45 protein-coding genes and 1 pseudogene are annotated in these 48,632 nt (G+C 70.1%); 8 read left to right on the top strand and 38 right to left on the bottom strand.

Annotated elements, in window-relative coordinates:
- Positions 1 to 122: 122 nt before the first annotated feature.
- Positions 123 to 2,735 carry a DNA translocase FtsK 4TM domain-containing protein gene (locus tag WBA97_RS12030; RefSeq protein WP_424230841.1) on the bottom strand — a complete coding sequence of 871 codons (2,613 nt, stop codon included), beginning with the start codon at positions 2,733 to 2,735 and terminating at the stop codon, positions 123 to 125.
- Positions 2,736 to 2,952: 217 nt separating this feature from the next.
- Here WBA97_RS12030 and WBA97_RS12025 point away from each other — a divergent pair, with 217 nt between their 5' ends.
- Positions 2,953 to 3,702: a lysophospholipid acyltransferase family protein gene (locus WBA97_RS12025; protein ID WP_424230840.1), complete on the top strand. Its 750-nt coding sequence runs from the start codon at positions 2,953 to 2,955 to the stop codon at positions 3,700 to 3,702.
- A 3-nt stretch (positions 3,703 to 3,705) separates the two neighbouring features.
- On the opposite strand, the gene WBA97_RS12020 is transcribed toward WBA97_RS12025, so the two are convergent.
- Complete coding sequence (locus tag WBA97_RS12020; RefSeq protein WP_424230839.1) at positions 3,706 to 4,179, bottom strand: Lrp/AsnC family transcriptional regulator; 474 nt, start codon at positions 4,177 to 4,179, stop codon at positions 3,706 to 3,708.
- A gap of 95 nt (positions 4,180 to 4,274) precedes the next feature.
- Between WBA97_RS12020 and WBA97_RS12015 the strand changes: the two genes are divergently transcribed.
- On the top strand, positions 4,275 to 5,270 hold the full coding sequence (locus tag WBA97_RS12015; RefSeq protein WP_424230838.1) for an EamA family transporter: 996 nt from the start codon (positions 4,275 to 4,277) through the stop codon (positions 5,268 to 5,270).
- Between the two features lie 193 nt (positions 5,271 to 5,463).
- Here the strand turns inward: WBA97_RS12015 and WBA97_RS12010 are convergent, their stop codons facing one another.
- From WBA97_RS12010 to WBA97_RS11990, 5 genes are all read right to left on the bottom strand, one after another.
- On the bottom strand, positions 5,464 to 7,140 hold the full coding sequence (locus WBA97_RS12010) for a ribonuclease J (RefSeq protein ID WP_424230837.1): 1,677 nt from the start codon (positions 7,138 to 7,140) through the stop codon (positions 5,464 to 5,466).
- The gene (gene dapA / locus WBA97_RS12005) at positions 7,137 to 8,150 is read right to left on the bottom strand and encodes a 4-hydroxy-tetrahydrodipicolinate synthase (RefSeq protein WP_424230836.1); all 1,014 of its coding nucleotides are present in this window, start codon (positions 8,148 to 8,150) and stop codon (positions 7,137 to 7,139) included. The genes WBA97_RS12010 and dapA overlap by 4 nt, the downstream gene beginning before the upstream one ends.
- Before the next feature lie 10 nt (positions 8,151 to 8,160).
- Entirely contained in the window at positions 8,161 to 9,609 is a 1,449-nt protein-coding gene (locus WBA97_RS12000; RefSeq protein ID WP_424230835.1) for a protein kinase domain-containing protein, read from the bottom strand.
- Between the two features lie 75 nt (positions 9,610 to 9,684).
- Positions 9,685 to 10,353: a TIGR03085 family metal-binding protein gene (locus WBA97_RS11995; RefSeq protein ID WP_424230834.1), complete on the bottom strand. Its 669-nt coding sequence runs from the start codon at positions 10,351 to 10,353 to the stop codon at positions 9,685 to 9,687.
- Positions 10,354 to 10,377: 24 nt separating this feature from the next.
- A complete protein-coding gene (locus WBA97_RS11990; RefSeq protein WP_424230833.1) occupies positions 10,378 to 11,823 on the bottom strand; it encodes a serine/threonine-protein kinase in 1,446 nt (481 codons plus the stop codon).
- A gap of 22 nt (positions 11,824 to 11,845) precedes the next feature.
- Between WBA97_RS11990 and WBA97_RS11985 the strand changes: the two genes are divergently transcribed.
- Complete coding sequence (locus WBA97_RS11985) at positions 11,846 to 12,874, top strand: DNA polymerase IV (RefSeq protein WP_424230832.1); 1,029 nt, start codon at positions 11,846 to 11,848, stop codon at positions 12,872 to 12,874.
- 132 nt (positions 12,875 to 13,006) lie between these two features.
- Here WBA97_RS11985 and WBA97_RS11980 read toward each other — a convergent pair whose 3' ends face one another.
- Entirely contained in the window at positions 13,007 to 13,411 is a 405-nt protein-coding gene (locus WBA97_RS11980) for an ACT domain-containing protein (protein ID WP_424230831.1), read from the bottom strand.
- Positions 13,412 to 13,416: 5 nt separating this feature from the next.
- On the bottom strand, positions 13,417 to 14,169 hold the full coding sequence (gene thyX / locus WBA97_RS11975; protein ID WP_424230830.1) for an FAD-dependent thymidylate synthase: 753 nt from the start codon (positions 14,167 to 14,169) through the stop codon (positions 13,417 to 13,419).
- A 100-nt stretch (positions 14,170 to 14,269) separates the two neighbouring features.
- Between thyX and WBA97_RS11970 the strand changes: the two genes are divergently transcribed.
- A complete protein-coding gene (locus tag WBA97_RS11970; protein ID WP_424230829.1) occupies positions 14,270 to 14,806 on the top strand; it encodes a toxin-antitoxin system HicB family antitoxin in 537 nt (178 codons plus the stop codon).
- Between the two features lie 5 nt (positions 14,807 to 14,811).
- Positions 14,812 to 15,729, top strand: coding sequence for a DUF4097 family beta strand repeat-containing protein (locus WBA97_RS11965; protein WP_424230828.1), 918 nt, complete (start codon positions 14,812 to 14,814; stop codon positions 15,727 to 15,729).
- A gap of 115 nt (positions 15,730 to 15,844) precedes the next feature.
- Here the strand turns inward: WBA97_RS11965 and WBA97_RS11960 are convergent, their stop codons facing one another.
- Both WBA97_RS11960 and WBA97_RS11955 read right to left on the bottom strand, forming a co-directional pair.
- On the bottom strand, positions 15,845 to 17,080 hold the full coding sequence (locus WBA97_RS11960) for a winged helix-turn-helix domain-containing protein (RefSeq protein ID WP_424230827.1): 1,236 nt from the start codon (positions 17,078 to 17,080) through the stop codon (positions 15,845 to 15,847).
- A 90-nt stretch (positions 17,081 to 17,170) separates the two neighbouring features.
- Complete coding sequence (locus tag WBA97_RS11955) at positions 17,171 to 18,748, bottom strand: serine/threonine-protein kinase (RefSeq protein WP_424230826.1); 1,578 nt, start codon at positions 18,746 to 18,748, stop codon at positions 17,171 to 17,173.
- A gap of 81 nt (positions 18,749 to 18,829) precedes the next feature.
- Here WBA97_RS11955 and WBA97_RS11950 point away from each other — a divergent pair, with 81 nt between their 5' ends.
- Together WBA97_RS11950 and WBA97_RS11945 are read left to right on the top strand one after the other, a co-directional pair.
- Positions 18,830 to 19,402 (top strand): N-acetyltransferase family protein, encoded by a 573-nt coding sequence (locus WBA97_RS11950; RefSeq protein ID WP_424230825.1) that lies wholly within the window; start codon positions 18,830 to 18,832, stop codon positions 19,400 to 19,402.
- Between the two features lie 113 nt (positions 19,403 to 19,515).
- On the top strand, positions 19,516 to 20,058 hold the full coding sequence (locus WBA97_RS11945) for a hypothetical protein (RefSeq protein WP_424230824.1): 543 nt from the start codon (positions 19,516 to 19,518) through the stop codon (positions 20,056 to 20,058).
- Between the two features lie 39 nt (positions 20,059 to 20,097).
- Here WBA97_RS11945 and WBA97_RS11940 read toward each other — a convergent pair whose 3' ends face one another.
- The 14 genes and pseudogenes from WBA97_RS11940 to WBA97_RS11875 all read right to left on the bottom strand — a co-directional run bounded on the left by WBA97_RS11940 (position 20,098) and on the right by WBA97_RS11875 (position 34,943).
- On the bottom strand, positions 20,098 to 20,901 hold the full coding sequence (locus WBA97_RS11940) for a MauE/DoxX family redox-associated membrane protein (protein ID WP_424230823.1): 804 nt from the start codon (positions 20,899 to 20,901) through the stop codon (positions 20,098 to 20,100).
- A gap of 13 nt (positions 20,902 to 20,914) precedes the next feature.
- Positions 20,915 to 21,517, bottom strand: coding sequence for a cell wall protein (locus WBA97_RS11935; protein WP_424230822.1), 603 nt, complete (start codon positions 21,515 to 21,517; stop codon positions 20,915 to 20,917).
- A 3-nt stretch (positions 21,518 to 21,520) separates the two neighbouring features.
- Positions 21,521 to 21,748, bottom strand: coding sequence for a hypothetical protein (locus WBA97_RS11930; RefSeq protein ID WP_424230821.1), 228 nt, complete (start codon positions 21,746 to 21,748; stop codon positions 21,521 to 21,523).
- 558 nt (positions 21,749 to 22,306) lie between these two features.
- The gene (gene dapB / locus WBA97_RS11925; protein ID WP_424230820.1) at positions 22,307 to 23,053 is read right to left on the bottom strand and encodes a 4-hydroxy-tetrahydrodipicolinate reductase; all 747 of its coding nucleotides are present in this window, start codon (positions 23,051 to 23,053) and stop codon (positions 22,307 to 22,309) included.
- Positions 23,054 to 23,057: 4 nt separating this feature from the next.
- A complete protein-coding gene (locus WBA97_RS11920) occupies positions 23,058 to 24,377 on the bottom strand; it encodes a M16 family metallopeptidase (RefSeq protein ID WP_424230819.1) in 1,320 nt (439 codons plus the stop codon).
- Positions 24,378 to 24,382: 5 nt separating this feature from the next.
- On the bottom strand, positions 24,383 to 26,629 hold the full coding sequence (locus WBA97_RS11915) for a polyribonucleotide nucleotidyltransferase (protein ID WP_424230818.1): 2,247 nt from the start codon (positions 26,627 to 26,629) through the stop codon (positions 24,383 to 24,385).
- A gap of 273 nt (positions 26,630 to 26,902) precedes the next feature.
- Positions 26,903 to 27,172, bottom strand: coding sequence for a 30S ribosomal protein S15 (gene rpsO / locus WBA97_RS11910; protein WP_133906004.1), 270 nt, complete (start codon positions 27,170 to 27,172; stop codon positions 26,903 to 26,905).
- A gap of 120 nt (positions 27,173 to 27,292) precedes the next feature.
- Positions 27,293 to 27,850: an RNA 2',3'-cyclic phosphodiesterase gene (thpR, locus tag WBA97_RS11905; RefSeq protein WP_424230817.1), complete on the bottom strand. Its 558-nt coding sequence runs from the start codon at positions 27,848 to 27,850 to the stop codon at positions 27,293 to 27,295.
- A 2-nt stretch (positions 27,851 to 27,852) separates the two neighbouring features.
- The gene (locus WBA97_RS11900) at positions 27,853 to 28,332 is read right to left on the bottom strand and encodes an XRE family transcriptional regulator (RefSeq protein WP_424230816.1); all 480 of its coding nucleotides are present in this window, start codon (positions 28,330 to 28,332) and stop codon (positions 27,853 to 27,855) included.
- Positions 28,333 to 28,451: 119 nt separating this feature from the next.
- On the bottom strand, positions 28,452 to 29,405 hold the full coding sequence (locus tag WBA97_RS11895) for a bifunctional riboflavin kinase/FAD synthetase (RefSeq protein ID WP_424230815.1): 954 nt from the start codon (positions 29,403 to 29,405) through the stop codon (positions 28,452 to 28,454).
- Positions 29,406 to 29,603: 198 nt separating this feature from the next.
- Positions 29,604 to 31,106 carry an amidohydrolase family protein gene (locus WBA97_RS11890; RefSeq protein WP_424230814.1) on the bottom strand — a complete coding sequence of 501 codons (1,503 nt, stop codon included), beginning with the start codon at positions 31,104 to 31,106 and terminating at the stop codon, positions 29,604 to 29,606.
- An 85-nt stretch (positions 31,107 to 31,191) separates the two neighbouring features.
- Complete coding sequence (gene truB, locus WBA97_RS11885; RefSeq protein ID WP_424230813.1) at positions 31,192 to 32,097, bottom strand: tRNA pseudouridine(55) synthase TruB; 906 nt, start codon at positions 32,095 to 32,097, stop codon at positions 31,192 to 31,194.
- Between the two features lie 124 nt (positions 32,098 to 32,221).
- A pseudogene (locus tag WBA97_RS11880) lies at positions 32,222 to 33,512 on the bottom strand (MFS transporter).
- Positions 33,513 to 33,638: 126 nt separating this feature from the next.
- Entirely contained in the window at positions 33,639 to 34,943 is a 1,305-nt protein-coding gene (locus tag WBA97_RS11875) for an MATE family efflux transporter (protein WP_424230812.1), read from the bottom strand.
- Positions 34,944 to 35,004: 61 nt separating this feature from the next.
- Here WBA97_RS11875 and WBA97_RS11870 point away from each other — a divergent pair, with 61 nt between their 5' ends.
- Positions 35,005 to 35,544 carry a CGNR zinc finger domain-containing protein gene (locus tag WBA97_RS11870; protein ID WP_424230811.1) on the top strand — a complete coding sequence of 180 codons (540 nt, stop codon included), beginning with the start codon at positions 35,005 to 35,007 and terminating at the stop codon, positions 35,542 to 35,544.
- Between the two features lie 20 nt (positions 35,545 to 35,564).
- Here WBA97_RS11870 and WBA97_RS11865 read toward each other — a convergent pair whose 3' ends face one another.
- The 13 genes from WBA97_RS11865 to infB all read right to left on the bottom strand — a co-directional run.
- Complete coding sequence (locus tag WBA97_RS11865; RefSeq protein WP_424230810.1) at positions 35,565 to 36,941, bottom strand: Gfo/Idh/MocA family protein; 1,377 nt, start codon at positions 36,939 to 36,941, stop codon at positions 35,565 to 35,567.
- Positions 36,942 to 37,093: 152 nt separating this feature from the next.
- Positions 37,094 to 37,957 (bottom strand): SIS domain-containing protein, encoded by an 864-nt coding sequence (locus tag WBA97_RS11860; protein ID WP_424230809.1) that lies wholly within the window; start codon positions 37,955 to 37,957, stop codon positions 37,094 to 37,096.
- Between the two features lie 123 nt (positions 37,958 to 38,080).
- A complete protein-coding gene (locus tag WBA97_RS11855) occupies positions 38,081 to 39,199 on the bottom strand; it encodes an ABC transporter ATP-binding protein (protein WP_424230808.1) in 1,119 nt (372 codons plus the stop codon).
- Positions 39,200 to 39,352: 153 nt separating this feature from the next.
- Positions 39,353 to 40,276, bottom strand: a complete 924-nt coding sequence (locus WBA97_RS11850) for a carbohydrate ABC transporter permease (protein WP_424230807.1) — start codon at positions 40,274 to 40,276, stop codon at positions 39,353 to 39,355.
- The gene (locus tag WBA97_RS11845; RefSeq protein ID WP_424230806.1) at positions 40,273 to 41,190 is read right to left on the bottom strand and encodes a carbohydrate ABC transporter permease; all 918 of its coding nucleotides are present in this window, start codon (positions 41,188 to 41,190) and stop codon (positions 40,273 to 40,275) included. The genes WBA97_RS11850 and WBA97_RS11845 overlap by 4 nt, the downstream gene beginning before the upstream one ends.
- A 79-nt stretch (positions 41,191 to 41,269) precedes the next feature.
- Positions 41,270 to 42,493, bottom strand: a complete 1,224-nt coding sequence (locus WBA97_RS11840) for an extracellular solute-binding protein (RefSeq protein ID WP_424230805.1) — start codon at positions 42,491 to 42,493, stop codon at positions 41,270 to 41,272.
- Between the two features lie 192 nt (positions 42,494 to 42,685).
- Positions 42,686 to 43,657, bottom strand: a complete 972-nt coding sequence (locus WBA97_RS11835) for a DHH family phosphoesterase (RefSeq protein WP_424230804.1) — start codon at positions 43,655 to 43,657, stop codon at positions 42,686 to 42,688.
- A gap of 210 nt (positions 43,658 to 43,867) precedes the next feature.
- Positions 43,868 to 44,308 (bottom strand): hypothetical protein, encoded by a 441-nt coding sequence (locus WBA97_RS11830; RefSeq protein WP_424230803.1) that lies wholly within the window; start codon positions 44,306 to 44,308, stop codon positions 43,868 to 43,870.
- Between the two features lie 239 nt (positions 44,309 to 44,547).
- Positions 44,548 to 44,850, bottom strand: a complete 303-nt coding sequence (locus WBA97_RS11825; protein WP_424230802.1) for a hypothetical protein — start codon at positions 44,848 to 44,850, stop codon at positions 44,548 to 44,550.
- 37 nt (positions 44,851 to 44,887) lie between these two features.
- Positions 44,888 to 45,418, bottom strand: coding sequence for a TetR/AcrR family transcriptional regulator (locus tag WBA97_RS11820; RefSeq protein WP_424230801.1), 531 nt, complete (start codon positions 45,416 to 45,418; stop codon positions 44,888 to 44,890).
- Between the two features lie 178 nt (positions 45,419 to 45,596).
- Positions 45,597 to 46,052, bottom strand: coding sequence for a 30S ribosome-binding factor RbfA (gene rbfA / locus WBA97_RS11815; RefSeq protein ID WP_424230800.1), 456 nt, complete (start codon positions 46,050 to 46,052; stop codon positions 45,597 to 45,599).
- A gap of 183 nt (positions 46,053 to 46,235) precedes the next feature.
- The gene (locus WBA97_RS11810; RefSeq protein ID WP_424230799.1) at positions 46,236 to 46,529 is read right to left on the bottom strand and encodes a DUF503 domain-containing protein; all 294 of its coding nucleotides are present in this window, start codon (positions 46,527 to 46,529) and stop codon (positions 46,236 to 46,238) included.
- A 64-nt stretch (positions 46,530 to 46,593) separates the two neighbouring features.
- The coding region (infB, locus tag WBA97_RS11805) for a translation initiation factor IF-2 (RefSeq protein WP_424230798.1) at positions 46,594 to 48,632 on the bottom strand (2,039 nt) is incomplete at its 5' end.

The following is a 48,632-nucleotide window of genomic DNA, read 5'->3' as shown; positions in this document are numbered from 1 at the left end:
GGTCCCGAACCGAAGACTCGCAGGTCCCGAACCGAAGACTCGCGGGTCCCGAACCGTGGACTCGCGGGTCCCGAACCGAAGACTCGCGGGTCCCGAACCGTGGACTCGCGGGTTGTGCTGGGCTACTCGTCGTCGAAGTCCTCGTCGTCTGACGGGGTGGGGCCGCCGCCGCGGAGCGTGTACAGGACCGAGTCCAGCTCGTCCGGCTTCACCAGGACGTCGCGGGCCTTCGAGCCCTCCGACGGGCCGACCACGCCGCGGCTCTCCAGCAGGTCCATCAGCCGTCCCGCCTTCGCGAACCCGACCCGCAGCTTGCGCTGCAGCATCGACGTCGACCCGAACTGCGAGGTCACGATCAGCTCGGCCGCCTGGATCAGCACCTCGAGGTCGTCGCCGATCTCCTCGTCGACGTCCTTCTTCTCCGCCGCCTTCGCCGAGGTCACGCCGTCGGTGTACTCGGGCTGCGCCTGCTCCTTGACGAACGAGACCATCGCGTTGATCTCTTCGTCTGTGATGAACGCGCCCTGGACGCGGATCGGCTTCGACGCGCCCATCGGCAGGTAGAGCCCGTCGCCCATGCCGATCAGCTTCTCCGCGCCCGGCTGGTCGAGGATGACCCGCGAGTCGGTGAGCGACGACGTGGCGAACGCCAGCCGCGACGGCACGTTCGTCTTGATCAGGCCGGTGACCACGTCGACCGACGGGCGCTGGGTCGCGAGCACCAGGTGGATGCCGGCCGCACGTGCCTTCTGCGTGATCCGCACGATCGCGTCCTCGACGTCGCGCGGGGCGGTCATCATCAGGTCGGCCAGCTCGTCGACGATCGCGAGGATGTACGGGTAGGGCCGGTACTCGCGCTCCGAGCCAGGGGGCGCCGTGATCTCCCCGGACTTCACCTTCCTGTTGAAGTCGTCGACGTGCCGGACCCGGTTGGCCTGCATGTCCTGGTAGCGCTGCTCCATCTCCTCGACCAGCCACGTCAGCGCGGCCGCGGCCTTCTTCGGCTGCGTGATGATCGGGGTGATCAGGTGCGGGATGCCCTCGTACGGCGTCAGCTCCACCATCTTCGGGTCGATCAGGATCATCCTGACCTCGTCCGGGGTGGCCCGCGCGAGCAGCGACACCAGCATGGAGTTGACGAAGCTCGACTTGCCGGAGCCGGTGGAGCCCGCGCACAGCAGGTGCGGCATCTTCGCGAGGTTCGCGGTGACCATGTGGCCCTCGATGTCCTTGCCGAGGCCGATCACCATCGGGTGACCGTCCTTGACCGCGGTGTTCGACCGCAGGACGTCGCCGAGCCGCACCATCTCGCGGTCGGAGTTCGGCACCTCGATGCCGACCGCGGACTTGCCGGGGATCGGGGCGAGGAGCCGCACGTTGTCGGTGGCCACCGCGTACGCGATGTTCTTGGTCAGCGCGGTGATCTTCTCGACCTTCACGGCCGGGCCCAGCTCGATCTCGTACCGCGTGACGGTCGGGCCCCGGGTGAAGCCGGTGACCTGCGCGTCGATGGCGAACTGGTCCAGCACGCCGGTGATCGCCTCGATCATGGCGTCGTTGGCGCGGCTGCGGGTCTTTGGCGCGTCGCCCGCCTCGAGGAGGTTCGGGTCGGGCAGCGTGTAGTCGCCGTCGACGACCCTCGGGGTGAGCGCGAGCTGGCCCTGGCCGCCCTGGTCCTTGATCTGCGGGATCTCCGCGACCTCGACGGGCTTCTTGCGCTTGCGTGGCGGCGGAGCGGGCTCCGGCGGTGGCGGGATCTCCTCGCCGACGCCGGTCTCGGCCTGCGGGGGCTCGGCGTCACCGTCGGACATGGCGGCCTGGCGGCGGCGCGACGGGCGGCGCAGCCGGACCGGCTCCTGCTCGGCCTCCCCGGGATCCTCCTGGCCGGGCAGGTCGAGGCCATCGGCGTCGATGCCGTCGACGCCTTCGTAGCCTTCGCGGTCCTCCGGGTCCATGCCCAGCTCTCGCAGCCGGGTGGGGATGTCGCGGAACCGGGTGCCGGTGAACACCAGCACGCCGAAACCGAGCACGAGTGCCAGCAGCGGCAGCGCGACCCACGCGGTGACGCCCTTGGCGAGCAGCCCGCCGGACATGTACCCGAACGCGCCGCCCGCGTACATGCGACCGAGGTTGTCGGCGGGCTGGTCGGCGAAGATGTGCAGCACGCCGAGGATGGCGAGGACGAACAGCAGCGAGCCGATGACCAGGCGCGGCCGCTTCTCCGGCTGCGGATCCGACCGCATCAGCGTGATGCCGACGACGAGCGCCGTCAGCGGCAGCGCCATCGCGGCGGCGCCGACGACCGACCGCGCGCCGACCTCCAGGTAGGTGCCGATGGGTCCGCCGGCGTGCCACCAGATGCCGGCACCCGCGATGACGCCGACGGCGATCAGCCCGAACGCGAGGCCGTCGCGGCGGTGCGCCGAGTCGAGCTCCTTGGTGCGGCCGACGGTGCGGGCGATGCCGCCGACGCCCTTGGCCAGCAGGTTCCAGCCACCGCGCAGGCCGCGGCCGACCGAGCCCTTGCTCGCGGGCCTGCGTGCCGGTGGGCGGCGCGCGGCGGGCCTCGACGACCTCGCCGGAGACTTGGCCGTTGACCTGGCCGGAGTCTTGGCGGGGGTCTTGGCGGACCGGGTCGACCGGGTCGTCCCGGTCTTGGCGCGGGCACCGCTTCCGGAGCCGCCACCCGAGCCGCGGCCCTTGGAGCTTCTGGAAGCTGCTGTCCGGTTCGCCACAACCCCCCACGGTAGTCGCATCAGCCACAGGAGTCACTCTCGGCACAGAAGCACCGGGATTGACTGATCCGCTGGCGAACCCCCACAGGGGTCGTGCGATGCTCCGCTCATGGTCGCGCTGTCTCGCCGTACTTCCGAGCCGACACGCCGGTGGCCCCGCCGCGGAACGTTCGCGCGGCGGCCCAAGCCACAGAAGGTCTCCCCGCTCTGGCGGGCGATGACCCTGGTGGACGTGGGGGTCGTCCGGCTGGTCGGGAAGCTCGAGATCACCGGGTCCATCCCCCGCGAGCTGCGGCACCAGCCGATGCTGGTCGCCGCGAACCACATCGGCATGTTCGACCCGTTCGTGCTGACGGCGGCGCTGCGCAAGGCGGGTGTGAACCCGAGGTTCCTGCTGACGGGCGGCCTGCTGGACGCGCCGGTGGTCGGCTGGGGGCTGCGGCAGGGCGGCAGCCTGCGGGTGGACCGGGGCAAGGCGAACGTCATCGAGGCGTTCGACCGGGTCACGACCGCGCTGCGGGAGACGCCCGGCCCGGTGCTGGTCTACCCGGAGGGCCGGGTCAGCCGCGAACCCGGGTTGTGGCCGGAGCGCGGGAAGACCGGCGTCGCGCGGATGGCGCTGACCGGTGACGTGCCGGTGCTGACGATCAGCCAGTGGGGCGCGCACGAGGCCGTGTACTGGGGCACCGAGGTCGTGACCGGGTGGCGGGACCTCATGCCGGGCCTGACGTCGTTGCTGCGGGCGATCCGGCACCGGCCGACGTTCCAGGTCCACTTCGGCCCGGTCGTGGACCTGTCGGACCTGTCGGCCGCCAAGCCAGGCGACGCCGTCCGCGCCCACAAGCGGATCATGCTGGCGATCACCGACAACCTGGTGCCGCTGCGCGCCGACGAGCCGGACACACCGAAGTTCCACGACCCCACCCGGCCGACGGACAGCACGAGCCCATGGCGCCCGGCGCGGTAGGCGCTACAACCGCAGCGCGCGGGTCGGGATCGCCGAGCCGGTGCGGATGGGGTCGAGCACGAACAGCGTCGAGTACCTGCGGACGTTCGGCGCACCAGTGAGCAGCCGCGCGGCCACCTCGTTGTGGTGTGCCATGCCCGAGGTGGTCAGCACGACCACGTAGTCCCATTCGCCGTACACCGAGTAGACCTGCTGCACCTCCGGCGCGGCGAGGAGCCTGCGCTGGAACGCCTCGTGCAGGCGGACCGACTCGCGTTCGACGGAGACCAGGCACACGGCGACCACCAGGTCGTGGCTGACCTTCGGGTCGAGCACGGCCGCGGTGCGCGCCAGCAGGCCGCTCTGGCGGTAACGCTCCATCCGCCGCTGCACCGCGCTCGGTGACAGGCCGACGACCTCACCAAGCTCGCGGAGGGTGCGTCCGGCGTCGGTCTGCAGTTCGTCCAGCAGCAGGTGATCGATCTCGTCCAGCTTCACGCAAAAATATTGCGTCAGGCCGGGAAAAAATTCAATTGCGATCCGCGGTCCCTGACATACCGTGCAGGCAGTGCCAGGGAAAGGAAAGACGGGTCATGACGAGTAGCACCGCGACCAGATCGACCACCTCCGCGACCGGTGAACCCGGAACGATGGTTACTCGCGGCACGGTGCTCATCGTGCTGGCGTCGATCTGCTTCGGCACGTCCGGCCCGCTGGTGAAACCGACGATGGACGCCGGGCTGTCGCCGCAGCAGGTGGTGAGCTTCCGCATCGGACTCGCCGCGGCGATGCTGCTGGTGTGCGTGGCGGTGACCCGGCCGAAGCTGCTGGCTGTGCGCCGGTCCGACCTGCCGGTGCTCATCGGCTATGGACTGATCGGCGTGGCCAGCGTGCAGTTCCTCTACTTCGCGGCGGTGTCACGCATCCCGATCGGGGTGGCGATGCTGCTGGAGTTCACCTCACCGGTGCTGGTGGCGCTGTGGGTGCGCCTCGTCCGGCGGGTCGTCCTCCCCGCCAGCATGTGGGTGGGCACCGCGCTGGCGCTGCTCGGGCTCGCGATGGTCGCCGAGGTGTGGCAGGGTCTGCGGCTCGACGCGCTCGGCCTGCTGTTCGGCGTTGGCGCGGCACTGTGCGCGGCCGCGTACTTCCTCATCGGCGAACGCGGCGTCAGCACGATGCCCATGGTCGGTCTCGTCACGTGGGGCATGGTCATCGGCGCGGTGGCGGTCGCCGTGATGGCGCCACCGTGGTCGCTGCCCGGCGAGATCATGGCCGCCGACGCGGACTTCGGCGGCCTGGCCGTGCCCGTGTGGGTGCTGCTGGTCGCCTGTGCGGTGATCAGCACGGCGATGGCGTACCTGCTGTCGATCAGCGCCATGCGGTACCTGCCGCCGAACGTGGTCAGCGTGATCGCCGTGTGCGAGCCGATCGTGGCGACCACGCTCGCGTGGCTCGTGCTTGGCCAGGCGCTCACGGTCGTGCAGATTGCCGGCGCGCTGGTGCTGCTCGCCGGCGCGACCGTCGTGCAGCTCGCGGCCCGTCGACCAAACGTCGCACTACCGGCGGACCCCGTTCCACCGCAGGTCTGATGACGTGGCACCCGTCACAACGAGACGATTCTGGCGATACAACAACCAGGACGAGCGTCGAAGCGGGTGACAGCCATGAGGCCGACGAGGCGAGAACAGCGCAAGGCGCGGCGAGCACTGTTGCGGCAGGTCTTCACCGTGGGCTGCGCCGTGGTCGTCGCGCTCGCGAAGCGCTGACCGCGCCCCGAACGACTCAGACCGGGATCACCGTCGGGACGATCATCGGGCGGCGGCGGTAGGTGTCGGCGACCCAGCGGCCCACGACGCGGCGCACGGACTGTGCGATGCGGTGGGTGTCGGTGATGCCCTCCGACTCCGAGTGGGACAGCTCCATCTCCACCAGCGACACGACCTGGTCGAGCGCCTTCGGGTCGTCGGAGAAGCCTCGGCCGGAGACGGTCGGCGGCGCCACCGCGCGGCCCGTGGTCGAGTCGACGGCCACCGTGATCGCGATGAAACCGCCCTCGCCCAGGATCAGCCGGTCGGACAGGGTGGACTCGCCGACGTCGCCGACGGACAGGCCGTCCACGTACACGTGTCCCACCTCGACGCGACCGGTGATCGACGCGCGGCCGTCCACCAGGTCGACCACCACACCGTCCTCGGCGATCACCACGTGGTCGGCGGGCACCCCGGTCGCCACGGCCAGCGCGGCGTTGGCACGCAGGTGCCGCCACTCGCCGTGCACCGGCATGACGTTCGACGGCCGGACCGCGTTGTAGAGGAACAGCAGCTCCCCCGCCGACGCGTGACCGGACACGTGCACCCGCGCGTTCCCTTGGTGCACAACGGAAGCACCGAGCCGCGCGAGTCCGTTGACGACCCCGAACACCGCGGTCTCGTTGCCGGGGATCAGTGAGCTCGCCAGCACCACCGTGTCACCCGCGAGGATCCGGATCTGCCGGTGCTCGCCGCGGGCCATGCGGGACAGTGCCGACAGCGGCTCGCCCTGCGACCCGGTCGACACGAACAGCACCTGGTGTTCCGGCAGCTCCAACGCCTCGTTCAGGTCGACGAGCAGGCCCTCCGGCACGTGCAGCAGACCGAGGTCGACGGCGATGCCCATGTTGCGGACCATCGACCGGCCCACCAGCGCGACCCGCCGCCCGTTCTGCACGGCGACGTCGAACACCTGCTGCACGCGGTGCACGTGGCTCGCGAAGCACGCCACGATCACCCGCTGCTTCGCCCGCGAGACCACACCCTCGAGCACCGGGCCGATCTCGCGCTCGGCCATCACGAACCCGGGGACCTCGGCGTTCGTGGAGTCGACCAGGAACAGGTCGACACCCTCGTCACCGAGGCGGGAGAACCCGGCGATGTCGGTGAGCCGCCCGTCGAGCGGCAGCTGGTCCAGCTTGATGTCGCCGGTGTGCAGCACCAGCCCGGCCGGGGTGCGGATGGCGACCGCCAGCGCGTCCGGGATGGAGTGGTTGACGGCGAAGAACTCGCACTCGAACTCGCCGAACACGGCGCGGCCGCCCTCGGTGACCTCGACGAGGTTCGGGGTGAGCCGGTGCTCCTTGCACTTCGCGGCGACCAGCGCGAGCGTGAAGCGCGACCCGACCACCGGCAGGTTGGGCCGGAGGCGCAGCAGGAACGGCACGGCGCCGATGTGGTCCTCGTGGCCGTGCGTGAGCACGACCGCGTCGATCTCGTCCATCCGCGACTCGATCGCGCGGAAGTCCGGCAGGATCAGGTCCACACCGGGCTGCTGGTCCTCGGGGAACAGGACCCCACAGTCCACGATGAGCATGCGGCCGCCGTACTCGAAGACCGTCATGTTGCGGCCGATCTCGCCGATCCCGCCCAGCGCGACGATGCGCAGTCCCCCGTCGGCAAGCGGACCGGGTGCGACCAATGGCTTCACTGATGAACCTGCCCGGCGCTGGTGTGGGTGGTGGTGGCGACGTACGCGGCGGCCGCGTCGGCGTGCGCGACCCTGGCGGCGGCCACGTCGGATGGCGCGGCGTTGGTGAGCGGCACACCGGCGTCGCCGAGGTCGGACGCGATCAGCGCGATCTGCTCCCTCGTCGCGGGCGGCAGCGGCAGCCGGGGATCGCCCGCCTGGTGGCCGCGCAGCCGCAACGCGGCCTTCGAGAAGATCACGCCACCGACCCGGCCCATGGCCCGGCACACCGGCAGCAGTCCACGGTGGACGGTGCGCGCGGTGCTGACGTCACCGTTCTCGTACGTCTCGAGCATGCGGCGCAGCCTGCCCGCCACCACGTGCCCGATGACGGAGACGAACCCGACGCCGCCGACCGACAGCCACGGCAGGTTCAGCGCGTCGTCGCCCGAGTAGTAGGCGAGATCGGTGCTCGCGATGACCTCACTGCCCGCGAACAGGTCGCCCTTGGCGTCCTTCACGGCGATGATCCTGGGGTGCTCCGCGAGCCTGCGCAGCGTGTCGACCTCGATGGGCACGACCGAGCGCGGCGGGATGTCGTAGAGCATGTTCGGCAGGCCGGTCGCGTCGGCGACGGCCGTGAAGTGCGCGAACAGGCCGGCCTGCGGCGGCCGCGAGTAGTACGGGGTGACCACGAGCAGCCCGTGCGCGCCGGCCTGCTCCGCCTGCTGGGCCAGGTGCACGGAGTGCGCGGTGTCGTAGGTGCCCACCGACGCCACCACCGTGGCCCGCTCCCCCACCGCGTCCACGACGGCGCGCACCAGCTCGGCCTTCTCGTTGTCGGAGGTGGTCGGCGACTCGCCGGTGGTCCCGCTGATCACCAGACCGTCGTTGCCGAGGTCGACCAGGTGGTTCGCGAGGCTCTGCGCGGCACCGAGGTCGAGCTTGCCGCTCGCGTCGAAGGGGGTCACCATCGCGGTGAGCACCTGGCCGAACGGCCGCCCTGGCTTGGCGGTCGGGCACGTGTTCATGCGGAAGACGCTACTCCACGGCCAGGTAGGACTTGTCGAGCTGGTGGTTGTCCGCCGCGTAGAGCAGGCAGTGGGAGTCGCGGTGGGAGTCCCAGGCGTCCTTTGTGGGCACCAGCGCGCGGTAACGCAGTCCGGCCTCCCCGGTCCCGGGGATCATCGACTTCGAGTTGAAGATCATCCGGCAGACCGCCTCGGTGTACTCGACCAGCCCGGCACGGCCCGGGTAGGCGATGTCCGGCCACTTGTCGTACTCCTCCGGCGGACTGAAGAACGTCCGGGTCTGGAAGACCTCGAACACGTGCGGCTCGGTGCACTCGACGTGTGCGCTGTCCGTGATGTGCCTGCCCTCGGTCAGGTCGCTGCTCACGCAGCCACCCTCCGGATAGGAGTTGTACGACAGCTCGGGGAAGTAGCCGCCGTCGCCGTAGGTGAGGGCGGTGTCCATGTTCTCGGGCCGGTCGTCGCCCGGGTTCGGCTCGGTGGCGACGCGGGTACCGAACCCCGCCGCGAACAGGACCGCCGCGAGCACGGCCGCGACGGTCGCGACCACGCCCCACCGCCTGCGCGGCGCGGGCCGCGCGTAGTGGGCGGTCGCCTGCGGTGCCAGGTGCGCGGTCGGTGCCGCGAACCCGTCCGGCGGGGTCATCGTGACCTGCGAGAGCAGCCCGGCGACCTGCTCCGCCGACGGCCTGGCCTCGGGGTGCGCGTTGAGCAGCCCCATGATCACCGACGCGAGCGGGCCGTGACAGCGGGTGAGATACGGGACCTCGTTGAGGATGGCGTGCATGCTCGCGGCCGCGGACGCGCGCTCGAACGCCGCGTACCCCTCGACCGCGAAGAAGAGGACCCCGCCCAGTGCCCACAGGTCGGAGCTCGCGTCGGCGTCGTGGCCGCGCAGCCGCTCCGGTGCCATGTAGGTCGGTGAGCCGACGAGGATGCCGCTGGTGGTCAGGCGCGGGTCGTCGGTGGTCTGCGCGATGCCGAAGTCGGTCAGCTTCACCCGGCCGTTGCGCTGCACCATGATGTTCGACGGCTTCACGTCCCGGTGCACCACGCCCGCCGCGTGCGCGGTCCGCAGTGCCGACAGCAACTGCTCGGCCAGCCTGGCCACCTCGTCCTGCGGCAGCGGCCCCCGGTCCTGGACCAGCTCGGTCAGCGTGGTGGCCTCGATCAGCTCCATCACGATGAACGTGGTGCCCAGGTCGCGGACCACGTCGTAGACGGTGACGACGCCAGGGTCGTTCAGCCGTCCGGCCGCGCGGGCCTCGCGGAGCACCCGCTCCTCGAACACCTGGCGCTCGGCGGGCGCCACTCCGTCGGGCAGGTGCAGTTCCTTGATGGCGACCCGGCGCCCGATCGTGCGGTCCTCCGACATCCACACGACGCCCATGCCACCTCGGCCGATCTCGTGCAGCAGGGCGTACCGGCCGGCGACCACCCGTTCGAGTTGCTCCGTCACCTCACCACTCCTCCCGTGTCGGACACTCGGACCGGTGGGGAGGACCGCGGGTTCCGTCGAAGTGGAGACCGGGGGTCACATACCCCGGTCGAGGCCCCGCACGGCGGCGACCGCGGGCTGGTCACCGTCGAACTCGACCAGGGCCGCGTCCCGCCCGAACGCGAAGAGCAACAGCTCACCTGGCTCGCCGGTGACCGTCACGGTGTCCGGGCCACGCTTGATGACGACGGAGTCACCGGCCGAGTCACCGGCGGAGTCACCGAGCGGCGCGTGCGCCGACACGGGGCGTCGCAGGATCAGCCCCACCGGTGACCGGCGCAGCGTCATCTTCCCGACCCGCGTCAGCCCGGTCCACAGGGCGGCGTCGCGTTTCGCGTCGGGGTCGCGCGGCTGCCAGCCCTCCTGGCCACGGCGCGCGTCCTCGTGATGGACGAACAACTCGACGGTGTTCACGAGCCTGTCCACGGCAGGGATGCGGGTCGGCCACCACACGGGCGGGCCGCCACGGACCAGGTTCACCAGCTCGGCCCACGGCCTGCGCGCGTAGGAGTCCTGCACGCGCTTCGTGTGCCCGGCGAACGCGGACAACAGGATGCCCGGCGCCGCGTCCGGCCGGTGCTCACGCACCACGAGGTGCGCGGCGAGGTCCCGGGTCTGCCAGCCCCCGCAGAGCGTCGGCTGGTCAGGGCCCAGTTCGTCGAACAGGTCACACAGCGCGGCACGCTCGTCCTCGGCAACAGACATGCGCCAGAGCCTACCCGTGGGTAACTAGTCCTGCGGGATCACCGACTCCGACAGCTGTGCGCGGTCGGCGTCGCGGACCGCGCAGAACACGGACTGGTTGCCATCTTCCAGGTCGGTCCACGCCGCCTCCGTCGGCACCAGCGTCATGTAGACCAGATCGCGGCGCTGGTTCTCCAGCACATAGGCGTCGTCGTTGAACACGACCGCGCACACGCTCTCGCCGAACGCCTTGAGCCGGTCCACGCCCGGGTAACCCAGGTTCTCCGACTGGTACAGCTCGGTGCTGTAGACCATCTCGAAGTCGTGCGTCTCGTCGCAGGTGACGCTCGACGGGATGCCCCGCCCGCGCTGGAGCGGAGAGCTGCCGCAACTGCCGGTCGAGACCTGCAGCTCGGGGATGTCGCCGCCATCGCCGTAGGTGAACGTCTCGCCCCTCGCCGCGTCGACGACCGGCTCGACCAGCCCGGCGCGCCCGCTGAACCAGCCGCCCGCGAACGCGCCCGCGACCAGCAGCACGCCGACGGCGAGCAGCGGCCACAGCGGCTTGCGCTTGCGCCGCTGCGGGCCGGTCGCGAACCGGGTCGCGTGCGGGCTCGGGTACATGGCGGTCGCCATGTGCGCCACGGTCTGCTCGCCGGTCGGCGTGCCGACCTGCGCGAGGAGCCCGCGCACCTGCTGCCCGGACAGCCGCGCCTGCGGGGTCGCGTTGAGCAGGCCCATGATCACCGAGGCGAGCGGGCCGTGGCTCCTGGTCAGGTACGGCACCTCGCTGACGATCGCGTGCATGGTCGCGGCGGTGGTCGGCCGCTCGAACGCCGAGCTGCCCTCGACCGCGAAGTACAGCGACGCGCCGAGCGCCCACAGGTCGGAGCGCGCGTCGGCCTGCTGGCCGTGGATCACCTCGGGCGCGAGGTAGGTCGGCGAGCCGAGCAGGACGCCGCTGCTGGTCAGGCGCGGGTCGTCGGTGGTCTGCGCGATGCCGAAGTCGGTCAGCTTGACCCGGCCGTTCGCCTGGACCATCACGTTCGACGGCTTCACGTCGCGGTGCACGACACCGGCGGCGTGCGCGGCCTCCAGCGCGGAGAGCAGCTGCTCGGCGATCCGGGCGACGGCCTCCTGCGGCAGCGGCCCCTGGCGGGCGACGATGTCCGACAGCGTCGGCGCCTGGATCAGCTCCATCACGATGTAGGTCGCGCCCGACTCCTGGACCACGTCGAACACCGTGACCACGGCCGGGTCGTTGAGCCTGCCCGCGGCGCGGGCCTCGCGGAGCACCCGCTCCTCGAGCACCCGCCGCTCTTCGGCGGGCACACCCGAGGGCAGGTGCAGCTCCTTGATCGCGACGCGCCTGCCGATCGTGCGGTCCTCGGCGAGCCATACGACGCCCATGCCGCCTCGGCCGATCTCCTCGAGAATGGCGTATCGGCCGGCGATCACCCGTTGCCGGGTCGCTTCGGGCTGCTGTGTCACGCGCAGGATGTTAGATGGCGCTATGGCGGCATGGGTGCTCCACGTCGACCTCGACCAGTTCATCGCGGCGGTCGAGGTGTTGCGGGACCCGTCGCTGGCCGGAAAACCGGTGGTCGTTGGCGGTCGGGGCAACCCGGCCGAGCGCGGGGTCGTGGCCACCGCGTCGTACGAGGCGCGGGAGTTCGGCGTGCACTCGGGCATCCCGCTGCGGCTGGCGGCCAAACGCTGCCCGGACGCGATCTTCCTTCCGCACGACGCGCCCGCCTACGACGCGGCGTCCGCCGAGGTCTACGCGGTGCTGCGGTCCTTCGACGACATCGTGGTGGAGGCGCTCGGCTGGGACGAGGCGTTCCTCGGTGTCACCACCGACGACCCGGTCGCGCTCGCCCGCACCGTGGCCGACGCGGTCCGCGAGCACACCGGGTTGTCGTGCTCGGTCGGGATCGGCGACAACAAGCCGCGGGCCAAACTCGCGACCGGGTTCGGCAAGCCTGCAGGCGTGTACCAGCTGACCAGGGACAACTGGTTCGCCGTGATGGCGGACCGGCCCACCACCGCGTTGTGGGGCATCGGCACGAAGACCGGCCGCAAGCTCGCTGAGCTGGGGTTCACGACGGTGGCGGAGCTGGCACAGGCCGAGCCGGAGGCGCTGGCCGCGCGGCTCGGGCCGAGGATGGGCCCGTGGTACCGGGGGCTGGCACGGGGCGCGGGCAGCGCGGAGGTCACCGCCACACCGTGGGTGGCGAAGTCCCGCAGCCGCGAGACCACGTTCCAGGAGAACCTGACCGGCCGCGACGAGATCGCGGCCGAGGTGGTGGCGCTGGCGAAACGCGTCGCGGCGGACGTCGCCGACGAGGGCAGGCCCGCCGCACGGGTGGCGGTGAAGGTGCGGTTCGCGCCGTTCTTCACCCACACCCGCAGCATGACGCTGCCGTCGCCGACCGACGACGCCGGGCGGCTGACGGCGGCCGCGCTCGACGTACTGGCGAAGTTCGACCTGGACCGTCCCATCCGCCTGCTGGGCGTCCGGGCGGAGTTCGGGGACGTCTAGTGTCCCGCGCCGGAAATCTGGCACATGATTCGGCGGCCCAGCCTCCTTCTGGCGGCGTTGCCGATCCACCCAAGTACAACCCGGTACGAGAGAGGATCGGCGCCTTGCCGGCAGAAACCTGGATCCACCGACTCACGCACCCAATTTCCGGCGCGGGACACTGGAAATCTCGTGGCCCGCCTCGCTCAGTGCCTTCACCGCGCGGTCGAGGTCGGTGGCCTTCACCAGCACGTGGTCGGTGTCGTAGGTGGAGACGGCGAACAGGCTGACGCCCGCCGCGGCCAGCTCCCCAGCGAGCGCCGCCATGATGCCGGTCAGGTCGAACTCGAGCGGGCCGCGGACGGTGAGGAGCCGCCAGCCGGGATGCGCGTGCTCGGTCTCCGGCGCGTGCTCGCTCGGGCAGACGACCGACACCTCGGTCGGTGTGCTGGTGATCGACACCAGTCCGGCGGCCGCGATGCGGGGTGGCTCGGTGCCTGCCGGCAGGCGGCTGACGGTGTAGTCCCCCGGTGCGACGTCGACGGTGAGACGCTTCACCCGCGTCAGCCCTCCGTGACGAACGGGCTCGACGCGACCTCGGTGCCGTCCGGCAGCACGGAGATCACGAAGTCGTCGAACACGTTGGCGGCCGCCTTGTGCAGCTGGCGAAGGCACTCGACGGCGAGCTCGCGGATCTCGACGTCGGCGTGCTCGCTCGCGCGCATGGCGATGAAGTGCCGCCATGCGCGGTAGTTGCCGGTGACGACGATGCGGGTCTCGGTCGCGTTGGGCAGGACGGCGCGGGCGGCCTGGCGGGCCTGCTTGCGGCGCAGGGTCGCGTTCGGCACGTCGGCGAAGTGCTCCTCGAGGCCCTCGAGGAGGTCGGTGTAGGCGGCGACGCTCGCCTCCGCCGCCCTGAGGAACTTCTCGTGCAGCACCGGGTCCTCCGCGATGACGGCGGGCTCGACCATGGCGGCCTTGCGCTCCGGCACGTACCGCTGCGAGAGCTGCGAGTACGAGAAGTGGCGGTGCCGGATCAGCTCGTGGGTCAGCGAGCGGGAGATGCCGGAGATGTAGAAGCTGACGGTGCCGTGCTCCAGCACCGACAGGTGCCCAACCTCGAGGATGTGACGCAGGTAGCCGGCGTTGGTCGCGGTGGCCGGATTCGGCTTCTTCCACGACTGGTAGCAGGCGCGGCCGGCGAACTCGGCGAGCGCCTCACCGCCTTCGGCGTCGGTCGACCACGGGACGTCCTCGGGCGGGAAGAACTCCGTCTTCGCGATGAGCTGAACCTTTGGCGACACCGTCTCCGTCATGCCGGAAAGGGTAACCGGCGCAGGTTGCGGGGTTTCGGAACGACGCGTGCTGTCACCTGCGACAGTTGCATGACATCAATCATGGTGTCATAGTGACATCATGGATCTCACACCGTATATCGCCTCGCTCCGGGAGGATCTCGCCACGGCCGCGTCGGCCGGCGACGAGAACACCCGCCGCACGGCGGAGGTGCTTGCCGCGGCCCTGGAGCCTGCGGCACGCCTCGCGATCATGAACGCGCTGTCCGACCTCGCCGCCGAGGTGACCGCCGCGCAGGAGGACCACGTCGTCGACGTCCGTCTTTCCGGCCGCGACGTCCAGGTCGTGGTGACCGGCAGGGCCGCCCCGCACGACGACCCCCATGGGAGCGACCTCCCGCCGGTCGACGAGACCGCGGGCGGCGACATGAGCCGGATGACGCTGCGGCTGTTCGAACAGCTGAAGTCGAAGGCCGAGCAGGCGGCGGCGGCACAGGGGGTGTCGCTGAACACGTTCGTGCAGCAGGCGGTGCAGGGGGCACTGCATGGCAAGAGCCGCGCGTTCGGCGGCGGCAAGGACTGGGGCGGCCCGCGCGGCTGGGGCGGCTCCGAACGCGGGCAGAGTGGCTCCCGCGTACACGGCTGGTACGAGGGGTGACGCGGATGAGCGACGAGAACGTGGTGCGCAGACAGAGTTTCGACGCCGATGGCCCGGTCGAGCTGGACCTGGGCACCGGAGGCGGCGGGGTCACGGTGCGGCTGGCCGACGAGCCGGGGGTGCACGTCGAGATCCGCCACGACCCCAGTGCCGCGAGCCCGTGGTCACAAGGCGTCACCAACCTGATGAGCTGGGTCAGCACCCAGTTCGGCGGTCAGCTGGGCGGCCAGTTCGGCGAGACCGTCCCGCAGGGCTCGAGCGCGGAGGCCGAGGCGGTCCGCCAGACCCGCGTCGACTTCACCGCGGGCAGGCTCGTGGTGCGGACGCCGAAGGACCTCCAGCTGCGGAACGTGCCGATCCAGGTGTCGGTCCAGGCGCCGGTCGGCTCGCACGTCGAGGCCCGCACCGGCTCCGGCGACGTCATGGTCAACGGTGGCGCGGGCCGTCTGAACCTGCACACGGGTTCCGGCCGCATCAGCGCCGACCAGGCCGAGAGCACGGTCCATGTGGACACCGGCTCCGGCACCGTCCGGCTGGGCCCGATGGCCGCCGGCCTGCGCGCGAAGACCGGCAGCGGCGACGTGGAGATCACCGCGATCGGCGCCGCCAGCACCGTCGTGACGGGCAGCGGCGACGTCTGGCTCGGCGCGGTGACGGGCGACGTCCTGGCCCGCACCGGCAGCGGCCGCGTCACCATCGCCAACGCCGCGTCGGGCGAGCTGGAGCTCCACACGGGTTCCGGTGCGATCCAGGTCGGTGTCCGCGAGGGCAGCCCGGCCGAGGTCGACCTGTCGTCCGGGTCGGGTGAGGCCCGCAGCGACCTGGACCTGACGACCAGCCCGCCTTCGTCGAAGCCGCCGCTGCGCATCCGCGGCCGCACCGGCTCGGGCGCTGCCGTGGTCACGCCCGCCGCCGCGGAGTAGACCACTTCCACAGGGGGAAAGAACCTGAGCGGCGCCTCCGCTCCCAGCACTCGAGGCGCCGCTCAGGCCTGTGTCCGGGCCTGCCGAGCCCCCTCGCCCGGCACCCACGAGGCCGTCAGCGCCTTCGCAGCTCCTTCGCCAGTGGCTTGGCCAGGTTTCCCCTGTCGCCCACCGCGACCGTGTCCAGGCCCAGCCACTTGGCCATCGTGCGTAACTCGTCGGCCAGTTCGGCGGCCACCCGGCCGGGGTCGGTGCCCGGTTCGGCGAACACGCCACGCGCACGCAGCACGCCTTCCGCACGATCCGTCTTCAGGTCGACCCGGCCCACCAGCTCGCCGTCCAGCAGGAACGGGAAGACGTAGTAGCCGTAGATCCGCTTCGGTTCCGGGACGTAGATCTCGATGCGGTAGTGGAAGTCGAAGATCCGCTCGGTGCGTTCGCGCCGCCAGATCAGCGGATCGAACGGGCACAGCAGCGCACCGCCCGTCACCTTGCGCGGGGTCTTCGCCGCCATGTGCCGGTACGCGGGCTGCGGCCAGCCGCGTACCTCGACCCGTTCGACGAGCCCCTCGGCCACCAACTCCGCCAGCGCCACCTGGCTGCGGCCCGGCTTGAGGCGGTAGTAGTCCCGCAGGTCCGGCTCGGTGCCGACGCCGTGGGCCTCGGCCGCACGCAGCATCAGCGCGCGGGCCGCCTCCTCGTCGGAGACCGGGGACGCCGAGAGCACCTCCGGCGGCAGCACCCGTTCCGGCAGGTCGTACAGGCGCTGGAAGCCGCGGCGGGTTCCCGTGGTCAGCTCGCCGGTCGCGAACAGCCACTCGCACGCGTGCTTCACCGAGGAGCGGTTCCACCAGCCACCCGGCGCCTTCTTCGCGCGGCCCTCGGCCAGGCCCAGCGCGTCCTCCAGCGGACCGGCGCCGATCGGGCCCAGCTCCTTCACCGCCGCGAGCACGTCGTCGAACAGGCCGGGCGCGTCCTTCAACATCGAGGCGTACCGGTGCGCGTACCTCGCCTCGTTCTCACGCATGCGCCAGCGGAACAGCGGCCAGTCCGCGACCGGTAACAGGCTCGCCTCGTGTGCCCAGTACTCGACCAGCATGCGCGGTCTGCGGGCGCGGTGAGTCCACGCCGCGTCGTCGACCAGGTCCGTCGGGTACGGGCCCAGCCTGGAGAACAGCGGCATGTAGTGCGCGCGCACGGCCACGTTCACCGAGTCGAGCTGGATCAGCCGCACCCGGTCCAGCACCCGTTTCAGGTGCCGCCGCGACACGTCGCCACCCGCCCGGGGCTCGGTGAAACCCTGAGCCCCCAACGCGATCCGCCGCGCCGCGTCCGCACTGAGCACGGTCATCGTGGACTACCCTCCGTCACGCTCACCAACTCCATCGCCCGCTGCCACAGTCACGGCGACACCATGACACGGACCACCGACAAAACCCGGTCAGCGTGGGCGGAAGACCGAGCCGGTGACGCCCGTGACGTCGGTGATCTTGCCGACGCAGCGGTAGACGCCCAGGTCACGGGACACGTCGTCACTCGATGGGGGCATGATCTCGAACTCCCACCGCTCCGGCCCGTACCGCAGCGCGTCCCCGAACCGCGACGCCAGCAGGTTCTCCTCCGAACACACCTGCTTGACGACCGGGTGTTCGGCCAGCACGTCCTGGTACGGATCGGACACGTCTCCAGGCACCACCGCGATCGCGAAGACCTCCCAGATGTGCCCCTGGTCGCAGGGGATCCTCCTGATGCTGTTGATCTCCCCGTTGATCATGACCCAGCCGGACCAGCACTCGGCCTTCCGCACGCACTGCGCCTGCCCGTCGGGCACCGCGGCCGCCGGGCAGTCGTCCGTCACGGTCGCGACGCCGTAGACGTCGGTAGACGACTGCTCGGCCGTGGTCGTGCCGCCGCCACCCGGCGACGACCCGGCCTGCCGCTGCCCGTCGCCGGTGTTCCGCAGCGTGAGGTACCAGACCCCGGCCAGCACCAGGACCGCCGCGAGCGCCGCCCCCAGCCAGATCGCCGTCCGGTTCCGCTTCGGCGGCACGGTCTGCTGCTGGAACGGCGGCGGTCCCGACGGCGCCGGTCGTGACGGTGGCGGCCCTGACCGCGACGGCCCCATCGGCGGCGGAAAGCCGGGCGGCGGCGTGGACGGGCGGGCGTGCGCCACCGTCACGACCGGCGTGGTCACCACGTGCCGGGGCCCGCTGAAGCCGCCGACGGTCAGCTGCGACAGGTCCGCCCGCAGCGCCGCCGCCTCCGGGTAGCGGTGTGCGGGGTCCTTCGCGAGCCCGCGCCGCAGCACGGCCATGAACTCCGGCAGCAGGCCCGGGATGTCCTCGAGCGGCAGGTCGTGGCGGCGGACGATCTCCGGCACGCTCAGTTCCCCTTCGTGGGGATAGCGCGGCGGGCGGCCCGCGAGCAGCGTGTAGAGCGTTGCGCAGAGCGCGTACACGTCCGACTGCGGCGTCGGCGGCGCGAGGTGGAACTGCTCAGGCGCCGCGTAGGCGGGCGTCAGCGCGGCGAGCGTGACCGACGTGTCCCGGCCGGTGTCCATCAGCGCGGCGAGCCCGAAGTCGGCGAGCCCGACCGTCCCGTACCGCTTGACCAGGATGTTCGCCGGTTTGATGTCCCGGTGCAACACGCCGAGGTCGTGGGCGGCGGCGAGCGCGTCGGCGATCCTCTGGCCGATCTCGGCGACCTCGCGGGGCTGCCCCGGCGCGCGCCGGTCGGCGAGCGAGCCGCCGGGGCACAGCTCCATCACCAGGTAGGGCCGGTGGTCGGGCAGCACACCGGCGTCGTAGATCTCGACCACGTGCGGGTGCCCGGACAGCCGCCCTGCGGCCCGCACCTCACGCAGGAACCGGCGCTGGTCGCGGTCGTCGAGGATGATGCGGGAGTCGAGCTTGATCGCGACCTCGCGGTCGATCGTGAGCTGCCTGGCGCGGTAGACCACGCCGAAACCGCCGCGCCCCAGTGCGTCGACGATCTCGTAGCCGGGCACGGAGACGGTCACGGTCGGAGAGCGTAGCCGAGCGTTGTCCGCGAACAGTGCCTGCCGGGAGACCTGGTCACGGCACCGTCTAGTTTCCTGTGCATGGCCGAAGCCACCGTCCGCCCAGCCGAACCGTCCGACGCGGCGGAGATCGCCAGGATCCAGCTCACCACGTGGCGGTCCGCCTATGCCGACCTGCTGCCCGCCGAGGTACTCGACGCGCTCGGCGGGCAAGAAGCGGCCGCCGAGGCGGCCGGGACCTGGCTGCACACCATCGAACAGGGTCCGGCCAGGGTGTTCTTGGCGTTCGAAGGCCAGTGGTGCGTCGGTTTCTGCGCGGCCGGGCAGGCGCCGGAGGACGAGTCCGCCGACGCGACCGGCATCCCGGTGCCGGACGCGGAGCGGGTCGCGCTGGTCAGCACGCTGCTCGTGGAGCCACGCTGGGGCCGCCGCGGTCACGGTGGCCGGCTGGTCGCCGAGGCGGGCAAGGCCATGCTGGCCGCCGGGATGGCACGCGGGATCGCGTGGGTCGCCGAGGCGGACAAGGCCTCGCTGGGGTTCTGGGAGCGCGCCGGCTGGGTGGTCGACGGGACGGTGCGTACATTGGATGCCAGTGGCAAGCCGTTGCGTGAGGTGCGCCTGACGGGCACTCTCCGCTTCGAGCTGGAGGACTGAGCGTCACCACCGGAGGACCCGACACAACCGGCCGGGTCCGCGCGACGTCTCAGTAGAGGGCGACCATTCGCCCCGACTTTGCCCCGTGGCGGTCTGAGGCTCAGGTACGCTGCATGCCGTCCTCGACCACGGCTGGAGGTTCGCTGGTGATCGCGTGGCTCGGACTGACGCTTGGCGTCGCTTTCGGGTCCGCGCTTCTTCCGCTCATCAGCATCGAGATCTTCCTGGTGGGGCTGGCCATGCAGCAGCCGCACATCCCGTGGCTGTGCCTCGGCGCGACCGTGGCGGTCGGGCAGGTGGCGGGCAAACTGCTGTACTACTACGCGGCCAAGGGCACGCTGCGGCTGCCGTCGTTCATGCACCGCAAGACGAGGGTGGAGACCCCGCGCAGGGTCGCGTGGCGGCAGCGCACCAAACGGGTCCGCATGTGGGTCGAGTTCCTGCGGGAGAAGTGCCACCGCCATCCACATTGGATGGTCGGGACCTACGGTGTCAGCTCGGTGATCGGCCTGCCGCCGTTCATGGCGACCTCCGTGCTGGCCGGCATGGTGCGGATGAGCCTGTCCGCTTTCCTGAGCGCGGGCCTGATCGGCCGCTTCATCCGGTTCAGCCTCGTCGCCGCGTCCCCGGCCGTGTTCGCGAACTGGATCCTCTGACGAAAGTGGGGCGACGAGGAGTCCCCGCCGCCCCACCGGTCACACCAGTGCCTCCTGCTCCTCCCGCACCATCGCCATCCGCACGTCGTCAGGCCGGTAGGCGAGGCGCGGCACCGCGAACACCGCGGTCGCCGGGCCGTCCGGGGTGCGGGCCGCGTACGACAGGAGCCGCCACTCGCCCTCGTCCCAGTGGTCCAGCAGGTCCGAGCTGAGCTGTGTGACCACCGACTGGTAGACGGCGCTCTTCCACAGCTGCTGCACGGATGACTCCAGCGGTACCACGACCTCACGGCTCGCCAGCGGGTGACTCATCCGTACCCGCCAGCGCCGCAACGGGAACAGCCACCGGTGGTCCAGCTCCGGTGACAGCGCGGCGAAAACGGCCAGCTCGACGACGACCAACCCGATCGTCGCAAGTGGACGTTCCGTCGGCCACCATGCCGAACCCGCCACCGCGACGAGGGAAAGCGCGACCAGCAGCCCGGCGCGGACGAACCCGCGGGCCGTGATCGGTGCCTCCTTGTCGCCGAGGCAGCCGCATCCCGCGTCCGGCGCTTTTCGCTTCCCGTAGGCCAGATAACCAAGCATGCCAACGGAAAGCGCTGCCGCGGCGTAGGCCTCGACGACCAGCACGGGCGGCGCCAGCAGGAGCAGCCCGATGAGCGCCTCCACCACGCCGACCGCACGGTAGGCGCCGACGACCCGATCCTTGCCGGTGAGCCGCGCCAGCACCGACCGCCTGGCCGCGGCGGAAGCATTGCGGTGCACCAGTTTGAACGCACTGGCCCACAGCAGCACGCCGCCGACGACGGCCTGCTGTGTGCTCGCCAACCACTCGATCACGATGACGGTCCTTTCACGCGGCGGCGTACACCGTGGCCAGGTCGACCTCGTTCGTGTCGGGCCGCCAGGCGCCGATCACCTGCGCGTGCTTGCCCACCTGCAGCAGCGACAGGTCGCTGACCGCGGGTGTGCTGTTGTAGACCGCCGCGGTGGTACCGGACACGACGTGCCCGACGATCCGGTCGCCGCGGTGGTCCATGTGCATCACGCTCCGGCCGATGGAGGTGATGTGCACCTGCAGGTTCACGATGTTCAGCCAGATCGCGTCGGCCGCGAGGGTGCCGTCGGGCATCCGCACGCCGCGCGCGTAGAGGCCGTCGCCGACCTTCGCCGCGTCCGATGTGGTCGGTCGCAGCTTCCACACGCTCGTCGCCTTGGTCATGTGGATCTGGTTGATGGTGCGGTCGGTGCCGGTCACCATCAGCAGCCCACCCGCGATGCCGGTGATCCGGCCCTCGACGAAGTTCGGGTCGACCGCACCCGGCTCGACGTCGAGTTTCGGATCGGCCACGGCCTCGGGGGCGACCGAGCCGATCGTCGTCGCCGTGATCACCGTCGCGGTGGTACCGAGCACGGCGCCGGACAGGAAACGCCTGCGTCCCAGGATGTCTGACACTGCTCAGCTCCGAATCGTCACGGGCATGATGCCGGTGGACAGGTTGCCGATCGCGCTGTAGCCCGACGGCGTCAGGTCGATCAGGCGGTCGGTCGCGCAGTTGCCGTTGCAGCACGAGCGTTCGCCGCACCACAGGTCGGTCTGCGGCCCGCAGTCGGCGATCGACACACCGATCTCCGTGCTGCCACACAGGCCCTTGACGTAGAAGGTGTGCCCGCACGTTCTACGCACGAGCGTGTCACCACAGGTGTCGGGACGGGTGATCGCGAAGCAGTTGTCGGACGTGTTCGGCCATGCACAGTGACGACTGCCGGATTTGCAGTTGCCACACGCGCCGCCGCCTGCGGAGCCACAAGGACCCCAGGCTGCGCCGCAACAGAACCACGACGCCTCGGCGGTCGTGGGTGCCCTCGGATCTGGTTGTGCCATGGGACATTCCCTTCGGGGTTCCCTGGCCTCCCAACGATCCGCGCGCGATGTCGGACCCATTTTGAGCAGGGGTGAGCCCGCGCGGGGACGCGAGCTCACCCTCGTATCTCGTCTGGCCCTCATCGCACAACGGTCCCGGCAGGGAAGGCAGGGTGGGACTTTCGCACGAACAGACAAGAGTTGGTTAGCTACTGACGGTTCTCGACGCTACTGCGTGATTCCTTGATCACGCACCGGCCAACCGGAGTAGCCGAGGGGAGCAAGCGGACCATTTCCGTCACAGTTGAGGGATCCAACACTGTGATCAGTGCGAACACGCGGGACCGAGGAGAGCACCGACAGAAAACCGGCCCCGCGAACTCAGAGCGACAGCACGTTCTCCAGGCCCACCGTCAGCCCCGTCAGCCCGAGAACCTCACGCACTCCCAGCAACACCCCGGGCATGAACGACTTCCGGTCAAGCGAGTCATGGCGAATGGTCAACGTCTCGCCCTCGCCGCCGAACAGAATCTCCTGGTGCGCCACCAAACCGGCGAGCCGCACCGAGTGCACACGCACGTCGTCGACCAGCGCGCCGCGAGCACCCTCGATGGCCGAGGTGGTCGCGTCCGGTGCCTTGCCGACCCCGGCCGACGCACGCGCCTCGGCGATCAGCGACGCCGTGTGCGCGGCCGTGCCCGACGGGGCGTCCGCCTTACCGGGGTGGTGCAGCTCGATGATCTCCGCCGACGGGTAGTACCGGGCGGCGAGCTGCGCGAACTTCATCGACAGGACCGCGCCGAGCGCGAAGTTCGGTGCGATCAGCACGCCAAGCGACGGCTTCTCCGACAGCCAACCCCGGACCGTGTCCATGCGCTCCGGCGTGAAGCCCGACGTGCCGACCACGCTGGCGATGTCGTGCTCGACGCAGAACCGCAGGTTGTCCATCACGACGTCGGGGTGGGTGAAGTCCACGACCACCTCGGCGCCGACGTCCGCGAGGTCGAGCACCGAGTCGTCGGCGTCGATCATCGCGACGATCTCCATGTCGGGCGCGGCCTCGACGGCACGGCACGCCTCGGCGCCCATGCGCCCACGAGCACCCAGCACACCGACCCGGATCGTCACGAGATCACCCCAGCACTTCGGCCGGCACGTCGTCCGGGTGCGCGAATGGGCCCACCAGCGCGGTCGCGGAGGGCCGGTCCAATAACACGGCGGCGAGCGACGCCACCTCGTCGGCGGTGACCGTCTCGATCTTCTCGAGGGTCTGCTCGACGGTCAGGTACTCGCCGTAGCTCAGCTCGCCCTTGCCGATCCGCGACATGCGTGAGCTGGTGTCCTCCAGGCCCAGCACGAGGCTCCCGCGCAGCTGCCCCTTGGCGCGGGCCACCTCCGACTCCGCGAAACCGTCGCGGGCCACGTCCGCGAGCACCGTGTGCACGACGCCCGCGACCGAGCCAAGCCGGTCGGGCTGGCAACCCGCGTACACCGACAGATGCCCGGTGTCCGAATAGGACGCGACCGACGAGTACACCTGGTAGGCCAGGCCTCGCCGCTCACGCACCTCCTGGAACAGCCGCGAGCTCATTCCGCCACCGAGCGCGGTGTTCAGCACGGAGAGCGTCCACCGGCGCGGGTCGTGCCGGTCCAGCGCGCGGACGCCGAGCATCAGGTGTGCCTGCTCGGTGTCGTCGGTGTGCAACGCCAGCTTCCTCGGCGCGGCCACCCTTGCGCGGCCCGACCGCGGCCCGACCGGCGGGCTGTCACCGGTCAGCCGGTCACGCAGCAGCCTGCGCGCGTGCCGCACCACGGTCGCGTGGTCGATGTTGCCCGCCGCGGCCAGCACCATCTTCGGCATCACGTACCGGCGCTTGTAGAACCCGTTCAGCGCGGTACGGCTCATGCCGGTGATCGACTCCTCGGTGCCGAGCACCGGCCGCCCCAGCGGGTGGTCGTTCATCACCGCCGCGCAGAAGTTGTCGTGCAGCAGGTCCTCGGGGTCGTCGTCACGCATGGCGATCTCCTCGAGGACCACGCTGCGCTCGATCTCCATGTCACGCTCGGCGAGCAGGGCGTCGAACACCACGTCGCACACCAGGTCCATGGCCAGCGGCAGGTCGCTGTCCAGGACGTGCGCGTAGTAGCAGGTGTGCTCCTTGGCGGTGAACGCGTTCAGCTCACCGCCGACGGCGTCGATCTCCTCGGCGATCGCCACCGCGGAACGTTTCGCGGTGCCCTTGAACAGCAGGTGTTCGAGGTAGTGGGCGGCCCCCGCGACGGACTGCTGTTCGTCGCGGGAACCCACACCCACCCAGATGCCGACCGAGGCCGACCGCACACCCGGCACGTGCTCGGTGATCACCCGGAGGCCACCCGGCAATACCGTGCGCTTGACCTCGCACCCGTTGTCGGTCCGCTCGAGGACCCGGGTGCCACCGTTACGTGCCAACGTGCTTACGCCTCCGCGGGAGCGTCGGCCACGGGGGCGTCCGCCGGCTTCTCGGCGGCGTCCTCCTTGACCGGCACCAGGCTGATCTTGCCGCGCTGGTCGATGTCGGCGATCTCCACGCGGAGCTTGTCACCGACCTTGACGACGTCCTCGACCTTGCCGATGCGCTTGCCGTTGCCCAGCTTCGAGATGTGGACGAGGCCGTCCTTGCCCGGCAGCAGCGAGACGAACGCGCCGAACGCGGCCGTCTTCACCACGGTGCCGAGGAAGCGCTCGCCGATCTTCGGCAGCTGCGGGTTGGCGATCGCGTTGATCAGGCCGATCGCGGCCTCGGCGGACGGGCCGTCCGCGGCACCGACGTAGATCGTGCCGTCGTCCTCGATGGAGATGTCGGCGCCGGTCTGCTCGGTGATCGAGTTGATCATCTTGCCCTTGGGCCCGATGACCTCGCCGATCTTGTCGACCGGGATCTTCACCGACGTCACGCGCGGCGAGTACGGGCTCATGTCGTCCGGCGACGAGATGGCCTCGGCCATCACCTCGAGGATCGTGAAGCGCGCGTCCTTGGCCTGCTTCAGCGCACCGGCCAGCACGTCGGACGGGATGCCGTCGAGCTTCGTGTCCAGCTGCAGCGCGGTCACGAACTCCTTGGTGCCCGCGACCTTGAAGTCCATGTCGCCGAACGCGTCCTCGGCGCCGAGGATGTCGGTCAGCGCGACGTAACGGGTCTCGCCGTCGACCTCGTCGGACACCAGGCCCATGGCGATGCCGGACACCGGTGCCTTCAGCGGCACACCGGCGTTGAGCAGCGACATGGTGGCGGCGCACACCGAGCCCATGGACGTCGAGCCGTTGGAGCTCAGCGCCTCGGACACCTGGCGGATCGCGTACGGGAACTCGTCCCGCTTGGGCAGCACCGGCACCAGCGCCCGCTCGGCGAGCGCACCGTGGCCGATCTCACGCCGCTTCGGCGAGCCGACGCGGCCGGTCTCACCGGTGGAGAACGGCGGGAAGTTGTAGTGGTGCAGGTAGCGCTTGTGCGTCTCCGGGGACAGCGAGTCGATCTGCTGCTCCATGCGCAGCATGTTCAGCGTGGTGACACCCAGGATCTGGGTCTCGCCGCGCTCGAACAGCGCCGAACCGTGCGCCCTCGGGATCAGCGCGACCTCGGCGGACAGCTGCCGGATGTCGGTGAGACCGCGACCGTCGATGCGGACGTTGTCGCGCAGGATCCGCTGGCGGACCAGCTTCTTGTTCAGCGACCGGAACGCGGCGCCGATCTCCTTCTCGCGGCCATCGAAGGCACCGCCCTCGACCGCGCCGACCTTCTCCAGGGCGGCGGCCTTGATCTCGTCCAGCCTGGCCTCACGCTCGGCCTTGCCCGCGATGGTCAGCGCCTGCGCCAGCTCGTCGGACACGGCGGCGGTGACGGCCTCGAGCGCGTCCGGCTGGTAGGCCGGGTACGTCGGGTACTCGCGGGTCTCCTTGGCGGCGACCTCGGCCAGGCGCGACTGCGCCTCGCACAGCACCTTGATGAACGGCTTCGCGGCCTCGAGACCGGATGCGACGACCTCCTCGGTCGGCGCCTTCTGGCCCTCGGCGATCAGGTCGAGCACGTTGTCGGTGGCCTCGGCCTCGACCATCATGATCGCGACGTCGCCGGAGGCGACCACGCGGCCGGCGACGACCATGTCGAACGCGGCCTTCTCGAGCTGCTCGTAGGTCGGGAACGCGACCCACTGGTCACCGATCAGTGCCACGCGCACGGCACCGACCGGGCCGGAGAACGGCAGGCCGGAGAGCTGCGTGGACGCGGACGCGGCGTTGATCGCCACCACGTCGTACAGGTCCTGCGGGTTGAGGCTCTGGACGGTGATGACGACCTGGATCTCGTTGCGCAGGCCGTCGACGAACGACGGGCGCAGCGGCCGGTCGATCAGGCGGCAGGTGAGGACCGCGTCGGTCGACGGACGGCCCTCCCGGCGGAAGAACGAGCCGGGGATGCGGCCCGCCGCGTACATGCGCTCCTCGACGTCCACCGTCAGCGGGAAGAAGTCGAAGTGTTCCTTCGGGTGCTTCGACGCCGTGGTGGCGGACAGCAGCATGGTCTCCTCGTCGAGGTAGGCCACGACGCTGCCGGCGGCCTGCCGGGCGAGCCGGCCGGTCTCGAAGCGGATGCTCCGCTTGCCGAAGTTGCCGTTGTCGATCACGGCTGTCGTCTCGTGCACTCCAGCTTGGCTGAAGTCGGTCATGTAGTTGACTCCTCGTTAAATCACGGGCGCGTGCACACCCCACGTCTGGGGGCTACAGGGCACGGATTCGCGGTCTACGACAATGGCCGCTCCGCAAGCTCCGCTCATACGAGGCCGGTCTTCGATCGAAGCTCCCGGGGTTCATCACCCGGGAACCACTACCGAGGACCGGCGATCTGGTCCCCGCACGTGGCGAGCGTCCGCCCTCTTTGTTGTCTTCGTGTCCGAATAGACGCGGGGGGAGCGGTCAGGTGACCACTCCCCCTCTGGGTCCTATCGGCGCAGGCCGAGTCGCTGGATCAGCGACCGGTAGCGTTCGATGTCCACCTTCGTCAGGTAGTTGAGCAGTCGGCGGCGACGGCCGACCAGCAGCAACAGGCCACGACGAGAGTGGTGGTCGTGCTTGTGCACCTTCAGGTGCTCGGTCAGGTCGCTGATGCGCTTGGTCAGCATCGCGACCTGGGCCTCCGGCGAACCGGTGTCCTTCTCGTGGACCCCGTACTCGTCCAGGATGGTCTTCTTCTGGTCGGTGGACAGCGCCACGCGTCGTTCTCCTCGGGTTTGAGATGTGCCGTGTTCATGGGTGCCCCGGTGGACGGGACCTGGGTAACAGCCGCCACGGACCGCAGCCGGACCCAAAGAGCGAGGTTAGCAGGTGTGTCGTTAGCGCTGCTTACCGGGCGCGCCGGACAGTGCCACCCGGTCGAGGGCCGTGTACACCGGCCCGTCGGGGGTGAGGTCGCTCCGGAACAACACTACCTCGCTGGTCAGCCACCACTGGCCACGATACCCGCCCAGCGCGGCGGCGGCCCGGATCGCGACCGCGTTGGCGGCCGGCCCTCGTTTCCACCGCGCGACCGTGACGTGCGGGACGAACGCCAGCTGGTCGACCTGCTGGTCACCGAGGGTGGCCCCCAGTCTGCGCAGCGCGGCCGCGTTGTCGCCGTCGAGCGCGTTGACCCCGGCCCACAGGACGCCGGGAAAACGACCCGCCGACCGCAGCCGCACCCGCGACGGCCGCAGCGTTCGCGCGCGTTCGCGTAACCACGCGCCGCGGCGGTCCGCGTGCTCGCGGTCCCCGTAGAAGCCGAGCGTGATGTGCCACGCTTCCGGGGGGAGCCATCGCAGTTCGGGTGTGGCCGCGCGGACGGCCGCGAGCCGGTCCACCAGCTCGTCGCGGACCGGGTCCGGCAGCTCGATCGCAGAGAAGAGCCGCACCATGTCTACTGTGGCTGACCCGCCCTCCGCAGCAGGTCCGCGAGCTCGGGGAACCGTCCGTTCAACATGGACGCGGCCGCGTTCAGGTCGCCTGCCTCCGCCACCCGCCGCAGCGCCGCCACCGCCACCCGGTCGTTGCGCCCGATGTCGACGGGCAGGTTGTCCCTGGTCACCGACGGACGGGAGGCCCGGACCTCCTCGAGGGCGCGCATGAGGGCTTCCTTCTTGCCCGCCGCCACGTCCGGTACGAGGATCTTGCGCTCGAGCATGATCAGCCGCGCCAGCACCGCCGGGTTGCCGATCTTCGCGCGGCGACCGCTCATGACCTGGCTCAACATCGGCGCGCTGATGCCGAGCACGTCGGCGAGGAACGCCTGGGAGATGTCGAACGCCACCACCAGGCGGCGGACGCGGTCGCCCAACGGTTCGCCATACCACTCGCGCTGCAGCGCGAGGTTGCGCTGGACGATCTTGTGGTCCTCCACGTTGGCTCCCCTGGTCCCGCTCACCCTGACGCACTGTGTTCAATCCCGACCTCAGAGCATCTTGCCAGGCAAGTTCGCGAAGCGCGGTAAATCCGGACAGCTGTTCGCATCTGCACGGGTCACGAGAGCAGGTCGCGGGTCCTCGCCACGTCCCTGTGCATCTCCTCGACCAGAGCTTCGGTGGACTCGAACCGCTCCATGTCACGCAGCTTCGCCACGAAGTCGACCGCGACCCGCTGCCCGTAGAAGTCCTCGTCGACGTCCAGTACGAACGCCTCGACCCGCCGCTCCCGCCCGGAGAACGTCGGGTTGGTCCCCACACTGACGGCCGCGACGAGCGAGTCCCGGCCGGGTGAGTTCAACAAGGAGAAACGAGCCGCGTACACCCCGTCGGCCGGAATGGCCGCGTACCGGGGCGTCGACAGGTTGGCGGTGGGAAAGCCCAGTTCATGGCCCCGCCGGTCCCCCCGCACGACGATCCCCTCGAGCCGGTGGGGCCGACCAAGCGCGGCCTCGGCGGCGGCCACGTCCCCGGCGTTGATGCAGGCCCGGATGTAGGTCGAGGAGAAGGTGATCTCCTCGCCCGCCGCGTGGTTCGGCACCGTGACGAGCTTCGCGCCCTCGACGGAGAACCCGAACCGCTGCCCGAGGTGATGCAGGGTCTCCACCTTGCCCGCGGCCTTGTGCCCGAACCGGAAGTTCTCCCCCACGACCACCGCGGCGACGTGCAGCTTCTCGACCAGAGTCTCGTGCACGAACTCGTCGGCGGGCATCTTCGACAGCTCCGGTGTGAACGGCAGCACGCAGAACACGTCCACACCCAGCCCCTCGACAAGCTCCGCCTTACGCCGAAGCGTCGTCAACTGCGCCGGATGACTACCGGGCCGCACCACCTCGGACGGATGCGGGTCGAACGTGACGAGCACGCTCTTCACCCCACGCTCCTTGGCGAGCGTCACCGCCCGGTGGATCAGCTCCTGATGGCCGAGATGCACCCCGTCAAAGGTCCCGATGGTGACGACGCACCGTCCCCAACCACCCGGCAGGTCCTCCAGCCCACGCCAGCGTTGCACGTCCCCAGCCTACGAGAGCTGTCCACGCCGGCCCACGGCAACTCACCCCAGCCGTGGACGCAGCTCCAGCGAAAGGGCAGCACCTCCATAGAGGAGGGAGGCGCGCCGCACTCACACACCGTGGATAGCCTCGACGGGGCCGGAGCGAAACAGCGTGCGTCGCCAGGTGTGCGCAGCTCGGCGCGGTCCCAGCGCGGCTCAACCCGTGTGGCACGGGCAGCCGGTGGCCACCGTCTCCTCGGGCGTCGTCGCTGCCGTGTGTTCCACGTCGGCCAGGAGGCGGGTTCGTTCTTCCGCGTCGATGTGGCGGCCTCGGACCACGACGCCGGACAGCTTCTGCGTGTTGCGGATGTCGTGCAGGGGGTCGGCGTCGAGGATGACCAGGTCTGCCGCGTGGTTGGGGGCGATCCGGCCGGTCCGCGTGCCCAGGAACGCTGCCGGTTCGGCTGTGGCGGCGTGTAATGCCGCCATGGGCGGGATGCCCGCCGCTACGAACAGTTCCAGTTCGTCGTGGACGGAGAAGCCTGGCCACACCGCCAGCGTGCCGGTGTCCGTGCCCGTCATCAGTGGAACGCCCGCCTCGTGCAACCGGTGCACCGTGCGCAGGCGGTGATCGAACATCGCTGCCCATCGCGCGTCGTCGGACGGTTTGCGGTTCTTCAGGTAGAACTCCTGCTTCGCCAGCTCCTGGCTCGCCAGCGCGGACGCGGGCAGGTACTTGTCGCGCGGGTGGTTCGTGTCGACCGTGCGGGCGAAGTCGAGGCCCCGGTGCATCGCCAGTGTCGGGACCTGGCGGACGCGGCGACGGGCTAATTTGCTGTGGAGGTGGCGGGCCTTCACCGGGCTGTACGTGTGCGCCGCGGTCCACTCCAGTGGGTGCAGTGCCGCGAACCAGCCCGCGTAGTCACCCAGGCCCAGGCGGATCCGCTGGATCTCCGCCCGAATCCACGCCTCCTTCGTCGACGTCTCGAACGGGGTCCAGAACAGGTGCTCGACGCTCGCCTGCCCGAGATCCGCGACCTCCTCGAGGGAGACCACGTCCGGGCAGTGGCCCACGAACGGCACGTCGTGGCGGTGCGCCTCCGCTGCCAGTGCCCGGTAGGCGTCCTTGGGCACCCTCGAGTACACCTTGATGAAGTCGGCACCCCTCGCGATCTCCTCGCGCACCGCCGCGCGGGCCGACGCCGGGTCGTCCACCTGCACGACGTCGAGCCACTTGGGGTCCCAGATGCTCGGTGCGCCGTCGATCATCCTGCTGCCGACCGTGTACCGAGGGCCCAGCAGCGTGCCGGCCTCGATGCGGGTCCGCCAGTCGCGGGCCAGCGGTGATCCCGCCATCTCGCGGACGGTCGTCACGCCGTTCGCGATGTACAGACCGGTGTCGATGCCCTCTGCCAGCGCATGCGTGTGCATGTCGGCCAGACCGGGGATGACGAAGCGGCCACGCAGGTCCACCTCGGTGGCACCGTCCAGCCGGACGTGCCTGCCGACGTCGGCGATCGTGTCGCCGAGGACCAGCACCGTCACGTCCGGGAGTACCCGGCCCGAGGCCGGGTCGATCACGGTCACGTGCGTGAAGGCGGTGCCGCCGCCACGCTGCGCCACCGCCACCACGGGCCGGGTCAGTGCGGCGGCGGCGCCCGCGAGTCCGGTGGCCGCGCCGGCGACCATCATGCTGCGCCGGGAGAAGTTCCTTGTCATGACGGAGATGCTGCCGAAATCCGGCGGCACGCACACTGCGGAATACCACCCGGTTCAGGTGGGGTTTACCCCACCCTCGAACGAGTCACGTGGTGATCAGGACGACTACCGAGCGTGCCGCCGCGCCTTCGTCCACGGCGAGTGCGATCGCGCGGCCGTCCGGGTCGAAGACGCCGTAGGTGCCCTCGATGCCCGCCGAGGGCAGGCGCTGGCCCATCAGCAGTGACTTGGCCTGCCGGACTGGCACGTCGTGGCGCGGGAAGGCGGCGGCCACCGCATCGTCGAGCGGCAGCGACAGCACCGGGTTCTCGGCGAGCTTCTCCAGCGTCGTCACCGTCCGCAGGTCGAACGGGCCCACGCGGGTGCGGCGCAGCGCGGCCAGGTGGCCGCCGACGCCGAGATCGGCGCCAAGGTCCCTGGCCAGCGCACGCACGTAGGTGCCGGAACTGCACTCCACCATCACGTCCAGCTCAAGGCCGCCGTCGTCGCGGCGGGCCGAGAGCAGGTCGAACCGGGACACCTCAACCGGACGGGCGGCAAGCTCCACCTGTTCACCGGCACGGACGCGCGCGTAGGCGCGCTTGCCGTCCACCTTCACCGCGCTGACCGCGCTCGGCACCTGCTGGATGTGCCCGGTCAGCTTCGCGATGCCCTCGGCCACCGCCTCGTCCGCCACCGCCGAAACGTCCGAAGTGGACAGTGTCTCGCCCTGCGCGTCGTCGGTGGTGGTCGACGAGCCGAGCCGGATGGTCGCGAGGTAGGCCTTGGTGTCCAGCGCAAGGTGTCCCAGCAGCTTCGTGGCACGCTCGATGCCGAGCACCAGCACGCCCGTCGCCATCGGGTCGAGGGTGCCCGCGTGACCGACCTTCCTCGTGCCCATGATCCGCCGCACCTTCGCGACGACGTCATGGGAGGTCATCCCGTCCGGCTTGTCGACGACGACGAGCCCAGGCGGGACGATGACACGTTGTTTGGCGGCTGCGGGAGACACGGTCGAATATCCTGGCACGCCCGCGACGGCAGGCAGCCGCCCACCCGTTAATGGTTCGGGTCACCGGTGCCACGCCGCCTACTGTCGACGGATGGCTGAACTGGCCTACCCGGCCGACCTCACCCTAGGCAGGGGCGAGGTCCCAGGAGCGGCGGCGGATCTGTACGGGGACCTCCTCGCCTCGGGACTCCGCGTCGAAGACCGCCGCGCGGGCGCGGCGCCACCAGATCGACGTCCGCCACAGGCCGAGTACGAGGACCGCCAGCACCGACAGGAACGCGATGCGGAACGCCGTGGCCGGAGCCAGCGACCCGGCCATGTCCAGCAGCAGGCCGACCGCCAGTGCCGACACGGTGATCGCCACGAAACCACCCACGTTCACCACACCCGTCGCCGTGCTGACGCGGCGCATGGGGTTGTAGTCACGGGCCAGCGCGAAGGCGATGGTCGACGCCGGGCCACCCAGCGACAGGAAACCGAAGCCGGACACCAGCACCCACAGCGGCACGTGCCCGCCTGGCCAGCCCAGCAGGACCACCCACACACCGAGTGCGGCGACCAGATAGCCGACGACCATCGGGATCCGCCACTCCGGGTGCCTGCCGATCACCGTGCCCACCGCTGGGCCGCCCACGATCGCGCCCACCACCAGCAGTGACAGGAGCACGCCCGCCGTCGCCGCACGCAGGCCCTGCGCCTGCACCAGGTACGGGAAACCCCAGAGGAGGCCGAGCATCGCCGGCGCGAACATCGTCGAGAAGTGCACCCAGAAACCGAGCCGGGTGCCCGGGGTCCGCCACGCGTGACCCACCTGCGTGAGCACGGTGCGAAGCGACTCGCTGCGATCGACCGGCTCCGGGACGACACCGATCGGGTTGTCACGCACCCGCAGCACCAGCACGACCGAGTACAGGGCGGTCACCGCGCCCGCGACGGCGAACGTGATCGGTCCAGCCCACGCCGTCGAGCAGCATCGACAGCGGCACGGTCGAGACCAGGTTGCCCAGCGCGCCGAAGGCGGCGGTGAACGACGCGACCGCGGCGTAGCGCCGTGCCGGGAAGTGCGCGGCGACCAGGCGTAACACGCTGACGAAGGTCATCGCGTCGCCGACGCCGAGCACGGCACGGGCGAGCAGGCCGAGCGGATAGGAGGTGGCGAACGCGAACAGCAGCTGGCCGAGGCCCATCAGCACCGCGGCCACGGTCAGCACGCGACGTGCACCGTAGCGGTCGACCAGCATGCCGGTCGGCACCTGCATCAGCGCGTACACCCCGATCTGCAGCACCGTGAACGTGCCAAGCGCGGCCGGCCCGAGGCCGAACCGCTGACTCGCCTCCAGGCTCGCGACCCCGAGCGAAGTGCGGTGGAACACAGCGGCCAGATAGACCAGGACCGCGGTCACCCAGATCAACATTGCCCGTCGGTAGCGCTGCGGGGCCAAAACTCTCCGTTCGCGGGTCGAAGGCAGAAATGTCCACTCGCTACAGCGCAGTCGATCATCAAATCATTAGCGAAGCTAACCGTGCGCTTCGCCACACCGTCACACGCGGACGGCGCCCGGCACGGCCCAGCGGCCGGACCTGGTCCGGCCGACGACGGTGCCCAGCCGCACCAGCATGAACACCGACAGGCCCGTCCAGATCCCGGCGAGTCCCCAGTCGAACGTGAACGACAGCCACACGAACGGCAGGAACGCGGTGACGGCGGCGAAAATCGTCGCCGTGCGCAGGAACGCGGCGTCGCCCGCACCGAGCAGCACACCGTCCAACGCGAACACGACACCCGCGATCGGCTGCAGTGCGACGAAGAACCACCACGCGTGCGGGATCTCGCCGAGCACCGCCGCGTCGGCGGTGAACACGTTCGGCAGCACCCCCGCGAGCGCGGCGAACACCACGCCGAGCACACACCCGAACACGAGCCCGTACCCGGTGACCTGCCAGGCGAGCCGCCGGGCCCGCCGGTCGTCTGCCGCGCCGAGCGCCGCGCCGACGAGCGACTGCGCCGCGATCGCGAGCGAGTCGAGCACCAGCGCGAGGAACGTCCACAGCTGCAGCACGATCTGGTGCGCGCCGACCGCGGCCGTCGAGTGGTGGGCCGCGACGGTGGTCGCGGAGACGAAGCACGCCTGGAACGCGAGGCCACGCAGCACGAGGTCGCGCCCGAGCACGAGCTGCGCGCGCATCTTCGCCGGCGCGGGCGACAGCGGCACCCGTTCGGCCCGCAGCGCGCCGAGGAACAGCGACGCGCTGATCACCTGCGCCGTGACGTTGGCGATCGCGGAACCTTCGAGGCCCCAGTCGAGCCTGTAGACGAAGAGCGGGCACAGCAGCGCGGAGATCCCGTTGCCCACCAGCACATAGCGCAGCGGACGGCGGGCGTCCTGCACGCCACGCATCCACCCGTTGCCCGCCATCGTGACGAGGATGAACGGCGTGCCGAACAAGGCGATGCGCAGCCAGCTCACCGCCGCGTCGGCCACTTCTCCTTGTCCGGCAAGGAGTTGCGCGATCGGCGCGGCGAGCACCTGGCCGACGCCGACGAGCAGGAGCCCGACCGCGATGGCGAGCCAGGTCGCCTGCACGCCCTCTGCCACGGCGTCGGCCCTGCGGCCCGCGCCGTGCAGGCGGGCGGTGCGGGCCGTGGTGCCATAGGACAGGAACGTCAGCTGAGTGGAGACCTGTGCGAGCACGATCGCGCCGACGGAGAGCGCGCCGAGCGGCACGGCACCGAGGTGCCCGACCACGGCCGTGTCGACCAGCAGGTACAGCGGCTCGGCCGCGAGCACCCCGAGCGCGGGTACGGCGAGACCGAGCACCTGGCGCAGGCTCACCCGATCGTCCACCACAACTCCAGTAAGGTGTGTTATACGTTTTCACCCCTGACGATAGCCGTAAGGACCGTGGATGGACAACGCCGATTACCTGGATGTGGCACTGAGGTTGACGAACGCCACACTCGACGACGTGGCGGACCTGCGTGCGGCCCTGCACGAGGAGCCGTGGTGGTCCGCCCGCGCGGACGAGGACGACCTCGTCGCGCTGCGCCCGGTCGCGGAAGGACTACGCAGAACGCTGGCGTGTGCCGTGGCGGGCGACAACGACGGCGTGCTGGCCGAGATCAACGCACTGCTGGCCACGTTCCCGCCGGGGCCTCGGCTGTCGGCGGGACACTCGGCCGAGCCGAACTGGCACATCCACATGGCCGACCCGGACGCGTCCCCGGCAACGGAGGTGGCGGCAGCGGCGGCATGGGGCATCGCACACGGCGTCGTCCACCACGGGCTGAACCGGTGGGGCCACTGCGGCGCCGAGGACTGCGACAACTACTTCCTGGACACGTCGACCAACCGCGCCAAGCGGTTCTGCTCACCACGCTGCGCGAACCGCGTGCACGTGGCCGCCTTCCGCTCCAGGAAGCGCCCTGGCCCGACTCCCCGGAACTGAACGTCCTGGCGCGTCGAGCGTCAGACCGGCTTCTCCGAGTCCGTGCCGGGGTGCGGGGTCTTCCAGTGGCCACGGGTGAAGTCCGGGAACTCGACCGACTTGCTCTTTCCCTTGACCGACAGCACGGACAGTGGGTACGGCGCGTTCCACGCCGCCGAGTCGTACACGTCGATGTCCGGCGGCAGGCCCAGTTGGAGCGTCTGCACGAGGCGCCACAGCATGATGTAGTCCATGCCACCGTGCCCGCCGGGGCCGGGGCCGACGTCGGTCCACAGCCAGTGGTCGTGCTCGGCGTAGTCGTCGAAGGAACCCCACTCGTCGTTCGACTGCGCCGGCTCCAGGTAGATCCGCGGCGGGTAGTCCTCGAACACGCCCTTGGTGCCCGCCAGGTGGTTGAGCCGCGAGTACGGGTGCGGGTTCGACACCCCGTGCACGATGTGGATCACGCGGCCGCGCGCGGTCTGGATCAGGCTCATGGTGACGTCGCCGTTGACGTACTCCTCCTGCCACGTCGGATCGTCCGGCGGCATGGTCGCCGCGCGGTACTCGGCGAGGCCCAGCGCGGGTGTGCTCATGGACGTCATGCGGACGAAGCGGTCACCGCGGTGCAGGTCCATGTACGCGGCGACCGGACCGAGGCCGTGCGTCGGGTACAGGTCGCCGTTCGTCGTGGTGTGGAACTTCCGCCGCCACTGGTCCTCGTAGTACGTCTTCGAGAACAGCAGCTCACGCAGGTCGTGCAGGTACGCACCGGCTCCGTGCAGCAGCTCGCCGAACAGACCATCGTGCGCCATCCGCAGCGCACGCAGCTCGTTCTGCCCGTAACAGCAGTTCTCCAGCTGGATGCAGTGCCGCCGCGTCCGCTCGGAGGTGTCGACCAGGTCCCACAGGTCCTTGAGCGTCAACCCGATCGGGCACTCGACACCCACGTGCTTGCCCGCACGCATCGCGGCGAGCGCCATCGGCGTGTGCCACTCCCACGGCGTCGCGACGTACACGAAGTCCACGTCGTCGCGCTGGACCAGGTTGCGGAAGTCCTCGTCACCGCCGGTGTAGACGGCGGGTGCGGGCTGGCCCGCGTCGGTGACCGCCTTCGCGGCGGCCTGTGCGAACCCGGGCCGGATGTCGCACAGCGCGGTCACCTTCGCGCCCGGGATCGCCAGGAGCAGCGGCAGCATCCCGCCGCCGCGGTTGCCGAGGCCGATGATGCCGAACCTCGGGTTGGCGACACCCTCGAACGGCACGCCGATCATCGACCTGCCACGGGCCGAGGGCGCCACCGCGGTGTCTGTCCCGGTGTCCGCCTCGGCCGTACCCGCGGTGGCGGCGAGCCCGACCCCCGCGATCGCCGCACCACGCAACATCGACCTGCGCGAGACACCCGACTGATCACCCATTGCAAGATCCCCGCTCTCTAGTGCGTGAAATTGCTCGCTTGCAAGCACTATCACACAGAGCACTCGCGGACGCTACGGCCAATCGGCCTAGCCAGTCCCGCCTCAGACCTTCGCGCAATCAGTGGGACGGGCCTGTCCGGGGAGTCTTCTCACTACTTCAGGATCACCGAGCGGTCCAGGTTGCGGGGGCGGTCCGGGTCGAGGCCACGCGCTTCCGCGACCGCCTCGGCCACGCGGTGCGCGCGGACCAGCGACACCAGCGGGTCCCCGTCCGACAGCTCGACGTGCGCGCCGGTGCGCCGCACCTCGTCGACCAGTCCCGCGGGGGCGGCGCCGAACACCCACACCACCCGGCCGGGCGCGGCGATCGAGATCGGTCCGTGGCGGTACTCCATCGCGTAGTACGACTCGGTCCACGACTGCGTGGCCTCACGCAGTTTCAGTGCGGCCTCGTTGGCGAGCCCGATCGTCCAGCCAGTGCCGAGGAACGTCCACTGTGCCGCGTCGAGCAGTTCCCTCGGCAGCGGCGTCGCCAGCTCGGCGGTCGCGGCCGCGGCAAGCCCGTCGAGCCGCTCCCCCAGTGACGCACGCAAGGCCACCAGCGCCGCCGTCGCAAACCGGGTCTGCACCACGGACTTCTCGTCGGCGAACTCGAGCGCCACCACGGCGTCGGCCGCGCCGGCGACCGGCGTCGCCGGGTCGGCGGTCACCGCCACGGTCGGCGCCGACGTCCGCTCGAGCGCGGCCAGCACCTCGGTCGTCGTGCCGGACCTGGTCAGCGCGACCACCCGGTCGTAGCTCCGCGCGACGGGGAACTCGGAGGCCGCGAACGCGTCGGTCTCGCCGTGGCCCGCCGACTCGCGCAGCGCCGCGTACGCCTGCGCCATGTAGAACGACGTCCCGCAGCCGATGACCGCCACCCGCTCGCCCGCCGGCGGCAGGGCCCCGGTGGACACGCCCAATGTGCGCTCCCACACGGACGGCTGGCTGGCGATCTCGTCCCGCAGGTACGTCATGTGCCACTCCCCTGTTGCGTGAACTTGCTCGTTTCATCATAGCTTCAAGCACGTTCGAGCAGGTTGGGTCGGCAGCAAAAAGCCCGGGACCAGCAGGCCCCGGGCTCGATGCTCAGAACAGGATCAGTCGGGCAGGCGCAGGCCGGTGTCGGCGTCGAACAGGTGCACCGCACCCGTCTGCGGCACCAGGCCGACCTTCTCGCCACGCTGGAACGCCGACATGCCCGGCGCGCGGACGGTGATCGGCGGCGGCGCGGTGGCGTCGTCACCGGCGTCGTCGTCGGTGGCGAGCTGCGGCGCGGTGGTCGAGCAGTACAGGAACTGGTCCGAGCCCAGCTCCTCGACGACCTCGACGGTCGCGGCGATGCCCTCGCCCGCCGGCTTGAGGATCCAGCCCTCCGGCCGGATGCCGACGACCACGTTCGAGCCGGTCAGCGCCGAGCGCTGGGCCGGGGTCAGCTCGATGGACTGGCCACCGATGACCGCGCCCTCACCGTTGACGTCGGCGGGGATCAGGTTCATGGCGGGCGAGCCGATGAAGCCGGCGACGAACAGGTTCTTCGGCTTGCCGAACAGACCGATCGGGGTGTCGCACTGCTGCAGGAGACCGTCCTTGAGCACCGCGACCCGGTCGCCCATGGTCATGGCCTCGGTCTGGTCGTGCGTCACGTAGATCGTGGTGACGCCGAGCCTGCGCTGCAGCGAGGCGATCTGCGTACGGGTCTGCACACGCAGCTTCGCGTCCAGGTTGGAGAGCGGCTCGTCCATGCAGAACACCTGCGGGCTGCGGACGATCGCGCGGCCCATGGCGACGCGCTGGCGCTGACCACCGGACAGCTTGGCCGGCTTGCGGTCAAGGTACTGCTCGAGGTCCAGCAGCTTCGCGGCCTCGAGCACTCGCTCGGCGCGCTCCGCCTTCGGCACCTTCTTGATCTTGAGGTGGAAGCCGATGTTGTCGGCCACCGTCATGTGCGGGTACAGCGCGTAGTTCTGGAACACCATCGCGATGTCCCGGTCCTTCGGGGGCAGGTCGGTGACCTCACGCTCGCCGATGCGGATGGCACCCTCGTCCACGCCTTCCAGCCCCGCGAGCATGCGCAGGGTGGTGGACTTGCCGCAGCCGGACGGCCCGACCAGTACGAGGAACTCGCCGTCCTCCACCTCGAGGTTGAGCTGGTCGACCGCGGGACGCTCCGTGCCCGCGTAGTAACGGCTCGCGCCGTCGAAGGTCACTGTCGCCATGGTGATCCTTTCCATCCGCCGGTCAAAGACCGCACCTCGTTGTCGGCCCGGTCGACTGTGTCCGATGCTCGCTCCGCGAGCTCCGCGAAACCGGCGCGCGAAGCACAATCTAGAGCAACAAACAACTGATTACCACGATTCAGAATCACGACTTCACTTCACTCCGCCCGCCGTGAGCCCCGAGACGAGATGCTTCTCGATCATCGCGAACAGCGCGACGACCGGGAGGATCCCGATGATCGAGATGGCGAACACGTACTGCCACGCCGACTCGTACTGACCGATGAACCTGGTCAGCGCCACGGTGAGTGGCTGGTTGGTGTCCGTGGGCAACAGGATCAGGCTCGCCGCGAACTCGTTCCAGCACGCGATGAAGGTGAAGATGATCGCGGTGACGATACCCGGCCACACCAGCGGCAGCATGATCCGCCGCATGGACTGACCGCGGGAGCAGCCGTCGAGCCAGGCCGCCTCCTCGATCTCCTTCGGCACCGTGGCGAAGAAGCTGTGCATGATCCACACCGCGAACGACAGGTTGAACGCCGCGTTCACGAGGATCATCGCGAGCCACGTGTCGTTGATCTCCAGCGTGACGAACTCGCGGAACAGGCCGGACGCCAGCACGGTCGGCTGCAGCATCTGCGTGACCAGCACGAGCAGCATGAACGGCAGCTTGAGCCGGAAGTTGTGCCGCGCGGTGTAGTACGCGGCGGGCAGCGCGGCCAGCAGCGCCAGTGCGGTGCCGCAGAGCGAGATCACGACCGTGGACAACATGTTGTCCGGCAGCGGCGTCTCCGGCGTGCCCCACATGGTGACGAAGTTGTCGAACTTCCAGTCCGTCGGCAGGTACTCCGGCGGCACCTTCAGAATCTCCTGGCGCGACTTGAACGCGCCGGAGAGCATGATCAGATACGGGGCGAGGAACACGAGCGCGACGATCCCGCCGACGATCGTGAGGCCCCAGCGCTTGCGGTCCTTCCTGCGCGGCGCGGTCGCACGACCCGAGCCCGCGACCGTCTTCGGCGGATCGAGCACTCCGCTGGTCGGCGTTGATGGTTCGGTCGCAAGCTCCCTCACGAATGCACCTCCCGCATCGGCTTGACAACCTTCAGATACACACCGATCACCACGATGATCACCAGGAAGTTGACCACCGACAGGGCGCTGGCCGTGTCGATCTGGCGGTCGTTCTGGATGAGCTTGAACATGAACGTGGTGGTGGTGTCCGCGTCGTTGCCAGGTATCGCGCCGGTCATCGTCTTGAGGATCGGCAGCGAGTTGAACACGTTGATGATGTTGATGATCGCGGCCACCGCGAGCGCCGGCCGCAGCATCGGGAGCACCACCTGCCAGTACGTCGCCACCTTGCCCGCGCCGTCGATGGACGCGGCCTCCAGCACGTCGTGCGGGATGGTCTGCAGGCCCGAGAGCACCACGAACGTCGTGAACGGCACCGACACGAACACCGCGACCGCCATGGCGGACAGGAACCCGGACGTCGCGTTCTTGAGGAACCCGTACGGCTCGTCGATGAACCCGACGTCCACCAGGAACTTGTTGATGATCCCGTAGAACGGGTCGAGGCCGTAGACGAACACCGTCGAGGTCATCACGACCGACGCGGCCCACGGCACGATGATGACCATCCGCAGGACCTTGCGGCCCGGGAACCGCTTGTTCAGGAACTGGGCGAGCACCAGCGAGACCACCACGGTCACCACCACCGTGCCGATCGTCCACACCACGGTGTTCGTGAGCACCGTCGGCAGCGGGTCGAGCCCGAACACGCGGACGTAGTTCTCGAACCCGGCCCAGCCGCGGTCCTTGCCGAACCGGGACAGATCGCGGAACGACGTGTAGACCATATAGCCGGCGGGGAAGATCACCACCCCGACGATCAGGACCAGCGCGGGCGCCAGCCAGGGAAGTGCCTGCAGCGTCGACTGCCTGCGAGCCTGCCGCCGCAGTGCCTTGTTACGTGCTGTTGCCACCCGAGCGCCCTTCTGGGTACCGGCGCGGGGGCCTGCCTGAGGCAGGTCCCCGCGCCGGCCGTCTTGCTGTTCGTACGCCTCAGCCTTCGACGTCAGCCTTGGCCTGGATCGACTTGAGCACCTCGTCGACCGGCTTGGTCTCGATCTGGCCGACGTCGGACTTGAACGCGCCCGAGGTCTGGCCCCACGCCGGGTTGGTGGCGGGGTAGAACTGCGCGTCCGGCAGCGACTCGAGGAACGTCTTCAGCTCCGGCTTGCTGGCGGCCGCCTCGGCGCCCGACTTCGTGGCCGGGATGAAGCCCTCGTTGTCGTTGAACTTGACGTAGTTGTCCTGCTGGTAGAAGAAGTCGAGGAACTTGGCGATCGACTCCTGCTTGTCCTCGTCCTTGTTGAAGCCGACGAAGTAGTCGGCGACACCCAGCGTGACCGGCTTGCCGTCCTTGGTCGGGCTCGGCGCGATGGCCCAGTCGAGGTCAGGGGCCTTCTCGTTGATCTGGCCGACGATCGGCGGCAGACCCTCGATCATGCCGATCTTGCCCTGGATGAACACGTCCAGCAGCGGGGTGCGGTCGGTCGCGCCCGGGTTCGGCTGGGTGGCACCCTCGTCGATCATCTTCTTCATGTAGGTGAGGGCTTCCGCGGCCTCCGGCGTGTCGATCGTCATCTTGCCGTCCTTCTCCCAGGACGCGCCGTTGCCGTACGCCCAGATGGACGTCTCGGCCTGCGCCTCCTCGGAACCGAGCGGCATGCCGTAGCCGTAGACGCCGCCACCGAGGGCGGAGATCTTCTTCGCGGCCGCGAGCAATTCGTCCCACGTCTTCGGCGGCGCGGCGATGCCTGCCTGCGTGAAGAGCGCCTTGTTGTAGAACAGCGCGCGGGTCGAGGCGACCGTCGGCACGCCGTAGGCCTGACCGTCGATCTTGGCGCTGTCGATGAACGCCGGCTCGATGTCCTCGTACGTCTCCGGGGAGACGATCTCCTCGGCCTTGTACAGCGCGTCGTCGGTGGCGTAGGCCGGGCCGGCGGCGTCCAGTTCGAGGATGTCCGGCGGCTTGTTGTTCTGCATCTTCGTCGTCATGACGTTGTAGATGTCGTCCCAGCTCTGGGTCTCGAGCTTGACGTCGATGTTCGAGTTCTCCGCCTCGAAGTCGGAGACCAACTGCTCCCAGTACGGCTTGGTCTTGTCGCCGTAGATGGGCACGAGCAGCTCCAGGCTGACGTTCTCGCCGTCGCCGCCGCTGTCGGAGTCGCTGCCGCAGCCGGCGAGTCCGAGCGCTGCCGCGGTCACCACCGCGACTGCCATTGTGACGCGCCTCAAGATGTCCTCCGTTTCCGCCTGGCCGGTCCGGTCCGCCTGGCTGGGTCGCTGTCCCGGCCCGTCTGAAACCAGGCGGTCCGGTACGGCGATTGGTTTATACCACTTGTTCACCCGAACGCCGCTCATCGTCCTCAAGTGGTTACGAGCGGCACCGGTTTCACCGGGCTCGCGGAGCGATCATCGAACACTCTGCAACATCTCCCGCACCCGGGCCACGACGTCGGCCGCCGTCCCGGTCGTGGTGAACCCGGCCGCGAGCCGGTGCCCGCCGCCGCCGAGGCCTGCGGCCGTGGCCCGCACGTCCACGGCACTCTTCGCACGCAGTGACCCCGACCACTCGCCGGGCGCCATCTCCTTGATGACGAGCGCGACCTCCGCCTCGCCCGTCGCCTGCAGAAGGCCGACGACGGACTCGACCTCCTCGGGCCGCACGCCGGTCATGTCGGCCAGCGTCACGGCGGTGTGCACGAGACCGTGCCCGCCCGCCGCCTCCGGCTCCAGCACGGCCCGGCCGAGCACCCGTGCGAGCATCGGCAGCCACGCGAACGGGTGCGCGTCCATCAGCTCCCGCGCGAGGACCGTCGGCTCGGCACCCGCCTCGACCAGGCGGGCCGCGGTCCGGTGGGTGGCCGCCGTGGCGCGGCGGAACGAGCTGGTGTCGGTGACCAGCCCGGCGTACAGGCAGCGGGCGATGTCGGCGTCGAGCGGGATGTCCAGCTCGTCGATCAGCGCGAGCACCAGCACGACGGTCGCCTCTGCGGTGTCGTCGACGACGTGGTGCGTGCCGAACCGGGTGTTGGACGCGTGGTGGTCGACGACCAGCACGTGCCCGCTCGTGGCGATCCGGTCCTCGAGCCAGCCGAGGCGGGCCGCGCTGGCGGTGTCGAGGGCGACGAGCAGCTCCGGGGCGGCGGGCACCTCGGCCGCGGGGACGACCAGCCCGGCAGGGTCGAGACCACGCAGCGACTCGGGCACCCCGGCCGGCGGCCCGAACGACACGCGCACGTCCGCGCCGCGCCTGCGCAGCGCCAGACCGAGCGCGAGCGCGCTGCCCAGGGCGTCCGCGTCCGGGTGGACATGCCCGAGCAGGGTCACGTCGGTCGCGGTCCGGAGCAGGTCCGCGGCCGCACGAAGATCGGCGGTGAGCACCCGCACAGCCTCACGCAACCGGGCGGTGGCGTCCAGAGGGAAGTCGGCGCACCCGCGATGTTGACAGGGGCCCGGCGTGGTCGACCACGCCATGGTGACCGCCGCACGTGGCCCGCACGATGGGCCTGACCAGGCAGGCCGTTGCCGGTGGGGTGACCGTCCCGCTGTTGCCGTGCGCGGCCGTGGACGACGTGGCGGCTCACCGGCCTGCTACCCGGAGGCGATACACGGGGACTGGGCACTGAGCAGCAGCTCGCCCTTGTCGTTGTTCCGCAAGGACATCCGGAACCCGTCCTCGGTGTTCTCGACCCACACGTAGTGCCGCTCGGGCCGCAGGTCGTCCAGCACCTCGAAGTCGTGCTTCTCCCACCAGCGCACCATCGTGTCGAAGTGGCGGTCCTCGTCGACGAGTTCACGCACCCAGTACGAGTTGCGGACGACCACGCGGTCGGGCGGGTTTCCCCGGCACGGGCCGGAGACCGGCGCCGCCGCGGGCTCGATCCTGCCGTCCGGCAGCGCGGTGGCGGCGCGACGGACATAGCTCTCGACCCGTTCGTAGGCCTCGGACTCGGTCACCGTCTCGACGTCAGCGCTCGCACTGCACCCCGCGAGCACGAGCGCCACGGCCAGCGCCGGGATCGACCACCTCATGGCTCGCCGTTCGAGCCGGAGCTCAGCGAACCGGCGCCGGGCTCGCACCACGTCGTGACGACTTCCGCCAACGCCGAGACCACCGCAGCCACAGGCACAACCACCTTCGTCGAGATGCGTCGGATCCATAGTGGACATCCAGTTGCCCACCGCGGTGTCACGAGGATAGCGGCGACGCGGTGCCTTGCTCCGACGAATCCGGGTAGTTCTATCCAGCCATCACCGGCGGCGCGACCCGTTCACGCCCGGGCCGCGAGCGCGTCGAGCACCTCGACGTGCCGCTCGTCCACCGACACCGCGAGCGTCAGCTCCCCCGCCGCGACGGTCAGGGTGAACGTGAAGAACGAACAGCATTCGGTCTCCCGAGCGGCCAGCGTCGCCGCGATTCCCGCCGTCTCGGGCGATGCCGGGAACGCGAACCGCAACTCCCCCGGCGCGGGCCGGTCCATCCGCACCGCGGTCGCGAAGAGACCGTCGAACTCGGCCACCCGCAGTGGCCGGTCCGCCGTCGGCAGCGTGCAGGACGGTGGCACCCACTCCATGCATCCACAGTAGGCCCGTACCCGGGTACCGGGAACGTCAGTTCCGGAAGAGGGTCCGTGCCACGCCGCGGGCCGCGGCGGTCAGGTCGTCGCCGAGGCTCGTCGGCAGCGCACCGGTCAGCCACAGCGTCGCGAAGCCGTGCATCAGCGACCACGCCGCCACTTCCGTGTAGTCGCCCGGCCTCGGACCGGCGCCGCGCGCGAGGACCGCCCCCGCCCGCGACCGGGCCGCCGACAGTGCCGGGTCGTCGCGGTGGTGGGTGTCGGGGCGGAACATCACCTCGAAGTGCGCAGGGTGCGTGACCGCGAACCGGACGTACGCGACGCCCACCTCGGCGAAGTCGTCACCGGCCGAGGACAGTGCCTCGGCCAGGAGGTCGAAGCCCTCCTCCGCGAGCGCGGTCAGCACCCCCGCCTTGTCACCGAAGTGGTGGACCGGCGCCGCGTGCGAGACCCCTGCCCGGCGGGCGACGTCACGCAGGCTCAGGTTCGCCGACCCGACGGCCGTGATCGCCTCGATCGCGGCGGCCAGGATCGCACGCCGCAGATCCCCGTGGTGGTACGGCATGCCAGGATCTTAACGTCGATAAGATTCGGCGCTTCGCGGCTCTTTGTGCGAAGTCTGGGCCCGACCAACAGTGACCTCATGGGAACGTGACGGCACCCAGCCACCAACCACCTGCGATCGAAAGGGCTGCCTCCCCGGGACCAGCAATTTTGATCCCGGGGAGGCGAACTAGCAGTCCCTAGTCCTCATCGTCCTCGTCGTCCTCGCGTGGTGCCCGGTACGGGTCCGGGTCGCCGGCCGGCTTCGCGCCGTTGGCGAGCCGTGCCACCTCCGCATCCGCGGCGGCCGCGCGGGCCAGCAGGTCCTCGATGTTCTTCGAGTCCTCCGGGATGGGGTCGGCGACGAACGTGAGCGTCGGGGTGAACCGGACGCCGGTACCCGCGCCGACCATCGACCGCAGCACACCCTTCGCGGACTCCAGCGCGGCGGCCGCACCCTGCATGTCCGGCGGCACGTCCAGCCGGTCGCCGAGCACGGTGTAGTACACCGTCGCGTCGTGCAGGTCCGCGGTCACCTTGGTGTCCGTGATCGTCACGCGGGCGAGCCGAGGGTCCTTCACCTCGTGCTCCAGCGCGGACGCGACGATCTGCGCGATCCGCTTGGCGAGCTTGCGGGCGCGTGGTGCGTCAGCCACGACGGTCTCCTTCTGCTGTGCTCCGTCAAGGATGGTTGGTGCGTTTTTCGGTGGTCCAGACGTTCGCTGGCAAGGCCGCCGGAAGCCGCTCGTACCGGGTTGTACTTGGGCTTTCGGCCAACGCCGCCAGCGGGCGTCTGGGCCGCCGAGAAACGTGCCGAACCGTCCTTGGCGGAGCACGGGTCAGTCCTCGGGACCCAGCCACCGGCGGCGCGCCGACAACAGATCCAGCTCCGGCCGTCCCGCGACCAGCCGCTCACACGCGTCCAGCACGTCGTCCACATGGGACGCCTCCGCGGCGACCACGGCGACGCCGATCAGCGATCGCCGGTGCTTGTCCAGGTGCCCGGCCTCGGCGACGGTCACCTCGAACCGCTTGCGCAGTTCGGCGATGATCGGTCGCACGGCCGAGCGCTTCTCCTTCAACGAGTGGATGTCACCTAGCAGCACATCCAGCTCGAGAGCCCCCACGTACAACGGAATCCTCGAAAGCGAGTAGGTCCCGGCGCCGCCACCACGGGCGGCGCCGGGATACGTCGACTCAGTCGCGCGGCTTCTCGCGCAGCTCGTAGGTCTCGATGATGTCCTCGACCTTGAGATCGCCGTACGAACCGAGCGTCAGACCACACTCGAAGCCCTCGCGGACCTCGACGGCGTCGTCCTTGAACCGCCGCAGCGAGCTGATCGGCAGACCCTCGTGGATCACCACGCCATCGCGAATGAGCCGTGCCTTGGCGTTACGACGGATCTCACCGGAGAGCACCATGCAACCCGCGATCGTGCCGACCTTCGAGGACTTGAACACGTCGCGCACCTCGGCGCGGCCGAGCTCGACCTCTTCGTAGACCGGCTTGAGCATGCCCTTCAGTGCCTGCTCGATCTCGTCGATCGCCTGGTAGATGACCGAGTAGTACCGGACGTCGATGCCCTCGCGGTTGGCCTGCTCGGTGACCTTGCCCTCGGCGCGGACGTTGAAGCCCAGGATGATCGCGTCGGACGCGATCGCCAGGTCCACATTGGCCTTGGTGATGCCACCGACACCGCGGTCGATGACCCGCAGCTCGACCTCTTCACCGACATCCAGCTGCGTGAGCGCGTCCTCGAGTGCCTCGACGGTACCCGAGTTGTCGCCCTTGATGATCAGGTTGAGCTGGCTGGTCTCCTTGAGCGCCGAGTCCAGGTCCTCGAGGCTGATCCGCTTGCGCCGCGAGGCGTTGGCCGCGTTGCGCATGCGGGCCGCGCGGCGCTCGGCGATCTGCCGTGCCGTGCGGTCCTCGTCGACCACCAGGAAGGTGTCACCCGCGCCGGGCACCGACGTGAAGCCGATGACCTGGACGGGCCGCGACGGGGTCGCCTCGATGACATCGTCGTTGAACTCGTCGACCATCCGGCGCACGCGACCGTAGGCGTCGCCCGCCACGATCGAGTCGCCGACACGCAGCGTGCCGCGCTGGACCAGCACCGTGGCGACCGGACCGCGACCGCGGTCCAGGTGCGCCTCGATGGCGACGCCCTGCGCCTCCATCTCCGGGTTGGCCCGCAGGTCGAGCGCCGCGTCCGCGGTGAGCACGACCGCCTCGAGCAGGCTGCCGATGTTGACGTTCTGCCGCGCGGAGATGTCGACGAACATCGTGTCGCCGCCGTACTCCTCGGCCACCAGCCCGTACTCGGTGAGCTGCTGGCGCACCTTCTGCGGGTTGGCGCCTTCCTTGTCGATCTTGTTGACCGCGACCACGATCGGCAGGTCAGCGGCCTGCGCGTGGTTGATGGCCTCCACCGTCTGCGGCATGACGCCGTCGTCGGCGGCGACCACGATGATCGCGATGTCCGTCGAGTTGGCACCACGAGCACGCATGGCGGTGAACGCCTCGTGACCCGGGGTGTCGATGAAGGTGATCAGCCGCTCGTTGCCGTCGACGTCGACCGCGACCTGGTAGGCACCGATGTGCTGGGTGATGCCACCGGCCTCGCCCTCGTGCACCGTCGTCTTACGGATGGTGTCCAGCAGTCGCGTCTTACCGTGGTCGACGTGACCCATGACGGTCACGACCGGCGGCCGCGCCTGCAGCTCCTCCTCGCCACCGGCGTTCTCGCCGTAGGAGATGTCGAAGGAGTCGAGCAGCTCGCGGTCCTCCTCCTCCGGGGAGACGACCTGCACCTTGTAGTTCATCTCGGTGCCGAGCAGCTCGAGCACGTCGTCGGAGACCGACTGCGTCGCGGTGACCATCTCACCGAGGTGGAACAGCACCTGCACCAGCGAGGCCGGGTTGGCGTTGATCTTCTCGGCGAAGTCGGTCAGCGAGGCGCCACGCGGGAGACGGATCGACTCGCCGTTGCCCTTGGGCAGGCGAACACCGCCGACGCTGGGCGCCTGCATGTTCTCCATGTACTCCTGGCGCTTCTGCCGCTTCGACTTGCGACCACGCCGGGACGGCCCACCGGGCCTGCCGAACGCGCCCGCCGCGCCACCGCGACCACCGCCGGAGCCGGGACGGCCACCGCCGCCACCGCGGAAACCGCCACCACCGGCCGGGGCACCGCCGCCGCCACCGGGACGGTAGCCACCGCCACCGCCACCGC

Origin of the sequence: Actinophytocola sp., assembly GCF_049647105.1 — a bacterium.
Taxonomy (GTDB): domain Bacteria; phylum Actinomycetota; class Actinomycetes; order Mycobacteriales; family Pseudonocardiaceae; genus Actinophytocola.
This window is presented reverse-complemented; position numbering and strand designations above follow the sequence as displayed.

Excerpts from the sequence above, each read along its gene's own strand:
- WBA97_RS11820 (WP_424230801.1), bottom strand. The coding sequence starts at position 45,418 with ATGCCGTACCACCACGGGGATCTGCGGCGTGCGATCCTGGCCGCCGCG.
- WBA97_RS11995 (WP_424230834.1), bottom strand. The coding sequence starts at position 10,353 with ATGTCTGTTGCCGAGGACGAGCGTGCCGCGCTGTGTGACCTGTTCGAC.
- thyX (WP_424230830.1), bottom strand. The coding sequence starts at position 14,169 with ATGACGGAGACGGTGTCGCCAAAGGTTCAGCTCATCGCGAAGACGGAG.
- WBA97_RS11860 (WP_424230809.1), bottom strand. The coding sequence starts at position 37,957 with ATGACGTACCTGCGGGACGAGATCGCCAGCCAGCCGTCCGTGTGGGAG.
- WBA97_RS11825 (WP_424230802.1), bottom strand. The coding sequence starts at position 44,850 with ATGGAGTGGGTGCCACCGTCCTGCACGCTGCCGACGGCGGACCGGCCA.
- WBA97_RS11855 (WP_424230808.1), bottom strand. The coding sequence starts at position 39,199 with ATGGCGACAGTGACCTTCGACGGCGCGAGCCGTTACTACGCGGGCACG.
- thpR (WP_424230817.1), bottom strand. The coding sequence starts at position 27,850 with ATGGTGCGGCTCTTCTCTGCGATCGAGCTGCCGGACCCGGTCCGCGAC.
- WBA97_RS11865 (WP_424230810.1), bottom strand. The coding sequence starts at position 36,941 with ATGGGTGATCAGTCGGGTGTCTCGCGCAGGTCGATGTTGCGTGGTGCG.
- WBA97_RS11945 (WP_424230824.1), top strand. The coding sequence starts at position 19,516 with ATGCCGTCCTCGACCACGGCTGGAGGTTCGCTGGTGATCGCGTGGCTC.
- WBA97_RS11840 (WP_424230805.1), bottom strand. The coding sequence starts at position 42,493 with ATGGCAGTCGCGGTGGTGACCGCGGCAGCGCTCGGACTCGCCGGCTGC.
- WBA97_RS11950 (WP_424230825.1), top strand. The coding sequence starts at position 18,830 with ATGGCCGAAGCCACCGTCCGCCCAGCCGAACCGTCCGACGCGGCGGAG.
- WBA97_RS11890 (WP_424230814.1), bottom strand. The coding sequence starts at position 31,106 with ATGACAAGGAACTTCTCCCGGCGCAGCATGATGGTCGCCGGCGCGGCC.
- WBA97_RS11965 (WP_424230828.1), top strand. The coding sequence starts at position 14,812 with ATGAGCGACGAGAACGTGGTGCGCAGACAGAGTTTCGACGCCGATGGC.
- WBA97_RS11830 (WP_424230803.1), bottom strand. The coding sequence starts at position 44,308 with ATGAGGTGGTCGATCCCGGCGCTGGCCGTGGCGCTCGTGCTCGCGGGG.
- WBA97_RS12025 (WP_424230840.1), top strand. The coding sequence starts at position 2,953 with ATGACCCTGGTGGACGTGGGGGTCGTCCGGCTGGTCGGGAAGCTCGAG.
- dapA (WP_424230836.1), bottom strand. The coding sequence starts at position 8,150 with ATGAACACGTGCCCGACCGCCAAGCCAGGGCGGCCGTTCGGCCAGGTG.
- WBA97_RS12015 (WP_424230838.1), top strand. The coding sequence starts at position 4,275 with ATGACGAGTAGCACCGCGACCAGATCGACCACCTCCGCGACCGGTGAA.
- WBA97_RS11960 (WP_424230827.1), bottom strand. The coding sequence starts at position 17,080 with ATGACCGTGCTCAGTGCGGACGCGGCGCGGCGGATCGCGTTGGGGGCT.
- WBA97_RS11915 (WP_424230818.1), bottom strand. The coding sequence starts at position 26,629 with ATGACCGACTTCAGCCAAGCTGGAGTGCACGAGACGACAGCCGTGATC.
- WBA97_RS11870 (WP_424230811.1), top strand. The coding sequence starts at position 35,005 with ATGGACAACGCCGATTACCTGGATGTGGCACTGAGGTTGACGAACGCC.
- WBA97_RS11985 (WP_424230832.1), top strand. The coding sequence starts at position 11,846 with ATGGCGGCATGGGTGCTCCACGTCGACCTCGACCAGTTCATCGCGGCG.
- WBA97_RS11970 (WP_424230829.1), top strand. The coding sequence starts at position 14,270 with ATGGATCTCACACCGTATATCGCCTCGCTCCGGGAGGATCTCGCCACG.